This window comes from Bradyrhizobium sp. CSA207 (genome assembly GCF_029051685.1).
GTDB lineage: Bacteria > Pseudomonadota > Alphaproteobacteria > Rhizobiales > Xanthobacteraceae > Bradyrhizobium.
Genome location: NZ_JAACFT010000010.1, coordinates 112,541 through 170,211, shown reverse-complemented (window position 1 = coordinate 170,211; position 57,671 = coordinate 112,541). Strand labels below are relative to the sequence as shown.

At 59.6% G+C, this 57,671-nt stretch carries 50 protein-coding genes (2 of these 50 running past the window's edge); 37 read left to right on the top strand and 13 right to left on the bottom strand.

The features are described 5' to 3' along the window. The 10 genes from wecC to GWG65_RS13645 all read left to right on the top strand — a co-directional run. Positions 1–366: the 3' end of a UDP-N-acetyl-D-mannosamine dehydrogenase gene (gene wecC, locus GWG65_RS13690; protein ID WP_275196086.1), read on the top strand. It extends 897 nt beyond the left edge of the window; only the last 366 of its 1,263 coding nucleotides appear in the window; its start codon lies beyond the left edge, outside the window; the stop codon is at positions 364–366. Positions 367–402: 36 nt separating this feature from the next. Next, complete coding sequence (locus GWG65_RS13685; RefSeq protein WP_275196085.1) at positions 403–1,467, top strand: Gfo/Idh/MocA family oxidoreductase; 1,065 nt, start codon at positions 403–405, stop codon at positions 1,465–1,467. Between the two features lie 52 nt (positions 1,468–1,519). Further along, positions 1,520–2,995 carry an oligosaccharide flippase family protein gene (locus GWG65_RS13680; protein ID WP_275196084.1) on the top strand — a complete coding sequence of 492 codons (1,476 nt, stop codon included), beginning with the start codon at positions 1,520–1,522 and terminating at the stop codon, positions 2,993–2,995. A gap of 34 nt (positions 2,996–3,029) precedes the next feature. Continuing rightward, a complete protein-coding gene (locus GWG65_RS13675; protein WP_275196083.1) occupies positions 3,030–3,539 on the top strand; it encodes an acyltransferase in 510 nt (169 codons plus the stop codon). Between the two features lie 107 nt (positions 3,540–3,646). After that, entirely contained in the window at positions 3,647–4,825 is a 1,179-nt protein-coding gene (locus GWG65_RS13670) for a DegT/DnrJ/EryC1/StrS family aminotransferase (protein WP_275196082.1), read from the top strand. Continuing rightward, entirely contained in the window at positions 4,822–5,823 is a 1,002-nt protein-coding gene (locus tag GWG65_RS13665) for an NAD-dependent epimerase/dehydratase family protein (RefSeq protein ID WP_275196081.1), read from the top strand. The genes GWG65_RS13670 and GWG65_RS13665 overlap by 4 nt, the downstream gene beginning before the upstream one ends. After that, complete coding sequence (locus tag GWG65_RS13660) at positions 5,820–6,959, top strand: DegT/DnrJ/EryC1/StrS family aminotransferase (protein ID WP_275196080.1); 1,140 nt, start codon at positions 5,820–5,822, stop codon at positions 6,957–6,959. Before GWG65_RS13665 ends, GWG65_RS13660 begins: the two co-directional genes overlap by 4 nt. A gap of 16 nt (positions 6,960–6,975) precedes the next feature. Further along, positions 6,976–8,427 (top strand): methyltransferase domain-containing protein, encoded by a 1,452-nt coding sequence (locus tag GWG65_RS13655; protein ID WP_275196079.1) that lies wholly within the window; start codon positions 6,976–6,978, stop codon positions 8,425–8,427. Then, positions 8,424–9,155, top strand: a complete 732-nt coding sequence (locus GWG65_RS13650; RefSeq protein ID WP_275196078.1) for a methyltransferase domain-containing protein — start codon at positions 8,424–8,426, stop codon at positions 9,153–9,155. The genes GWG65_RS13655 and GWG65_RS13650 overlap by 4 nt, the downstream gene beginning before the upstream one ends. Next, positions 9,152–10,138 (top strand): glycosyltransferase family 2 protein, encoded by a 987-nt coding sequence (locus GWG65_RS13645; protein WP_275196077.1) that lies wholly within the window; start codon positions 9,152–9,154, stop codon positions 10,136–10,138. Before GWG65_RS13650 ends, GWG65_RS13645 begins: the two co-directional genes overlap by 4 nt. Before the next feature lie 258 nt (positions 10,139–10,396). On the opposite strand, the gene GWG65_RS13640 is transcribed toward GWG65_RS13645, so the two are convergent. The 3 genes from GWG65_RS13640 to GWG65_RS13630 all read right to left on the bottom strand — a co-directional run bounded on the left by GWG65_RS13640 (position 10,397) and on the right by GWG65_RS13630 (position 14,500). Further along, positions 10,397–11,716, bottom strand: coding sequence for a hypothetical protein (locus GWG65_RS13640; RefSeq protein ID WP_275196076.1), 1,320 nt, complete (start codon positions 11,714–11,716; stop codon positions 10,397–10,399). A gap of 34 nt (positions 11,717–11,750) precedes the next feature. Continuing rightward, positions 11,751–12,869, bottom strand: coding sequence for a glycosyltransferase family 4 protein (locus GWG65_RS13635; protein WP_275196075.1), 1,119 nt, complete (start codon positions 12,867–12,869; stop codon positions 11,751–11,753). Positions 12,870–13,450: 581 nt separating this feature from the next. Further along, a complete protein-coding gene (locus tag GWG65_RS13630; RefSeq protein WP_275196074.1) occupies positions 13,451–14,500 on the bottom strand; it encodes a glycosyltransferase family 2 protein in 1,050 nt (349 codons plus the stop codon). A 206-nt stretch (positions 14,501–14,706) separates the two neighbouring features. Here GWG65_RS13630 and GWG65_RS13625 point away from each other — a divergent pair, with 206 nt between their 5' ends. The 6 genes from GWG65_RS13625 to GWG65_RS13600 all read left to right on the top strand — a co-directional run bounded on the left by GWG65_RS13625 (position 14,707) and on the right by GWG65_RS13600 (position 25,056). After that, positions 14,707–15,378, top strand: a complete 672-nt coding sequence (locus GWG65_RS13625) for a methyltransferase domain-containing protein (RefSeq protein ID WP_275196145.1) — start codon at positions 14,707–14,709, stop codon at positions 15,376–15,378. Positions 15,379–15,670: 292 nt separating this feature from the next. Next, complete coding sequence (locus tag GWG65_RS13620; protein WP_275196073.1) at positions 15,671–16,789, top strand: hypothetical protein; 1,119 nt, start codon at positions 15,671–15,673, stop codon at positions 16,787–16,789. Positions 16,790–17,455: 666 nt separating this feature from the next. Beyond that, on the top strand, positions 17,456–20,236 hold the full coding sequence (locus GWG65_RS13615) for an Ig-like domain-containing protein (protein ID WP_275196072.1): 2,781 nt from the start codon (positions 17,456–17,458) through the stop codon (positions 20,234–20,236). A gap of 94 nt (positions 20,237–20,330) precedes the next feature. Continuing rightward, positions 20,331–22,265 (top strand): type I secretion system permease/ATPase, encoded by a 1,935-nt coding sequence (locus GWG65_RS13610; protein WP_275196071.1) that lies wholly within the window; start codon positions 20,331–20,333, stop codon positions 22,263–22,265. Beyond that, positions 22,262–23,575, top strand: a complete 1,314-nt coding sequence (locus GWG65_RS13605; RefSeq protein WP_275196070.1) for an HlyD family type I secretion periplasmic adaptor subunit — start codon at positions 22,262–22,264, stop codon at positions 23,573–23,575. The genes GWG65_RS13610 and GWG65_RS13605 overlap by 4 nt, the downstream gene beginning before the upstream one ends. A 953-nt stretch (positions 23,576–24,528) precedes the next feature. Beyond that, positions 24,529–25,056, top strand: coding sequence for a transglutaminase-like cysteine peptidase (locus GWG65_RS13600; RefSeq protein ID WP_342760642.1), 528 nt, complete (start codon positions 24,529–24,531; stop codon positions 25,054–25,056). 151 nt (positions 25,057–25,207) lie between these two features. On the opposite strand, the gene GWG65_RS13595 is transcribed toward GWG65_RS13600, so the two are convergent. From GWG65_RS13595 to GWG65_RS13585, 3 genes are all read right to left on the bottom strand, one after another. Then, complete coding sequence (locus GWG65_RS13595) at positions 25,208–28,807, bottom strand: DUF4082 domain-containing protein (RefSeq protein WP_275196068.1); 3,600 nt, start codon at positions 28,805–28,807, stop codon at positions 25,208–25,210. Positions 28,808–29,165: 358 nt separating this feature from the next. Further along, complete coding sequence (locus tag GWG65_RS13590; RefSeq protein ID WP_275196067.1) at positions 29,166–29,408, bottom strand: acyl carrier protein; 243 nt, start codon at positions 29,406–29,408, stop codon at positions 29,166–29,168. Next, the gene (locus GWG65_RS13585; protein ID WP_275196066.1) at positions 29,395–31,269 is read right to left on the bottom strand and encodes an HAD-IIIC family phosphatase; all 1,875 of its coding nucleotides are present in this window, start codon (positions 31,267–31,269) and stop codon (positions 29,395–29,397) included. Before GWG65_RS13585 ends, GWG65_RS13590 begins: the two co-directional genes overlap by 14 nt. 131 nt (positions 31,270–31,400) lie before the next feature. On the opposite strand from GWG65_RS13585, the gene GWG65_RS13580 reads away from it, so the two are divergent. After that, on the top strand, positions 31,401–32,021 hold the full coding sequence (locus GWG65_RS13580) for a GNAT family protein (protein ID WP_275196065.1): 621 nt from the start codon (positions 31,401–31,403) through the stop codon (positions 32,019–32,021). Between the two features lie 255 nt (positions 32,022–32,276). After that, positions 32,277–32,675 carry a VOC family protein gene (locus GWG65_RS13575; protein ID WP_275196064.1) on the top strand — a complete coding sequence of 133 codons (399 nt, stop codon included), beginning with the start codon at positions 32,277–32,279 and terminating at the stop codon, positions 32,673–32,675. Here the strand turns inward: GWG65_RS13575 and GWG65_RS13570 are convergent. Next, the gene (locus GWG65_RS13570) at positions 32,672–33,658 is read right to left on the bottom strand and encodes a hypothetical protein (protein WP_275196063.1); all 987 of its coding nucleotides are present in this window, start codon (positions 33,656–33,658) and stop codon (positions 32,672–32,674) included. The two genes, GWG65_RS13575 and GWG65_RS13570, sit on opposite strands and share 4 nt — an antisense overlap. A gap of 523 nt (positions 33,659–34,181) precedes the next feature. On the opposite strand from GWG65_RS13570, the gene GWG65_RS13565 reads away from it, so the two are divergent. Further along, entirely contained in the window at positions 34,182–34,403 is a 222-nt protein-coding gene (locus GWG65_RS13565) for a hypothetical protein (RefSeq protein WP_275196062.1), read from the top strand. Positions 34,404–34,465: 62 nt separating this feature from the next. On the opposite strand, the gene GWG65_RS13560 is transcribed toward GWG65_RS13565, so the two are convergent. Beyond that, entirely contained in the window at positions 34,466–34,789 is a 324-nt protein-coding gene (locus GWG65_RS13560; protein WP_275196061.1) for an H-NS histone family protein, read from the bottom strand. 1,057 nt (positions 34,790–35,846) lie between these two features. Here GWG65_RS13560 and GWG65_RS13555 point away from each other — a divergent pair. Next, positions 35,847–36,593, top strand: a complete 747-nt coding sequence (locus GWG65_RS13555; protein ID WP_275196060.1) for a response regulator transcription factor — start codon at positions 35,847–35,849, stop codon at positions 36,591–36,593. Between the two features lie 12 nt (positions 36,594–36,605). On the opposite strand, the gene GWG65_RS13550 is transcribed toward GWG65_RS13555, so the two are convergent. After that, on the bottom strand, positions 36,606–36,878 hold the full coding sequence (locus GWG65_RS13550; RefSeq protein ID WP_275196059.1) for a hypothetical protein: 273 nt from the start codon (positions 36,876–36,878) through the stop codon (positions 36,606–36,608). A 1,468-nt stretch (positions 36,879–38,346) separates the two neighbouring features. Here GWG65_RS13550 and GWG65_RS13545 point away from each other — a divergent pair. Both GWG65_RS13545 and GWG65_RS13540 read left to right on the top strand, forming a co-directional pair. Continuing rightward, positions 38,347–38,829, top strand: a complete 483-nt coding sequence (locus GWG65_RS13545; protein WP_275196058.1) for a phasin family protein — start codon at positions 38,347–38,349, stop codon at positions 38,827–38,829. Between the two features lie 118 nt (positions 38,830–38,947). Beyond that, positions 38,948–39,175, top strand: a complete 228-nt coding sequence (locus tag GWG65_RS13540) for a hypothetical protein (RefSeq protein ID WP_275196057.1) — start codon at positions 38,948–38,950, stop codon at positions 39,173–39,175. Here the strand turns inward: GWG65_RS13540 and GWG65_RS13535 are convergent. The 4 genes from GWG65_RS13535 to GWG65_RS13520 all read right to left on the bottom strand — a co-directional run bounded on the left by GWG65_RS13535 (position 39,109) and on the right by GWG65_RS13520 (position 44,053). After that, a complete protein-coding gene (locus GWG65_RS13535) occupies positions 39,109–39,897 on the bottom strand; it encodes a Crp/Fnr family transcriptional regulator (protein ID WP_275196056.1) in 789 nt (262 codons plus the stop codon). The two genes, GWG65_RS13540 and GWG65_RS13535, sit on opposite strands and share 67 nt — an antisense overlap. A 533-nt stretch (positions 39,898–40,430) precedes the next feature. Beyond that, entirely contained in the window at positions 40,431–42,116 is a 1,686-nt protein-coding gene (locus GWG65_RS13530; protein ID WP_275196055.1) for a CocE/NonD family hydrolase, read from the bottom strand. 29 nt (positions 42,117–42,145) lie between these two features. After that, positions 42,146–42,976: a creatininase family protein gene (locus tag GWG65_RS13525; RefSeq protein ID WP_275196144.1), complete on the bottom strand. Its 831-nt coding sequence runs from the start codon at positions 42,974–42,976 to the stop codon at positions 42,146–42,148. Positions 42,977–43,150: 174 nt separating this feature from the next. Further along, positions 43,151–44,053 (bottom strand): LysR family transcriptional regulator, encoded by a 903-nt coding sequence (locus GWG65_RS13520; RefSeq protein ID WP_275196054.1) that lies wholly within the window; start codon positions 44,051–44,053, stop codon positions 43,151–43,153. Between the two features lie 143 nt (positions 44,054–44,196). Between GWG65_RS13520 and GWG65_RS13515 the strand changes: the two genes are divergently transcribed. From GWG65_RS13515 to cutA, 15 genes are all read left to right on the top strand, one after another. Beyond that, entirely contained in the window at positions 44,197–44,616 is a 420-nt protein-coding gene (locus tag GWG65_RS13515; protein WP_275196053.1) for a cupin domain-containing protein, read from the top strand. 102 nt (positions 44,617–44,718) lie between these two features. Next, the gene (locus GWG65_RS13510) at positions 44,719–45,441 is read left to right on the top strand and encodes an isochorismatase family cysteine hydrolase (protein WP_275196052.1); all 723 of its coding nucleotides are present in this window, start codon (positions 44,719–44,721) and stop codon (positions 45,439–45,441) included. Further along, positions 45,438–46,793 (top strand): FAD-binding oxidoreductase, encoded by a 1,356-nt coding sequence (locus GWG65_RS13505; RefSeq protein ID WP_275196051.1) that lies wholly within the window; start codon positions 45,438–45,440, stop codon positions 46,791–46,793. The genes GWG65_RS13510 and GWG65_RS13505 overlap by 4 nt, the downstream gene beginning before the upstream one ends. Before the next feature lie 3 nt (positions 46,794–46,796). After that, the gene (locus GWG65_RS13500; protein WP_275196050.1) at positions 46,797–47,381 is read left to right on the top strand and encodes an NAD(P)H-dependent oxidoreductase; all 585 of its coding nucleotides are present in this window, start codon (positions 46,797–46,799) and stop codon (positions 47,379–47,381) included. Positions 47,382–47,729: 348 nt separating this feature from the next. Then, positions 47,730–48,725, top strand: coding sequence for an ABC transporter substrate-binding protein (locus GWG65_RS13495; RefSeq protein WP_275196049.1), 996 nt, complete (start codon positions 47,730–47,732; stop codon positions 48,723–48,725). Positions 48,726–48,783: 58 nt separating this feature from the next. Further along, positions 48,784–49,590: an ABC transporter ATP-binding protein gene (locus tag GWG65_RS13490; protein ID WP_275196143.1), complete on the top strand. Its 807-nt coding sequence runs from the start codon at positions 48,784–48,786 to the stop codon at positions 49,588–49,590. Between the two features lie 68 nt (positions 49,591–49,658). Continuing rightward, positions 49,659–50,387 (top strand): ABC transporter permease, encoded by a 729-nt coding sequence (locus GWG65_RS13485; protein ID WP_275196142.1) that lies wholly within the window; start codon positions 49,659–49,661, stop codon positions 50,385–50,387. Next, the gene (locus tag GWG65_RS13480; RefSeq protein ID WP_275196048.1) at positions 50,384–51,745 is read left to right on the top strand and encodes an amidohydrolase family protein; all 1,362 of its coding nucleotides are present in this window, start codon (positions 50,384–50,386) and stop codon (positions 51,743–51,745) included. The genes GWG65_RS13485 and GWG65_RS13480 overlap by 4 nt, the downstream gene beginning before the upstream one ends. Positions 51,746–51,762: 17 nt before the next feature. Further along, complete coding sequence (locus GWG65_RS13475) at positions 51,763–52,803, top strand: aromatic ring-hydroxylating dioxygenase subunit alpha (protein ID WP_275196047.1); 1,041 nt, start codon at positions 51,763–51,765, stop codon at positions 52,801–52,803. A 144-nt stretch (positions 52,804–52,947) separates the two neighbouring features. Continuing rightward, entirely contained in the window at positions 52,948–54,195 is a 1,248-nt protein-coding gene (locus GWG65_RS13470; RefSeq protein ID WP_275196046.1) for an amidohydrolase family protein, read from the top strand. 139 nt (positions 54,196–54,334) lie between these two features. Beyond that, complete coding sequence (locus GWG65_RS13465; protein WP_275196045.1) at positions 54,335–55,306, top strand: 2-oxoglutarate and iron-dependent oxygenase domain-containing protein; 972 nt, start codon at positions 54,335–54,337, stop codon at positions 55,304–55,306. Positions 55,307–55,311: 5 nt separating this feature from the next. Continuing rightward, positions 55,312–56,073: an alpha/beta fold hydrolase gene (locus GWG65_RS13460; protein WP_275196044.1), complete on the top strand. Its 762-nt coding sequence runs from the start codon at positions 55,312–55,314 to the stop codon at positions 56,071–56,073. A 9-nt stretch (positions 56,074–56,082) separates the two neighbouring features. Then, entirely contained in the window at positions 56,083–56,955 is an 873-nt protein-coding gene (locus GWG65_RS13455) for a xanthine dehydrogenase family protein subunit M (protein ID WP_275196043.1), read from the top strand. Positions 56,956–56,960: 5 nt separating this feature from the next. Then, entirely contained in the window at positions 56,961–57,485 is a 525-nt protein-coding gene (locus GWG65_RS13450) for a (2Fe-2S)-binding protein (RefSeq protein ID WP_275196141.1), read from the top strand. A gap of 60 nt (positions 57,486–57,545) precedes the next feature. After that, positions 57,546–57,671, top strand: partial view of an aerobic carbon-monoxide dehydrogenase large subunit gene (gene cutA, locus GWG65_RS13445; RefSeq protein WP_275196042.1) — the start only. Its footprint extends 2,268 nt past the window's final position; 126 of the gene's 2,394 nt are visible here — the first part of the coding sequence; it begins with the start codon at positions 57,546–57,548; its stop codon lies beyond the right edge, outside the window.

The following is a 57,671-nucleotide window of genomic DNA, read 5'->3' as shown; positions in this document are numbered from 1 at the left end:
ATCATCGAGCGCACAGAGGCGCTGATCGACGATCATCCCTATGCGAACGTTGCGTGTTGTGGATTGACCTTCAAGGCCAATGTCGACGACTTGCGTGAAAGCCCGGCCATGGAGATAGCCACGCATCTCGCGGCCAAATACGGCGAACGGATCAAGGTTGTCGAACCGAATTTGCGCCGTCTGCCTCCTCAGTTGGCCGACTATCGTGTTGCTTTCGTGAACATCGAGGAGGCCCTGCGCAGCTGCGAGATCGCGATTCTTCTCGTCGATCATGATGAGTTCAAAATGGTGCCGTTATCAGAGCGCCGGCATCTCGACGTCATTGATACGCGCGGCATATGGCAGGATATGCCGGCGCGGACATAAGGCATAGTGCCGTAACCCGAATGAATCGAGGTTAGCATGCGAGATAGCCAGTTGGGAATCGGGGTCGTGGGATACGGCTATTGGGGCCCCAATCTCGTTCGCAATTTCTCGATCAATCCCACCGCCCGCGTTGTCAGCGTGAGCGACCTCGATCCAGGCAGGCTCGGCGCCATGGGGCAGGTTTACCCCGGGGTAGCAACGACCACTCGCTATGATGATCTGCTGAAGGATACCTCCATTGATGCGATCGCTATCGCTACGCCGGTGCACACACATTACGAGCTGGCAATTGCGGCGTTGAGGGCTGGCAAGCACGTGTTGGTCGAGAAGCCTCTTGCGCCGAGCGCCGAACTAGTGATCCGCTTGATCGACGAGGCGGACCGGCGCGGATTGACGCTGATGGTCGACCACACCTTTCTCTATACGCCAGCGGTTCAGAAGATTCGTGAGCTCTTGCTGAAGCGAGAGCTCGGGGACATCTACTACTACGATAGCACGCGCTCGAGCCTCGGGTTGTTTCAAAAAGACGTAAATGTGATCTGGGATCTGGCGGTGCACGACATCTCGATCATCGATCATATCTTCGATGAGGAGCCGATCGCGGTCTCGGCAACGGGTTCGTGCCATGTTGTCGGTTCGCCGGAAAACATGGCCCACATCACATTGTTCTTTGCCAACGCATGTGTGGCTCACGTCAGCGTCAACTGGTTATCGCCTGTCAAGGTACGCCAGACGTTCATTGGCGGCAGCAAGAAGATGATCGTTTATGACGATCTCGAACCGACCGAAAAGGTCAAGATCTATGATAAGGGAATTACGCTCGATACGACTCCCGAGGATGCGCATCAATTTCGGATCGGATATCGCGCCGGCGACATGTGGGCTCCGCACATCTCGCCCAAGGAGGCGCTGCAAACGGAGATCGAGCATTTTGTCGACTGCGTGCGCACCGGCGGGCAGCCGATTTCCAGCGGCATGTCTGGGCTGCGAGTGATCGAGGTGCTTGAGGCAGCTTCGCGATCAATCGCCGAACAGGGCAAACCAGTCGCGATCAGGCAGTTGCCGCGCAGGATACCGCAGCGGGCCCGGGCCACGGCTTAATTGGCGGTTTGGTCGTGGCTGTTCGCCAGCCGAGCTCCGCGACGGAGTCGTGATGAATTCAGTGCAGCGTTCAGTCTTGTTTTCTGCAGTGGACCGCTATGCCGGTCTTGTGTTGTTCTTCGTCTCGACCGCAGTGCTTTCGCGCCTGCTGACGCCGAGCGAGTTTGGGGTTTTTGCGGTTGTCAATGCGCTTACCGCCGTGATCGCAGCCGCTTTTCAGGAATTTGGAGGGGCGAATTACCTGATTCAGAAACGTGAGCTCTCGCGCGGGACTATTCGCACAGCGTTCACCATCACCTTGGGGATCTCACTGGCAATTGCGCTGATTCTGTTTGCCACGGCCGATGTTGTATCGCGAATCTTTGCACAGGACAGTCTAAGGCGAGGTATCGAGGTTTCTGCGCTAAATCTCCTGCTTGTACCGGTCTCCGGAACGTTGATCGCCTTGTTTCGTCGTGACATGCAGTTCGGGACGCTCGCGATCTGCAATCTCGCAAGCAACATGGTGGTCGCGCTGGTTTCGATCGGACTGGCAGTATTGAACTTCAGCTACATGGCTCCGATCTGGGGTGGTGTGGCAGGGAGCATGGTTCTCACGGCCATGCTGCTGAGCTGGTATCGGGATTTCAGTGTATTACGTCCTTCGCTGTCCGAATACCGAGACGTCCTCGAATTCGGTCTCTATTCCAGCGGCGTCAGCCTCATCAATGTCTTCTACAACCTCGCGCCCCAGCTCTTTCTTGCGAAGATTCTCGATTTTACGGCTGTAGGTCTCTACAGCCGGGCGATCAACCTGACCCAGGTGTTCGACAGGCTCGTCACGCAGGTGGTGAACCCGATCATCATGCCGGCGATTGTGACGAAACGTGCAGCCGGGGCAGATTTAAAAGGCGTGTATCTGGATGCGGTCGAACTGCTTTCCGCGGTGCAGTGGCCATTCCTCACGTTCGTGGCGATTATGGCAAGGCCGATCGTTTTGATCTGGCTCGGTGAAGCCTGGCTGGAAGTAGCGCTGTTAGTGCGCATTCTTTGCCTCGCAAATCTGGCGCTGTTTGCCGCGTGTCTGACGTATCCTGTTTTCCTGGCAGTTGGACGCGTGCGCGACGCGCTTGTCTCGTCCTGCATCTCGATACCACCATCGCTCCTCGCCCTCCTGTGTGCGTCCGTTTTTGGCGTGGAGGCAGTCGCAGCGTGTGCGTTGCTGACGTTGCCATTCCAAGCAGCAGTGGCGATCTACTATCTCAGTCCACATCTGGCGCTGCGACCGGCCGAGTTTGGCCGTGCTGTGCTGAAAAGCGGTGTCGTCACGATGGCGACCGCCTCGGGAGCAGCCATCTGTGCGGTGTTGATCGAGGCGGGAACTCTTAATCTCATTGTAGGGCTTATATCAGCGTTGGTGGTCGCCGCCTTCTGCTGGTTGTGGGGACTGATCGTGACAGGGCATCCCCTGCTGCAGCACCTTCGTCAAGCGGCAGCAGGTCTTGCCGAGATGGCGCCCAGGCTGCTCGCGTCACGCCCGGTACTGTAAAGGCTTGCTTGGCTGTAGAGACAGGAAAACTGACATGCCAATAGAGAACACCCAGCTTGGCCGCGATGTCCGCATCCTGCATTCGGACCTAGTCAACTTGTATGGTTGCGCCGTTGGCGACGAGAGCAGGATCGGAACCTTTGTCGAGATCCAGGCTGGGGCACAGATAGGTGCGCGTTGTAAGATATCGTCGCACAGTTTCATCTGCGAGGGCGTCACGATCGAGGACGAAGTGTTTGTTGGTCATGGTGTGATGTTCACGAACGATAAATTTCCGAAGGCAACAACCGCGGATGGTCGTCCTCAGCAAGCTTCGGACTGGACACTGCAGCGCACTCATGTCGGTAGGGGAGCTTCCATCGGCTCGAACGCGACCATTCTGTGCGGTGTGACGATCGGTGCGGGTGCCTCCGTAGGCGCGGGTGCGGTGGTGACGAAGGACGTTCCGCCCGGCGCCATCGTCGCCGGAGTGCCCGCTCGGCTTCTGTCCGGAACTGAAAACACCGTTCTGGGCGATCGAGGCTCGTCAGTCGCGCTTTCATAAGCCATTTTAAATCGAGAGATATATGTTATCGAAGTTAAGGCTTGATTTAATATAATAATGCGAGTTAATTGTTACTATAATTTTGCTCCAATCCAAGGTCTTGAATCTTGATACCTTTCCTGGATTTGAAAGCCCAATATTCCCAGATCAAGCCGGAAATCGACGCCGCGATAGCGAGGGTCGTCAGCAGCGGGCACTTTGTGCTTGGGCCGGAGGTGACGGCCTTTGAGGGACGCTTTGCGGACTATTGCCGGACCGCCCATTGCCGCGCCGTGAACAGCGGCACTTCGGCGCTTCACCTTGCCCTGCTTGCGGCCGGCGTCGGACCCGGTGACGAAGTCATCACAGTATCCATGACGTTCGTCGCGACAACCGCGGCCATTCTCTACAGCGGCGCCAGGCCGGTGTTTGTCGACGTCGACCCGGTAACGTGGACGATGGATCCCGGCTTGATCGAAGCTGCGATAACGCCGCGAACCAAAGCGATCCTGCCGGTTCACCTCCACGGGCTGATGGCCGACATGGATCCGATAATGGCGATCGCGCGTCGTCACGGTCTTGTCGTCATTGAAGACGCCGCGCAGGCGCACGGCGCGGAATACCGGGGACGCCGCGCAGGCTCGATTGGCGATCTGGGATGCTTCAGCTTTTACCCCGGCAAGAATCTTGGAGCGTTTGGCGAGGGTGGGGCGCTCGTAACCGATCGGTCTGATTTCGCGCGACGCGTGTCATTGCTGCGCGATTGGGGGCAGGAGGCGAAATACCACCACGTGATCCCCGGATATAACTATCGCATGGACGAAATTCAGAGCGCGCTGCTGAACGTCAAGCTGGACTACATCGAGCGCTGGACGGAAGCGCGTCGGTCGCTCGCTGAGCGATACAATGCACTGCTATCTGATCTCCCATTCGCGCGTCCCCAGCCGCCCCGCTACGCCCGTCACGTGTATCACGTCTATTCGGTCAGATTGCAGCGGCGCGACGACGCGCTGACGCTATTGCGTGATGCCGGCATTGGTGCCGGGATCCACTATCCCGTTCCGGTGCATCTGCAAAGAGCCTATGCAGAACTCGGTTATCGTGCCGGTGATCTCCCCGTCACTGAGATGCTTGCGAACGAGTTCCTCTCTCTTCCCATTTATCCGGAGATGCTGCCGGAACAGGCGGCCGAAGTTGTCGCCACATTGAGGAACGCGGCGGCCCTGCGGCCCAGCGAAGCCGTTAGTGACAGGGCGGAGCATCCACAAAGCGTCATGACATGGTCCCACAACAGGAGAGCGTCTTGATTGATCTCAAGGGAAAGCGCGTTCTGGTCACCGGCGGGGCGGGATTCATTGGCTCCCACATCGTTGATCTGCTCTGCGACGAGGGCTGTATCGAGATTGTTGCCATAGACAACATGATAAGAGGCCGGCCGGAAAATCTCCGGCGCGCGCTCGGGCGTGGGCCGGTGAGATTGGTTCACGGCGACATACGCGATCGCAAGCTGATGGAAGCGCTGGTCAAGGCTGCCGATATCGTCTTTCACCAGGCCGCACTCCGCATCACTCATTGTGCGGCCGAACCACGCCTTGCCAAGGAGGTCATGGTGGATGCCACCTATGACCTGCTGGAGCTGTGCATCAAGCACGATATCGAGAAGATCATCGCAGCGTCGTCGGCGTCCGTATATGGCATGGCCGAGGAGTTTCCGACGACCGAGCGGCAGAATCCATACAACAACCGAACTCTCTATGGAGCCGCCAAGGCGTTCAACGAGGGCCTACTGCGGGCCTTCAACGATGTATGCGGCCTCGACTACGTGGCATTCCGATATTTCAACGTCTACGGTAGCCGGATGGATATCCACGGACGGTACACCGAGGTCCTGATCCGCTGGATGGAGCGGCTGGAGGCCGGATTACCTCCCATTATATTTGGCGACGGCCGTCAGACCATGGATTTCGTCCACGTCCGCGACATCGCGCGTGCCAACATCCTTGCGGCCAGGGCAAAGATCACTGACGAGGTCTTCAACGTCGGCAGCGGCACTGAAACCAGCCTGACCGAGCTGGCTACGGTGCTTGCGTCGGTGATGGGACGCCGCGGCCTGACACCCGAATTCGCGCCGGAGCGCTCGGTCAATCCGGTGCCACGACGGCTGGCATCGACCGGCAAGGCAGAGCGTTTGCTGGGATTCCGCACCACGGTTTCGCTTGAGCAGGGGCTCGCCGATCTCGTGAAATGGTGGCGATCCGAACGCGACCTCGCTTCGGACCGTCAGCGGCAGGCGGCGGCATCGTGATTCCGATCGCGGCGCCGCTGCTTGCGGACGAGGAGGCTGATGCTGCGCGCGCCGTCGTGCTGTCGGGCTGGGTGTCGCAGGGTCCGCAGGTGGCCGCGTTCGAGGGCGAGTTCGCTGCACTTGTTGGCGCGCCGCACGCCTGTGCCGTCGCCAATTGCACGACCGCCCTGCAGCTCGCCTTGGCAGCGTTGGATATCGGCACCGGCGACGAGGTGATCACGGTCAGCCATTCCTTCATTGCGACCGCGAACGTCATCCGATATCAGGGCGCCACTCCGGTTTTTGTCGATATCCACCCGGAGACCTACAATCTGGATTGCGCTCAGCTGGCCGAAGCCATCACCGAGCGCACCCGCGCGATCATCGCGGTCCATCAGATGGGCATGCCGTGTGATATGGCAGCGCTCATGGCCGTAGCGCGCCGCCACGGCATCGCGGTGATCGAGGACGCGGCCTGTGGTGCCGGATCGCAGATCCGGATGAACGGGGAATGGGAGCCGATCGGCAAGCCGCATGGAGACATTGCGTGCTTTTCCTTTCATCCGCGAAAGGTGATCACGACGGGCGAGGGTGGAATGCTCACCACTGCGGATGCCGAGCTTGATCGCAAGTTCAGGCTGCTGCGCCAGCACGGTATGAGCGTTCCGGATATCGTGCGTCACGGGTCGCAGCGTGTCATTTTCGAGGAGTACGTCCTTGTCGGCTACAATTATCGAATGACGGATATGCAGGCTGCGATAGGGCGCAAACAGCTCGAGCGGCTTCCAGAACTGGTAGCACGCCGGCGAGCCGTCGCCGCCAAATATGCCGAACAGCTCGGAAATCTGGAAGGGCTGCGGTTACCAACCGAACCGGCGTGGGCCAGATCGAACTGGCAGAGCTATTGCGTGCGTCTCCCGGACCGTCTCGACCAACGCATCTCTATGCAACATCTTCTCGATAAGGGAATCGCGACCCGCCGCGGGATCATGTGCTCGCACCGTGAGCGGCCTTACGCCGAGACGAGGCAACGGCACGACCTTCGTCAATCTGAACTTGCACAGGACAGGTCGATCCTGCTGCCCCTCTATGCGCAGATGACGGATGCAGACCTGCTGAGCGTTGTTGCGGCGCTGAAAGCCGAGATAGCCCTATGATGAGTGCAGCATATCTATGAGAATCCTGGTCGCAATCGCCAACTACGGCCATGCAAATGACCGATACTTGGATCGGGTGATCAAAGAATACCGATCCATGCAGTTCGGTGTCGACGTGGTAGTTCTCTCAGATATCGAAAAGGCCGTTCCGCCCGCTGTCGAGTGTCTTGTTGGGCTCCCAACTAAAGATCCCTGGTCACTTCCGTTTCTGCACAAGAAGCTATTCCTGGACCGGCTCAATTTGTACGATCTGTTCATCTACTCGGAAGATGACATTCTAATAACCGAAGAGAATATCCGCGCTTTTCTGGACGTTAAGTCTGTCCTGAAAGAAGACGAGATCGCCGGATTCTTGCGGGTTGAATATGGTCCGGATGGGGAGCGCAACTTTCCCGAGGCGCATGGTCATTTCCGCTGGGATTGTGAATCGGTCAGAGTTAGGGGAAGGTATACTCTCGCCCATTTCACGAACGAGCACTCAGCCTGCTACATATTAACCCAGCAACAGCTGGCGAAAGCGATTGCTTCAGGCGGCTTCCTGGTGGCGCCGCATGAGGGAGAGTACGATCTTCTTTGCAGCGCTGCCACTGACCCGTATACCCAATGCGGTTTCAGGAAATTCATTGCCATCTCGCACATAGAGCAATTCTGGGTGCATCATTTGCCGAACAAGTATATCGGCCATTTTGGTGTAGACCAACACGAATTGGGCTCTCAAATATCAGCGTTGTTGGAGATCGCCTCCCGGGAGCAAAGGCCTTGTCCGCTGCTGAATACCGAGACCAGCTTGTGGCACAAGATGTATTCGAAAGATTTCTATGAACCGATCAGAAACGAAGTCTTGAGCCTGATCCCCAAGAGCGCCGTACGCATCCTGTCGATCGGTTCAGCTTCCGGCGCTAATGAACTTCGGTTGCTTGAGACGGGCAAACGGGTGGTCGCGGTACCACTTGATGACGTCATAAGCAGCGAATCGGCTGCACGTGGGCTTCAGATGGTGTCAGGAGATTTCGATACTGCTCGTGCAAAGATCGCCTCAATGAGATTTGACTGCATCTTGTTTCTCAACGTTTTGCAGTTCGTTCATCGTCCTGAGCATTTGCTGAGACTGTTTGTCGATGCCCTCGCGCCAGGAGGGACAGTCCTCATTACGGCACCGAACAGGCCGTACGTCCGTTATTGGTGGCGGCGGAAGGGCAGTAGTGGGCCGCGCCATAGGCGGCTTAGCTTCGAAACGACGAGAATTCACAACATATCAACCTCGGTAATTCGAAGTTGGTGTGTCGAGTCGGGACTCTCGATGGAGAGAACATCGAAAGTCGTTTCACCCCGCACCAACGGACCCAAACAAAATCGTTTTTCCTCCCTTTTTGCCTCGGATGTCGTCGCCCTGGCAAGGAGAGTGGATAATCCGAATGAACGCAAAGGTTCGAAGAGAAACGATGGAAACGCGGGCGAGCCGCTATGACAAACCGAAAAGACGGTCGCGCTTGTAACTCGGAACGTACCGAATACTACAGGCATTCACGCGAGGAAATTAGGTCGCTCTTGCCAAATGAAGCATCAAGGATCTTAGAGGTCGGGCCGGGCGGCGGTTACACGCTGCGTTGGCTGAGATCGATCTATCCGAACGTCATGACCGTGGGGGTCGAGGTCAACCGCGAGCTCAAGGAAGAGTTGGAGGAAAACGCGGATATAGCCGTTATCGGCAATATCGATGATTGTGCATCCGACCTTGGCGAGTTCGACCTCGTCTTACTTCTTGATGTACTAGAGCACCTGCCGGACCCCGGGAGGACACTTCGATCGATCAGCGACCTTCTAACGGAGGGCGGCCGCATTATCGTTTCGGTGCCAAACGTTGCACATTTGAGTGTAGCGCTGCCGCTGCTCTTCCGGCGGAAATTTACTTATCGGGATTCCGGGATTCTTGATCGCACGCATTTGAGGTTCTTTGTCGAAGGAACGGCGGTTGAACTTCTGAACGATGCTGATCTAATCGTCACAGATGGTTTGGTTGCCGGCATCGAAGGACCAAAATCGAGGCTGATCGACTGTCTCTCGCTCGGAGTCCTTCGTCACCACCTGGTCAAGCAGTATATCATGGCCGGGCAACGACGCGGCGATGCTCCGGCACAACCAAAGATCGGTTGGAGGAGAGCGGCCACCGTGGGCGCAACGGAGGGACGCCGGTGAGCTCCATAGATGTAGTCATCCCCTGCTATCGGTATGGGCATTTTCTAAGAGATTGCGTCCAAACCGTTCTGACGCAATCCGGGGTGACGTTGCGCGTGCTGATTATCGACGACGCGTCACCGGATAACACGGCCGAAGTTGCACAGGAGCTGGCTCGCGAGGACCCACGGGTCAACGTTCTCAAACACGCATCCAATCGGGGGCACATCGCAACGTTCAACGAAGGGATCACCTGGGCGGCGGCCGACTACATGGTGCTGCTTTCTGCGGATGACTGTCTGTTGCCTGGCGCCCTTACGAGGTCAGCCCGCCTGATGGATGATTACCCTTCTGTCGGTCTAGTTTTTGGTCGAGCCATCGTGCAAGAAGGTGATCGAAGGGAAGTCGTGGCTACTCCCCCAGGTTTGGGACCGGGAACACGGATATTGTCTGGAATTGAGTTCATCCATCTCAGCCGGGCCAAGAACATCGTGCTCGCGCCCACCGTAGTGGTTCGAACGAGCCTACAGAAGCAACTGGGCGGATATTCAGCGCAACTGACGCACAGTGGGGATATGGAGATGTGGTTGCGATTTGCCGCGCACGCCGAGATCGGATTTATTGACCAGGCTCAGGCTGTTTATCGACGGCATACGGCCAATATGTCAACGACATACTCGCCGGAGCAGGATCTCGCGCAACGAAAGGAGGCATTTGAAGTATTCCTTGGCAGTTGCGCTCCGGTGCTTGCAAACATTGATGATCTTCGAGCCTGGTTCGTCCACGAACTGGCGCTTGACGCGGTAAGGAGTGCGAGCCGTGCGTTCAACGAGGGAGCAACGGGACTTTCGGAGCGGCTTTGTGACGCTGCATTGAAAATCGACCCAAGGGTCGAAGGAACGCCGCCTTGGTTAGCTCTGGCTTGCAAACGGCGTTTGGGCCGTCGTGCATGGCAGATTCTACAGCCGGCCGCCGATCGAGTACGGCAGATGCTGGTGCGGTAGTGGGCAAAGCCTGACCGGCCCTCGTGCTGCGCCGATGCGCTGGATCGGTGCAGTTCTCACCCATTTGACGGAATCTTGTGGGCATAGCCTGTCACGAGGGGCGTGCTGGGTTGGAATAGGGAGCGCGCGAAGAAGATTTCGTGTCTGGTCACCATTGCGTGCTTGGTGAAGAAGCCTGTGAGTGAGAGAGGCGTGTAGCTCGGCAGGCGGATCACAGCGTGGAGAAGGCGGGCCCATCGCACCCCAATTCACGCGCGCTTATGGTCGCGCGTGAACCAGGGAAATGTCAGCGGTCATCAACGGCATCCGCTCGTCCGCGAGCATTTGGTATTCGGTCATAGATGCCTCGCGAAGAGACGCGCGAATCCCCAGACAAAGACCCCAGAATATCCAAAGAAAGTGCCAGTAATGAACGGTCAGGCCGGTGAGCATCGTCAGTACGAGCGCTGTCGTAAATCCCCAATGTAGAGGATCGCTAGTGACCTTGCTGGCGCTTCGCCTTGCTGGCAGAATAGCTGCAATGTTGGTGAGGGCCACCAGCACAATCATGGGGATGCCGAAGCGTATCGCCAGCTGCAACCAGACGCAATCGATGGTGTAGTCCAATATTTCATTGTTCAATGGGTTGAAGGCGAATCCGGTCCATGGCTCTTGGCCGATTTTCACTAAAGCCAGATCCCAGATCATCAACCTGAAGTATCCTGACACTGGATCGAGTGTCAGATGGGAGATGATCCAGCCGATCGGATGATTGGCAATGAAGAAGATAGCCAGTATCACTCCCGCAACGGCAAGCCAGAACACGCTCCAACGCCATGAATAATTCTTCATAAGGCATTCGTATGCGAAGGCGACTATGGCAATGATGAACGACAGCAAAGGTGCGGAGGACATTGATAATATGCATCCAAGAAGGCACAAGCCCACCCACCATGTTCGTTTTGCAAGGGTCTGTTCGTAAGTCATCAACAATGCTCCGGACAGAGTGCAAAACGTGCCGAACAGAATGGGGTGGTCAAATGTCGATGAAGTCCTCAGCAGGTCCGCGCGAAAATCAGGCTGCAGCAGGGGAGCGCTGTGGAAAATGCCAGCCAGAGTTGTGTGCACCATAAGTCTTCCGGTGATGCTGTCTGCGAGTGCCAGGAACACGACGATGATCAAAAATTTCTTCAGCACTCGAATGAATGTGGAAACGGCGTATCCGAAAAACAGTCCTCGGGCCACAAAGTAACCTCCGACGTACTCCAGGCACACTGCCACCGCAGATGATAGGCTGCCGTCACCTCCGACATACGCCGCCGCCCCGACCATCCAGATGCCGGTTATGGCCGCGAGATAGTCACTTGCTATAAAGTGGCGATCAGCCTTTGTAAGTCGGACAAGGGCCGGCATGAGCAGTATCAAGACGGCAATCCTGCCGACCGTGAGTTTGGCGCCGGACGCATCGACGGCGACGAGACCTCCAGGAAGCAGGATTGCCAGGAGGGCAACGTAACACGCGATGGCGCCTGCATTTCGGGGCGCCGGCCGCGATTGTTCGCGATTCACAAGTGCCGAATGGGATAGCGTTGACTTCATTGCTCTCGCGTCCAATGTTCTGGATAAGCTGCAATCAGGATGCAACGGCTTGTTCGAAAACCTGCGCGTATTGCTGGATACACGCCTCTGTGTTGAAGCGGACCTTCGCCTCACTTGCGAGAGTCGCGCGAGAAGCCGCCCAATGCTCTCGATTTACGATGATCGAACCCATCGCTGAGACAAGGGCGGCTCTGTTGCTCTGAGGCCGAAATCTCTCACGCGCAACTCTATCCCATGTTACGGTTTCGGGATTTTCCAGGGGGTTGGGCACGAGGTGGCCATGTCTTCCGTCCAGACCAATTTGTTCGCGGGCCCCGCCGACATCGCTCATCACAACGGGTAGGCCTGTGCAAAGAGCCTCCATTGGGGCGAGGGGCCATCCCTCAAAGAAGGAGTTGAGAACGAAGCAATCGGCCGCCGAGAGCAATGGAGACGGGTTGGAAATATTGTCGCGAAGATGAATTCTATGGCGCTCGGGGATCTTCTTGTGAAGGAGCTGCAGCTGTTTCATATAGACGGGATCATCCGCGCGACCCGATAGGACGAGATGCGCATGCGGAAATAATTCTGCGACCTCTGCAAAGGCGACCAGCAGACCGTAGGCGTTCTTCTGCATGACGTGACGGGCCAGCGACACGAACAGAAACTCATCTTGAAGACCCAGCCACTTCCTTGCCGCGGTTCGGTCAGTCATCTGCCGGTGGGTAGAATTGAAACCGTTGGGTATCGTGCAAATCGCATCGGCGCTGAATGCCGGGTTGCCACGCAAGTATTGCCGTCGTACCAGATCGCTCACGGCAATCAGAAAACGAATATTGCGACTTCTGGGTCCCTCTGCTCGCCAATCGGTTCCGATTGGGGTTGGAGCGGCGTGCAGCGTCTCGACGACCGGTATTCCCAGCTCGTGGGCCGCCTGGACCAGCCAGTCTGGAGGCGCATGAGCGCTGATAACGTCCGGTCGTTGTTCCCTGAGCCACCCGCGGCTTTCAGATGGGGATTTATGGATGACCTCAATCCCTTCTTCTCGCAGCGCGCGCATGAGACGCCCGCCGGTCACAGCCGGATCTGTTACCATGACCGTGGATTTGATACCTCTGTCGGGCAGGCGCCGAGCAAGAAATGCCACGAACTCGTCGATACCGCCGGCGTCCAAGACGCTCGTCGAAATCAAGCAAGATAGGCGTCGGTCAGGTCGGTCTGGCCGATCAAGACGTGAGGGGACGCACGTGGCGGCCTGATTTAAGTCAATTGTGGGAGTGGCACCGTTCGAAATCATTCCCTCGCGGACGATCAGCGGCGAATTCCAACCTTCGACGGGTGCAGGACCACCCTGAAGACGCGAGAGCATGGCAAGTCCTGTTTGCCTTAGGACGCGAGGAATGAGCCAGGAGCGGCGCTGTGCCCAAAGAGCGGTGGTGACCACGGGGGAAAAGCGGGATACCGAAAATTGGCTCACAATTGGCTCCTGGACCGGGAAAATCCTGCATCGCTATTTAAATAGTGTCCATCGATTTATAGCAGATATTCAATATTTAATAAATCGGCCATGCGCCGCTGGGCTAATGAATAAACACGAACAACAGACCTATCGTGATAAAGAGTTCACCCGGCTGCTGCGGCTCGCTGGAAGTTCGACACGCGAACGCTCGTCGGCGGTGGCAGAGTTGGCGTGGCCAGGACCTGGCTCTGTCACAAACGATCGGGACGTGTTGAACGTTCTCAGTTCCAGCACCTCTAGCGGCAAGCGTCTCGTCTATCGAAGGAGATTTCAGGCCGGCCTGTTCTACCGTTTATCCCATGCCATAAGCCCGCGATCGTAAGCATGGCAGCCGCTGGAGCACCAAGCAGAAGATATCTCAGTGCGTACAACATCCAAATCGCGGAGTGAAAGATCCAGCGCCACCCGGCTCGACGCCGAGAATAGAGGATACCGTTCCGGGCGGACAGGTAGACCGACAAATGGGACTGATCTCTTGGGTCTGCAGCCGATCCGATGGTCGTGCCTCCCACGTGGCGTATCAGCGCCCCTTCAGCGACTCCGATCCGGTGGTTGGCCCGCCGCCGACCCCAGTCGAGGTCTTCCATATAGAGGAAGTAATCGTCCATCATTAACCCTACATCAGCGATGAAGTCTCTTGTCACAAGGACACAAGCACCGCTGATCGCATCGATCTTTTCAACCATTTCCGGTGTAAGGCGACGCCCCGCAGGTGAGTTTCGGCCAACAGCCGTCACTCGCCCCGTAAGAGTGGACCATCGAAGCCCATAATTGGCTACCTTGTTCGGGGAATCGTCGAATACCAGAACCCCGCCAACCATTCCGTATCCCTCGGCGGCTTTGGCCACCAACTGTGATAGACATGTCTCAACAACCTCGGTGTCCGGATTGAGAACGAGCACAGCCTGCCATCCGGGTTGACCGAGCAATCTCTCGAGCCATGCATTAACTCCGCCGCCGTAGCCGAGATTATCAATTGCGAGCGCTACCCTGACCAAATTGGAGCGGGATCGAAATCGACATTTCGCCACGCGGGCCAGTCGGCCTCCCGGTCGATCCAGTTGATCCGAGCAATCTTCCATTTGCTGCAATGTGCTGTGTTCGTGCGCAATGACCTCCATCAAAGACGCATAAGCTTCCTGGCCGCCATTCTCACAGATGAAAACATCAAAATTCTCGAAGTCGGACTGGGCAAGTGACTTCAAGCAACGATCCACGTCGTCAGGGTTTCCGTACGATACGATGAGGACCGCTATCTTTGTGACTTCCGGCCCGGTATTTGACATCGCTCCCTCGCTCCGGAGGATGACGGCCGTCGCAAACCTTGACTTGCCGCCATGGGGTCGAAATTGCGGCCCCGCCCGGCTGGCCACGTTTAATAACGTAGTAAATTAAATTGTTTTTTGCAATCAATATAATGTTGAAATGGTTAAAGGGGCGATTTATAGTCCGCTGGAAAATACTCGCCGTACGGAAGTAGCGATTGATTGAAGTGTCACAGGTCATTGAACATAGCGGGTATCAGAAGGCTGCCTCGAGCAGTTTCCGGCTGGCGCGATTTTCGATCTTTCTCGATCTGGTGAACTCGATCCCAAGGACCGATCGTCCGTTGCGTATTCTCGATATTGGCGGAGTCGAAGCCTATTGGTCGGACAAGAGGCACCTGATCGCCCGACCGACGGAAATAACGCTACTCAATCTGGAAGGGGGCGGGCCGCCAAAGGCTGGCTTCACATCTTGCCGGGGCAACGCCTGCCATATGCCTGAATTCGCGGACAATAGCTTTGATGTGATCCATTCGAATTCGGTCATTGAGCACGTCGGTCAATGGTCGAGCATGATGGCCATGGCAAACGAGATCCGGCGCATCGCTCCCAATTATTTTGTACAAACCCCCTACTATTGGTTTCCGGTCGAACCGCACGCGAGAACGCCCTTTCTGCATTGGCTTCCCGAATCGCTGAAGTTCCGGCTTGTAATGGCTCGGAAGTGTGGTCCCTACTGGTCCAAAGCTGCGACCGTCGACGAGGCGATGAAGACGATACAGAGCTCATCCCTGCTGGACAAGCGTATGTTCGCGGCATTGTTTCCCGACGCGGCGATCATCTCCGAGAAAATTCTCGGCGCAACTAAATCCCTTATGGCTGTGCGAAAGCGCTTTTGACTTGTGAAGAGTAGCGTGAATAGGCGGTCGTCCTTATCCTGGCGAGGTCGATTGATCGCCGAAGGCAGGAGGGCGCGGCTGCGGTGTTGACCGATAGAGGGCGCCTTTCTGACGGAGCGCAGATAACCGGCGCGAGAGACCTTGAACCGCGCTGCGGGTTAAATGTTGCGTATGCCAAGCCACCCCGGAACGAATGGATGAAATGGATGATCGGACTTCTCATCTTTTGTTCAAGAAGGGGGCGAGCAGGCCGCATCGAGCAATAGCAGGCGCGTGTGATGGTCGTTTTAGAATGAAATCCTGGCTCTATTTGGTAGCCGCGCTGGTGATAGTCGCATCTTCCGATGAAGATGATTTCCGCACCGCGCCCGAGAGGAGCGGCAAGGTCGAATGTACGGCTAACCGCTGCGATGCCAGTGAGCAAAGGGTTTCATCGGCAGCACCTCAGCATCCGGAATTGCTGAAACGGTATGCCATGACGCCGGGCTGGAATGTCGCCGGCGTCGATTATGCAGTCGGGGCGACATCGACATCGCTCAAGGATCCGGCGACGATCGCGATGGCGGGTGTTTCGATAGATACGTCGAGCCGCACGATAACGGTTAGCGGAAGCAATATCACGCTTGATGGGTATGATTTTTCCCTTCACGGCGGATATCAGGTGAACGTCGCAGGTGCGAATGCGACGATTTCAAATAGTAATTTTGCGATTGGCACCAACCAGGGATCATATCTGATCTACGGAAGCTCGGCGGCGTCCAATCTGACCATCACGCACAATACCTTTGATGGCAGCACCATCGGAAACGCAACGTCGTTCATCGGCTTCGCGGGTTCGGGCCAGGTCACGATGGAGTACAACTGGTTCAAGGAATTTCCGCAGCACGTCGTCGAATTCACGCAGGCAAACGGCAGCCCAAGCTTCTCCGTTGTCTATAAATATAATCTGGTCGAGCAAGGGGCGATTGAAGACGGCGCCCATCTGAACTTCCTGCAGTTCGGCGGCGGCACCGCGGGCTCGGTGGATGTCGAGTTTAACACCACCTATCAGACGCCGCAGGCGTCGGGGGGCGAGGGCTTCCAGTTCTACAGCAATACTCAGGGCGGGGTGATCCAGAATGCCGTCATGGCATACAACACGATGATTGCGGCCGGTGGATCCGCCGGTTCAGCGATGTCGTATATGGTTCATGCCAATTCCTATAACGACAACAGTTCTGCCCTCAGTGGCAGCGTGCATGACAACTTCTTTGATCTGCAGGCGGCGTGGGGGGCATTCTACTCCGCTCCGAACGGCTGGTCGTTCTCCAACAATATGGATATGCGAAGCGGTCAGGTGGTCAATTCGAATAATGCGAGATCAGCCACTAAATTCCATAAGGAATCGCGACCACGGCCAACTTCTCGCTGATGTCTCGTTTGCACGCTAACCATGGCGTCAGTCGATTTCGGCGTCCCAGGTACAGACGACCTGCAAGCTGGCTCGCCGATGGCTTAAACACGACTTTCGATCCGGTCGGCTCTTCCAGCTCTTTTGGCCGCCCTCGATCCTGATCAAGCCGTGCAACGGACTACCGCCCAATAGTGCACCTCTCTCTCCTAATGTAAGTTCTCTTTTATCGGCTGCGACATTTTGCTCGGACCGCGAGCTGGTGCGATCGCCACCGTGCCCGTCTGGCAGAACTTAATCCAAATCTTTTCGCGCGCAGCTTTCGCAAATTCCGGCCTCTTTGCGAATCCGGAGAACTAACTTCTTGTACTTGAACGCGAATGGTCGAAATATTTGATGTGCAATAGATAATCAAATTAATGCGCACCAGAATATGTTTATGTTTTTGGGGATAAACATGGAGAGCTAAGTTGTGCGCTCGGCGCCACTACTTTAGACCCTGAATTACCTTTGCTGAGTCGTGTTGTTGTCCCAAAAAAGCCTTCGGCGATGAACCATACGGATGCTGCCTTGCATCGCAGGCTTGACTTTACATGATCTGAAAATCGCTGCGTGACTTCAAATGAAGTTATTTGATCGCGTGGTGTGTGGCAGGCCAGATTAAACTCGAATAGGGGACCCTTCTTAATGGCAACTTCGCAACTTCCGAACCTCCTTGACGGCTATTCAGCGCGGCCGGGCTGGAATGTCGCCGGCGTCGATTATGCAGTCGGGGCGACATCGACATCGCTCAAGGATCCGGCGACGATCGCGATGGCGGGTGTTTCGATAGATACGTCGAGCCGCACGATAACGATTAGCGGAAGCAATATCACGCTTGATGGGTATGATTTTTCCCTTCACGGCGGATATCAGGTGAACGTCGCAGGTGCGAATGCGACGATTTCAAATAGTAATTTTGCGATTGGCACCAACCAGGGATCATATCTGATCTACGGAAGCTCGGCGGCGTCCAATCTGACCATCACGCACAATACCTTTGATGGCAGCACCATCGGAAACGCAACGTCGTTCATCGGCTTCGCGGGTTCGGGCCAGGTCACGATGGAGTACAACTGGTTCAAGGAATTTCCGCAGCACGTCGTCGAATTCACGCAGGCAAACGGCAGCCCAAGCTTCTCCGTTGTCTATAAATATAATCTGGTCGAGCAAGGGGCGATTGAAGACGGCGCCCATCTGAACTTCCTGCAGTTCGGCGGCGGCACCGCGGGCTCGGTGGATGTCGAGTTTAACACCACCTATCAGACGCCGCAGGCGTCGGGGGGCGAGGGCTTCCAGTTCTACAGCAATACTCAGGGCGGGGTGATCCAGAATGCCGTCATGGCATACAACACGATGATTGCGGCCGGTGGATCCGCCGGTTCAGCGATGTCGTATATGGTTCATGCCAATTCCTATAACGACAACAGTTCTGCCCTCAGTGGCAGCGTGCATGACAACTTCTTTGATCTGCAGGCGGCGTGGGGGGCATTCTACTCCGCTCCGAACGGCTGGTCGTTCTCCAACAATATGGATATGCGAAGCGGTCAGGTGGTCAATTCGAATAATACCGAATCGGCGCCAACATCTTCTCCAGTGGTGGTGCCGGCAGGGGCTGATGGCTCGTCGGGCAGCACGTCGTCTGGTTCCGGTTCGACCGGTTCTACTCTGCCTGTCGCTCCTGTCATCGCGTCCTTCTCGACCGACAGCGGTGTCGCCGGCGACCGCATCACGAGCGACAATACGCTTGAGCTCAAGGGTACCGCGGGCGCAAACAGCACCGTCAAGATCTACGATGGCTCGGTCCAGATCGGTACAATGACCGCCGATTCTGCAGGCGCCTGGGACTACATCACAAAGGTCCTGACCGACGCCAAGCATACACTCACCGCAACGGCGACCAACTCGTCGGGTCAGACCAGCGCGGCGTCGTCTGCTTTGGCCGTAACCGTTGACACCAAAGCGCCGACCGCGCCGACCATTGCCAGCCATACGGTGAACAGCGCCAATCAGGTGGTGTTGTCGGGCAGTGCCGAGGCGAGCAGCGTCGTTAAGGTGTTCGACGGCACGACCCAGATCGGGACTGCCACGACCAACAGCAGTGGCGTGTGGGGCTACACCAGCGCAACCCTTGCGGCGGGTTCGCACAGCCTCACCGCGACGGCAACGGACGCGGCAGGGAACACCGGCGCGGCGTCCACCGCGTTCGCGGCCAGCATCGCGACCTCGGCGATCCCGTCCGCACCGACGCCGCCGACTTCGCCGACTGCCGGTACGGTAGTCGAGTCAGCTGGCGCGACAACTCTCGTTGAGAGCGGCGGCAAATATTACCTCAACGGCAGCACCGGATCGGGCCCCACGCTGAAGGATAACGGTGTGGAGTTTGTGAACGGGTCGGATGGCACCTGGGCACCGATTGGTGCGGAGAAGACGGCGACGGGCTATGAGGTCGTCTGGAAGGAGGCGAGCACCGGTCAGTACACGGCGTGGAACACCGACAACAACGGCAACTACGTTTCCCATATCGACACCCTGACCGGCTCAACGTCGGGCGGCTCCGTGTCGGGTACGGACTCCGGCCTCAAATCGCTGGAGACGAGCTTCCATCAGGATCTGAACGGTGACGGGCAGATCGGTACTTCCACTGCAACCGCACCGACGTCGCCAACGCCGACTACAGGCAAGGTCATCGAGTCGGCCGGTGTGACAAGTCTCGTTGAGAGTGGCGGCAAATACTACCTCAACGACAGCGGCGGATCGGGCCCCTCGCTGAAGGATAACGGTGCCGATTTTGTGGGCGGGTCAGATGGCACCTGGACTCCCATTGGTGCGGAGAAGACGGCGACGGGCTATCAGGTTGCCTGGAAGGAGACGAGCACCGGTCAGTACACCGCGTGGAACACCGACAACAACGGCAACTACGTTTCCCATGTGAGCACGCTGACTGGCTCAACGTCGGGCGGCTCCGTGTCGGGTACGGACTCTGGCCTTAAATCGCTCGAGACGAGCTTCCATCAGGATCTGAACAGTGACGGGCAGATCGGTACTTCCACCGCAGCTGCGTCGTCCACCGTATCCGACAGCACCAGTCAGGTCGTGGCTACTTCAGGCAGTACGTTCGTCGCCTCGACGGGCAACACGACACTGAAGGGCACTTCTGGCGACGACACCTTTGTTGGCAGCAGCCAGGCCGACACCTTCGTGTTTGGCGCGAACTTCGGCCACGACGTCATCAAGGACTTCGTTGCCCGCGGTCCTGCGCACGACACGATCGAGTTCAGCAAGAGTGTGTTCGACAGTTTTGCGAGCGTTCTCTCCCACGCGGCCCAATCAGGCCAAGACGTCGTGATCGCGACGGGGAGCGACACGCTCACGCTGAAGAACACCAAGCTCGATGCGTTGACCAGCCACGACTTCCACTTCGCGTAGGGGACGGCGTAACCACACAGAGTAGTACTCAACAATTGCCTTGGGGATCTCTTGGGGGATCTACCGACAAAGGCATGGTTCAAGGGCGGCTGCCATGATTGACTTTGGACGGCGGGGGGTATTCCCCCCGCCCGCGAATCTTTATCGAATTCCACTTCTGCACATATCAGGACTGTGGGCGCTCGGACGGCAGTGGGCGGAAGACGCCGACCTGCGGACACCGCGACTGATCGGCTGGGCAAAGCGCCCGGTCGAAGCCCTGCGGCAACGGATATTCGCTGGTCGACCCCGGCCGGCGGAGGACTATGACGAGTCGCAGTCAGAGATGTCGGCTTTCCTGCGGTCTTGCCGCCGGATTTTCTGGGCCCTCGCGGCCTTCAGCGGGATGAGCAATCTCCTCATGCTCACCGGCTCGTTTTTCATGCTGCAGGTCTATGATCGGGTGTTGCCCGGGCGCAGCATACCGACGCTGATCGCCCTGATGGCTCTAGCCACGGTTCTTTACCTGTTTCAGGGTGGGCTGGACCTCGTCAGGAACAGGATCAGCGCCCGGGTCGGCCGGTATTTCGATGAAAGGCTCAGCGCTCGGATATTCGACGCGCTTGTTCGCCTGCCTCTCAAGACCAGGGCCGATGGCGATGGCTTGCAGCCGGTGCGGGACCTTGATCAGGTCCGCAGCTTCCTGTCGAGCGGAGGGCCGACGGCGCTCTTTGATCTGCCTTGGATGCCGATCTATCTCGGCGTCTGCTTCCTCTTTCACTTCTGGATTGGCGTCACTGCGCTGGTCGGCGCGCTGGTGCTGGTTGGCATTACGATGCTCACGGAAACACGCACCCGGGGGCCGGCAAAGGCGTCCTCGCGTCTCGCCGTCTCGCGAACCGCACTGGCGCTCGAGGGGCGGCGAAATGCCGAGGTTTTGCAGGCCATGGGCATGCGGCAACAGGCGGGCTTACGTTGGCGGGATGTCAACGCGAAGTACCTCGCGGCCCATGAGCGGGCCAGCGATGTCGTTAACGGACTGGGGGGCGCTTCCAAGATTTTTCGGGCGATCTTGCAATCGCTGGTTCTTGCCGTTGGCGCCGTCCTCGTCATCAATCAGGAATCCACGGCCGGCATCATCATCGCCGGATCGATCCTCACCGCGCGGGCACTGGCGCCCGTCGAAATGGCCATCGCGAACTGGAAAGGGTTCGTCGCCGCGCGGCAATCGGGGGAAAGGCTCGATCGCTTGCTGAAGCTTCTGCCTAGCGAGGAGGAGCGGTTGGCATTGCCTGCGCCTGTTGAAACCCTCACCGCCGAGCACCTCTATATTGGCGCCCCGAACTCGGAGAGGCCCACCGTCAGTGAAGTGTCGTTCCAGCTGCGGAGCGGGCAGGCGGTTGGAATCATTGGTCCGAGCGGATCCGGCAAATCGACGTTGGCACGTGCGCTGGTGGGAGTGTGGCCGTGCATGCGAGGCAGGATCCGGCTCGACAACGCTTCGCTCGATCACTGGTCTTCGGACGCCCTCGGCAAGCACATCGGTTATCTGCCTCAGGACGTCGAATTGTTCGACGGCAGCATTGCCATGAACATTGCACGGTTCGATCCGCAGGCAACGGCCGCCGCAGTTCTGGAAGCTTCGCATGCCGCGGGCGCGCACGGTCTCATCCTCTCCCTTCCAGACGGCTACGGCACGAAGATTGGCGAAGGAGGGTTAGCGCTATCGGCGGGCCAGCGGCAGCGCATCGGGCTCGCGCGCGCCTTTTACGGCAAGCCGTTTCTGGTCGTACTTGATGAGCCGTCTTCCAATCTCGACGCCGAGGGCGAGGACGCCTTGACCGAGGCGATCCTGAACGTGCGCCGTCGGGGCGGAATTGTCGCCGTTGTTGCGCATCGTCCGAAGGCGTTGGAAGGTGTGGATCATGTTTTGTGCCTCGGGGAAGGGAGGGTGCAGTCCTTCGGCAAGAGAGAGGAGGTCCTCAAGAGAGTGTTGCGAAATCCCACACCGCTCAAGGTCGTCGCGGAAGCTCAAGGAGGTGGCCGATGAATGGCCAGGTGACACCGGCGATGCAATCCATCCAGCGTTACATGATCGTCGGTATGATCATGTTCGGTTTGGTGACCTTTGGGATCGGCGGTTGGGCGACAACGACCCAATTGTCGGGCGCAGTGATCGCCCAAGGCGTGGTCGTGGTGGATTCGAGCGTCAAGAAGGTTCAGCACTCCACTGGTGGGATCGTGGGAGAGTTGCGCGTGCGAGAGGGCGCCCGGGTTAATGCAGGGGATGTTTTGATCCGCCTCGACGAGACTCAGACGCTCGCGAATGCGACCATCGTCACAAACAGCCTCGATGAGCTGTTCGCGCGGCAGGCTCGTCTGGAGGCCGAGCGCGATGGCGCTGAGCAGGCTATCTTTCCCAAGGTGCTGCTCGACCGGGCCAAGGAGAGCAACTCCGAGGCGAGCCGTGCAATCACTGCGGAGCGAAAGCTGTTCGAGCTGCGTCGTCAGGCGCGGAGCGGCCAAAAAGCGCAGTTGCAGGAGAAAAGCGCGCAGCTGGAAAACGAGATCAAAGGCCTCACGGGGCAGACCGAGGCCAAGCAGAAGGAAGTCGAATTTATCCGGCAGGAGCTGGAGGGCGTGCGCAGTCTCTGGCAAAAAAATCTGGTGCCGATCACGCGGCTCAATTCCCTCGAGCGCGATTCCGCCCGCCTCGAAGGCGAGCGCAGCCAGCTGGCAGGAATGATTGCTCAGTCGAAGGGCAAGATCGCCGAAATCGGGCTCCAGATCATTCAGATCGACCAGGACCTGCGGACGGAGGTGGGCAAGGATCTGATCGAAACGCGATCGAAGCTCTCCGAGCTGAGCGAGCGCAAGACTGCGGCGGTCGATCAATTGAATCGGATCGATATCAGGGCACCGCAAACCGGCCGCGTCCACGAGCTAAGCGTCCACACGGTTGGGGGTGTAATCTCTCCCGGCGAGCAGATCATGCTGATCGTGCCCGATGCGGACTCGCTTGCGGTTGAGGTCAAGATCGCACCGCGTGATATCGACCAGGTCTATATGGGGCAGACAGCGACAATGCGCTTCGCGGCGTTCAACCAGAAGACCACCCCCGAAATCGACGGAGAGGTCAGCATGGTCTCGGCAGACATCACCCAGGATCAGCGTGCCGGCACGAGTTACTACACGGGTCGCGTCCTGCTGAAGCCGGAAGAGCTGGCGAAACTCGGGTCGGCCAAGCTGTTGCCCGGCATGCCGGTCGAGGTCTTCATCAAGACGGCAGGTCGGACCGCGCTATCCTACCTGCTCAAGCCGCTGCACGATCAGGCGGAGCGCGCATTCAAGGAGCGCTGACTCTTCGCGGGAAGATAGTAGCGCTCGACTGCGCGAATTCGGGGCTGGCGCCCTATCCGTGGGCGCCAGCGTTACGATTAGTCTCTAAAGACGCGGCTGGGCGGCCGGAAGCATCCGCAGCGGGCGTGGCTGGCCGACGAGTGCGCGTCACAAGCCGGGACGGAGCCTGCGGTCTGGTTTGAAGGCTCGGCCGCGGCGTTCTGGTGATGTCGGGTCGTCGTAAGAGATTTGGTGGGGCGAGCGCGGTGAGATCGACCCACCTCCTGATCAGACGCAATAGATCGCGTGGCTTTCGACGGATCGACCGTAGCGGATGCCTGTTGTCCGTGGGCGGGACTACGGATCGCTCGAACGACCGTCCGCTCAGCACGTCCATTCGCTTAACGTATAGGGTCATCGCGGCCAGGAAGATAAGTATTGAAGCTTCAGCCCCTAGGATGACGAGTAGCTCATCTGGCATTATGAAACTGTCCTGATCGAAGAAGTACGGCTCGACGATTTGGCCCCGGTGAATAATTAAATCAACAATTAAAATCGTATGGGCGTTAAATTGTTGCCCCGGCTCCGGATGCGCGAAGCACGTTTCGTGCGCGCTTGACTGGCCTTTCTATCGGGATATCCGAGCGATCAAGACTTCTCGCTCCTTCATTTCTCGCCATTCTTTCTTCGGCAGGGCTGCGGGGCGCCATGGCGGTCCCCTTGCAGGCTGTCGTCACGTGTATTTAATTGTTGAATTTAAGTTTGCGCATTATATTGAATTTAATTAGGATTTAATATTATAATGCGGGAGTAGTGTTCTCGCGACAGGGCGAACCGCGCCGGCGGTGGATCCGACCTCAGTTTGGCGTTCGTAGGGGGATCGGCAGATGCAACGAACCTCGGGCCCAGTCATCGCGGCAGCCATAGCTGTCATGATCGGAGGCGTTCAGTGGGCGCGTGCAGCACTGTCGACCATGCCGACGGCCCCGCAAGCGGCTCTTGCGCACATCGAGTTGGGACGCCCGACGCTTCCGCCCCTCACTTACACGATGTTTTGCCTGCGCTATGAGGCCGAATGTCGCGCGCGGCGTTTCTTCCGCGGCGGGCCGCTCCGGTTGACGAAGGAACGGTGGGCAGAGCTGAAAGCAGTCAATCGCGCCGTGAACCGCGCCATTGCTCCGCAGCCCAATGAACTCGGCCTTGCAGGTGAGGAGTGGATCGTCAACCCCGATCGCGGTGATTGCAACGACTACGCAGTGAGCAAGCGGCATGAACTGCTGCAACGCGGCTGGCCCGCGCGGGTTCTGCTATTGAGCGAAGTGGTGATCAGTTCTGGAGACCATCACCTTGTGCTAGTGGTGCGCGCCAGGACTGGCGACCTGGTCCTCGACAATCTGACACCCGAGATCAAGCCGTGGTCGCGGGTGCCGTATGGCTGGGTCCGCATGCAGATGCCGAGCGACAGCCGCCTGTGGGCAACGGCTGGCCGCCCAGGAGCATGATTTCTGCCACGCGGCCGGAATCCCCATCGATGTAAAATATAGATAAGTCTCAAGAGCGGTAGCTTCTCGACATCTCACCTGAGCCTGGGCCGCACTGACGTTCGCCCCGCAGATCGCGGGCGATAGTCGTCGGGAGCCGGCGCTCCCGCCGTCATGACGCCGCGAGGCCCAGCGTGCTCCCGGCGGCGGCCGAGGGGTCCACCCAACGTCGGATCGTGCCATCATATATATCGGCACCGTAGAGCCAACCATCGGGTCCCTTCTGCAGGTCCACAATGCCTTGTACGTTGTCCACCAACTGGACGCTTGCGACCTGCCGGCTCGCGTTCAATGTCGCTGCGAAGATCGTTCCATTGTAGACGTCGTCGAAGAACATAGTGTTCTGATTGTAGAAATCCCCTGCAGTGATCACGTGGGCGTTGTCCGGAGCCCCGTGGCTCAGAGGTAAGATCGGGAACACGGCAGCCGGGTCCGACGTATTGTTGCGGTTGCCATTATTGTAGAACGTGATCGCCTGGGCGAGGTTCTGGTAGCTGGCGGTTCTGTCCGGACCTTCAAAATAGGGCCATCCGAAATTCGAGCCGGCAGGCCCCGTATCGATCTCTTCCCAGTTGTTCCAGCCCACATCTCCAACTACGGGCAGATTCGTGACGGGATCGAAGCTGAAGCGGTACGCGTTGCGGACGCCGTAGTAGAACACTTTCGACTGATTGCTGTTTGGATCGCCGGCCTGATAATACGGATTGCCGGGCGCTCCCTCGCCTGTAATGGGATCGATCCGCAAGAGCTTGCCCGAGAGATTGTGGATGTCTTGGACCCGCACTGCGCGGGGATCGACGAAGTTGTACGATGTGCCATCCCCGACGGTGAGGTAGAGATAGCCGTCGGGGCCGAAATGAACGGCACCTATGGAGTGCGAATCGCTGTCGGTTGCAAGATAGTCACGGATATTCTGGTTCTGGATGCCGGCCCTGTCCGGATCGTTGTCCTGCGATCCAACCTCGATCTGACTCGCGGGAGCTGTGATTGTGGTGCCGTTGACGATCCCGGAAGGAACGATGCTGGGATCGCCGCCGCTGTTCACGTCGGGACGGCTGATATAGGCCCAGACGCTGTTCTTGCCGACGAGCACCACTTCACTGGACGGATCGGCGATCATTGTGGTGGGGTCGACAGTGACCCTCACCAGACGACAAGGTCGGTTGCCGCCCTGATCGGCGGCCGCGAGACCGCTCTGGCCCGCCGTCTCGGGCGGATCGTAAGTGTAGAGCAGGTAGACGTAATGGTTGCTTGTGAAATTCGGATTCACCGCGATCCCCAGCAGTCCGCGATCACCGAAATCATTTACCTTGCTCGAAAGGTCGATGAGCGGAGTCGATCGCAATGTGCCGTTGTCCACCAAGCGCACCACGCCGTCCTTCTGCGCGACCAGCATGTAGCGGCCGTCGGGAGTCCAGTCCATCGCCACTGGTTGGTTCAGCCCCGTCGCGGCTGTCTCGCCCACCAGATTGCCGAGAGCGGGGTTGTCATTGTCCAGGATCTTCACTGTCGTTGTTGCCTGAGCGCCGAGAGTGGCACCCGTCGGGTTGCTCAAGGTAACGGTGAAGGTTTCGTCGTTCTCCGGCGTCGCATCGTTGATGATCGGCACCGAGATGGTTTGGCTCACCTGGCCAGCAGCAAAGGTCACCGTGCCGGACGACGTGGTGTAATCGGATCCTGCGAGTGCGCTGCCGTTGCTCGTCGTGAAGCCGACCGTGGCTGCTTGATTGACGCTCCCGCTGCGCAGCAGCGTGATCGTCGCCGTCGGGCTGCTCTCCGCAGCACTCACCACGAGGTCCGCCATTGCGATCGTGGCGGGTGAGTCGTCGTCGACGATGGTTACGAGCACGGTGCGTGGGGCTCCGAGGGATCCGGAGCCGGGATTTTGAAGCCCGACGGCGAACGTTTCGTTGCCCTCGGTAAGCTGATCGTTGACGATGCTGATGGTGAAGCTCTTGGTGCTCTCCCCCGGTGCGAAGACGATCTGGCCGGTGTTCGTCCGACCATTGAAGATGGGCTGAATGAAGTCCGATCCAGCCGTTGCAGTGTCGGCGGTGCCGATTTCATTCGTCGTGTACTCAACGGTGTTCTGAGACTGGAGGTCGCCGGTGCGTGTGACGGTGACGGTGGCCGTGCCGGCCGCTTCGCTGACGTAAATCGTAGAAGTGTTAAAAAGTGCGATGACGTTGGAAGGGGCGAACACGACGTCGCGGAAATAGTTTGTATTCTGATAGACGGCGGTCGGGAAGACGCCCGCGCTGTAGTCGAAGACGCCGGCGCCGGCCGCAGCGTTCAGGCCGCCGTTGCTGATGCCGGAGGCGAAGCCCTGGGGGGTGGAGACGTAGTAGCTGTTGATATTGACTGAGACCACGTAGGTCGTACCGGCCGCGATGGTGAGCGGCGTGGCGAGCGCCTGCTGCTGCCAGCCCGATGCGCCTTCGTTGGTGAAGGTGACCGTCGCCAGCTCCTGGCCGGTGGCCGACCAGATGTGGCCGACATGGGTGCCGGTCTCGTTCGCAGCCTTGTAGTACCGGATCGCCTGGATCACGCCGGACGTGTCGCTGGTGAAGCGCATCCCCAGCTCGTAATCCGCCCCTGTCCCGTCGGTGGCATTGGTGACGGACGGCGTCTGGGTGGTGAACAGGGTGGTGGTGGCACTCGCAGCTGTAACCGTCGCCGTGGCCGTGCTGGTTGCGTTCTCGCTGGTGCCGAGCAGGTCGGTGTAGGTGGCATTCACCCGGATCCGCTTGCCGACCAGGCTGCTGTCGAGGGTGAGACTCGAGGTCGTGGTGGTGAGATTTGTCCAGGTGGTGCCGTCGGCGCTGCTCTGCCAGTGATAGGTGATGCTCGCCGGGACGCCGTCAGGATCCGTGACGCTGGCCGTCAGCGTCTGGTTCTGGGTCGCCGTGCCGCTGATCGTGACGGCACCGACGTCGTTGACGTTGGCCACCGCCGTGGCGGTCGCGGAGCTCACCGGGGTCTCGCTGCTGCCCAGGAGATCCGTGTAGGCGGCGGTAACACGTATGAAGCTGCCGACCTGGGCCTGTCCGAGGGTCAGCGTGCTCGCCGTCGCGCCAGTGATGTTGCTCCATGTGGTGCCGTTCGTGCTTCGCTGCCACTGATAGGTGACGGCGCCCGGCACTCCATCCGCATCGCTCACCGTCGCGGTCAAAATCTGGTTCTGCGTCGGGGTCCCGCTGACGCTCACCGTACCGGAGCGATTATTGGGCGTCGACGAGCCCGCAGCGAACACGACGTCGCGGAAATAGTTTGTATTCTGATAGACGGCGGTTGGGAAGACGCCCACGCTGTAGTCGAAGACGCCGGCGCCGGCCGCAGCGTTCAGGCCGCCGTTGCTGATGCCGGAGGCGAAGCCCTGGGGGGTGGAGACGTAGTAGCTGTTGATATTGACTGAGACCACGTAGGTCGTACCGGCCGCGATGGTGAGCGGCGTGGCGAGCGCCTGCTGCTGCCAGCCCGATGCGCCTTCGTTGGTGAAGGTGACCGTCGCCAGCTCCTGGCCGGTGGCCGACCAGATGTGGCCGACATGGGTGCCGGTCTCGTTCGCAGCCTTGTAGTACCGGATCGCCTGGATCACGCCGGACGTGTCGCTGGTGAAGCGCATCCCCAGCTCGTAATCCGCCCCTGTCCCGTCGGTGGCATTGGTGACGGACGGCGTCTGGGTGGTGAACAGGGTGGTGGTACTCGCCACGTTGGTTGTACTCCCGGGCTAGTCAGCGTAGTAGGCTACGACCTAAACTTACCTGTGCGGGTTGCAGCGCAGTGTGACTGCCGTGGTATTCGCATTAATAATATTTAAATAACAAAAAACCAATTAAATAGAAACTATTTTTTACGTTGGAGACGCGACGCTCGTCAATTTTTGTTGAAGTTGAAAGAAGCGGCGTGCGTCACGGATAGTGAACAGTCTCTTGGCCGCGCTGAATCGCCTGGTCCTCGGCGAAGGGACGTTTACTCGCTTGGTCGAGACGGATCTCGCGCGCGACAGTGTGGGGAATGATCGCGCCTGCCCGAAGCCATCGTGGTCAGCGGTCCGCGATGTCCAGCTCTCATGGCTCCATCCGTTTCGCGATCAGATCGGCGAACTCACCCAGGTTCCGGGCTGTCTCGACTTCGCCAACGCGGAATCGCACGCGAAACTTCTGCTCGATGGCGATGACGAGCGAGATCTGCATGAGCGAGTCCCACTCCTCGACATCGGCCGCCGATAGCTCGGGCTTGGCCGCGACCTTCTCAAGGAAGATGCCGTCGAGTACCTCCTGCAACTTCGCCAGCACTTCAGCTTGCTTCATAAGCCCTCCGGGTTAAGCGGATCTTTGTCGAACGCATCTGATACGTTTCCACCTTGAGCTCGAACTCTTTTCGGGTGGCGGAGTCTTCCGTACGCATGAAGCCAAACTGCTCGTAGATTCCGGCGACGATCCCGTTTTTTGCCGTTGGAACATAAATGCCGCGAACTTTTGCGCAGCCGGCGACCTTTGCAACCCGGAAAATCTCATTCATGATCTCGTCCTCGACCTGGCGCTTAAGTACGCGGCAGCTCATGAGCCAGGTATCGAGAACGAGGACGCCGCCCTCAATCTTTGCAATGACCACAGAGATGAGCCCGGAATCACCGAACCGATCCTCGAGCCGCATCGTGAAGCACCGGTAGTCCGGCCTTTTTAGGAGTCCCTGGATCTCAGTTTCGGATCGACGGACCGTCGTCAGGTTGAACTGGTTGCTGCGCGCGATCAGCTGGGCAATGCGGGGTAGGTCGAGCCGGTCGAACTCTTTGATCGTGCCTCGCATCTCGAGCGAGGCGAGGTAGGCTGGCATGTCGGTTACGCTCGCCGCGAGCTCCGTACGTCGCCGTTCCTGCCTATACTGCGCCGTCCGCTCGAGATCCTCCTCGGTGACGTTCCGTGGCTCGAAATGGCGCCCCGCCTGGAGGCGGCCGATGAATTCGGCGGGATCCGGCCCGAGGAGCACGCCTTCGACCTGGGGCTGAAACTGGCGCACGATCTCGATCTCCGCCGGGTTGTCGTCGGCGAAGACGAAGCTGTCCATGCCAACCCGGAGTTCATTCGCGATTCGCTGCAAGTTGTCGGACTTCGGGTCCCAATTGGCTTTGAAGGCCGCGAAGTGCTCCAGCCGGAGAACCATCTCGGGATGCTTCTCGAATACCTCGATCGCGCGCGCATGGTCGTTCTTGCTGCATACCGCAAGCAGGACGCCGCGTTCGGAAAGCGCAAGCAGGTACTTCTGGAAAGCCTTGAAAGCTTCGCCGCGGGGAGAGGAGTCGCCAAGTTCGATTCCCTCGACACCGTCCTCCGCGATCACGCCGCCCCATAAAGTGTGATCGAGATCGACTGCCAACACCTTCTTGGGGCCTTGCTTTCGGGAGGCGATCAGATGGCTTAGCTCTTGCGCGATGTCCACGAGAAAATCAGGTGAGCCGAGCTGCTTCGATTCATACCACGCTCGCGCATCCTCAGCGGCTGTGATTCCTCGGCGCGCCGAGAGGAACTCGACGTCGCAGATTTGAACCTCAGCTGGGGCCCGCAGCCCGAGCTCAAGGTTTACTGCTTTGCGGAAACTCCAATCGGCGCCAAGCGTGCGTGAACGAAACGAGCCGAGATCGAGGTCGGCGGGAAGCGCAAGATTGGATAGAATCACCGCCGCGCCCGAGCGTGCGGTGAAGGTCTGCGCGAGGTTGAGGAGCTGCTCCGCGGCGCCGACTGCAGCTTCGCGCTGACGTTTCACGGCATCGAGGAGCGAGCCGGAGAACCGGCAGTGGTTCGCGTTCGGCAGAATGAAGGCGAGATCTGGCTTGAAGGCGTAGAGTGGACTTGAGCCGTCGAGGATTTCCGAGACGAAATTATCGTACTCGCCGAGGAAGCGTTCGCACTCGACTCCACGAATTGCCAGAAGGTGTTCAACCAGTTCGTGTAGAGGATACAGGTTGTAGCCGCCGATCAAGGCGAGGCGGAGTTTTGGCTGGACACTTTCGATCGTAGGTAGCTTCGCCTTTTTTCGAAGCGTCGAGAGAAAGAACAGTTCGGAAAAACTCGCCGCTTGCCGCGACCGGGCGGCGAGATGCCCCCAGAACGCGGCATCCCCGGACAGCGCTAGGGACTTGAGTTCGGCATCATTGACGGGCCGGTCCGGCAAGACGGGTAGAGCAGCGAGAATAGCGAGCCTCCATCAGGGAAAGCAGCATCATCTGATTGCCACTTACATTAAATAATGATAATGTTTCAGTCAATATAATTAAATGCCTTTATTTAAGGTGAAATAAATAGATGGTGGCGTATATGGGAGAGTCGCCGAGCCCGGGCATGCTTTCCACCAAAGCTGAGAATCTTAAACGGCTTCCTGAAGGAAATAACCTGCTCCTCCGGGAGGTCCGGCTGGCGGACTCCGCGCAGATTGTCGCTTGGCGGAACGATCCCATTCTCGGCAAGTTCCTGACCCGAGAAACGCTGACCTTGACCCAGCAGGAAGAGTTTTTCCGAAGCTATCAGGCCAGGGTGGACGACTACTATTTCATTGCCGAATTCAAACGCTCAGGACAACCGGCTGCCAGCGTCGCCCTTGCGAACCTGGATTTCGCGGCGAAACGCGGCGAGGTGGCGCGGTTGATCGTTGATCCGGGCGCGCGCCTCTTTCTGGCAGAGATATTCGATCTGCTTTTCGACTTCGCGTTCGTGCAGCTAGGGCTTTCGGTCGTGGTAGCCAACGTGCAAAGCATGAACGGGCCCGCGAAGAACTTCCATATTCGCCTTGGTTTCCAGATCGAAAAGATTTCGCCGAAGGCTTGGTGGAACGGCGACGACGTGATTACGTTTCGGATGTCGCGCGAAGATTATCCGCGGTTGAAGCAGGCTTGGTCTGCGCTGCTCCTCGACGAGCGGGAAAGTTAATCGTCCGAGCAGCTAGTCGGAGCAGCGCATCGCGCTTCTGGAGGCGACGGATTTCGCTCTGGAGTTGGATGTCCTTCTGAGGCTCTCACGGACGGCGTCTGGATCACCGACCTTTGGTCCTTCCTGTTTCCGGAGCGCCCGAGGGAAAGTTCGTATCGTTTACTTGCTCGCGGAGACCTCTACAGTCCTGGTATTTTTACTCCGGCCGGACGCATCCATCTCTCCTTGGGCCGACAAGGGAAATAGGAACAGCATATGGATTTGCATTTTCATCATGTGGGAATGGCGTGCCGAAAGATCGCGGCGGAGCTGCCGGAGCTCGCAATAGCTGGCTACAGTCCCGAAGGCCCATTGTTCGAGGACCCGATCCAGCAGGTTCGGATTCAGTTCGTGTCCGGCGGCGGTCCGCGCCTCGAACTCATTGAGCCGGCCGGCACAGAATCGCCAGTAGCGGGTATACTGAAGCGCGGCAACAAATTTTATCATCTTGCTTACGAAGTGGACCGCTTCGACGACGCAATCGCTTCGTTCAGGGCGCAGCAGTATTTTCCCTTATCGTCACCGGCTCCCGCGGTCGCGTTTGATATGCGTCATGTAGTGTTTCTCGCCTCCGCGACTCTCACGCTCATCGAACTCATCGAGGCGAGAGCCTAGTGTGAATTGGCGAAAGCTGGATCGGGGGGTTGAGTGACGATTTGCGCGAATCCGTCAGACGAGACAGTTCTGCGGCGCCGTACCCACTCAGCAGCGCGGAGGCCGCCTGCCTGCAATCTTACGATCGGTTCAGGGCCAATGTCTGACAGCAGAATGCCCATGTGCCCCAATGCCGGAGGCGCTGTTGGCCAAACGCCCAATCCATTTGCTGACAATATGGTCCGATCCATATCGCCCCAAAACTGCACGATAGTGGCACCCGGGGGCGCGCAAGCAGCGAGGTGCGTTGCTTCCGGCGAACCGATACGAGGCTCCGCCGCCGGTCGCAGCGCGACGATGATTGCGTCCCACTCGTCGCGATACACAGCTTGGACGTTGTCAAAAGTGTCCACGCTCGCTCCGGAGCTCGCGAGACCGGCGCGGAGCGAGCCAACAAAGTCATTGTCACACAGCACAGCAATGCGATTCTTGTAAACGGATAAGCCGCAATCGTGAAGTTGCTTCACGCACAGTGGACCGAGAAACGAGAAGACATCGACTGCCGGGTGGCGTTCGTTCACGCCGACAATCGGAATTCCGCGCCGTAAGCATGCTTCCATGTCGAGGTCCTCGGGGCGAAACTCCCAAGCCTCAAACATCAAGGCGATGACGGCCTCCCTTGGTAACTTATCAATGAGCGCAGCGGTAAGAGGCCGAAGATGGCCACTGTTAGTTACAATATCCGTTTGATTGAGAATATCCGGAGTGATCTGCTCCAAGACGTCGATGCGATCGGCCACACCGACCGAATCTGCAAGCTCTAGGGTCTGTTGCCTGGCATCGCCCGGTGTGCCGTGCCGCGTAGGTTTCGTGAAGGCATAGACGCGCCTGGCTCCGGCCATCGCTGCGAGCACGGCCGTCACGGCATACGCGCCGGTCGCAGCCTCAGTGAGAACTGTTAGTTCCGAAAGATCTAGGAGCGTTTCCGTAAGCGCTCGGCTCATCAAGGCTCCCAGGCGCGGCAGTGAGAATCCTGGCCGCAAGGCCGTACCGAAGCCAGACCGCAATTGCCTGAATGCTGCTCCGACCTCGGGTCCGGTCATGAACTGCCTTTCGCTTTTACCACTTGGGAATAGAGATGCCTTGTGCGCCGCAATGTGGTTGGGCTGCCCGAACTCGTTGTGCGCCGAAAAGGATTTTTATGAGCGAAGTTGCTTCCCGGCCAATTAATGCATTTAAAATTATAATAGATCTAATTTAATGTCAAATGGCCGACCATAACAGCGCTCTGCCCCGAGACGGATAGGTCGCGGCCGATGGTTGCGCCTCAAATGTGGAATGCGCGCACGGCAGTGCAACTCAATGCTCGTGCTGGCTCTGCGACCGGAGTGTTGTTCATTGGTTGCCGTTGAGGGGCTACGCTATGATGCCAGGTCGGGAATTTTAAATTGATGAATTAACAAATTTAACTTGCAGCACGTCCATTCTGCCCTATTTTCACTGAACGACGATTGGAGGAGGACGCCGATGACCCACCTCGACGCCGACGGCGAAGACCGTCGTGAGTTCTTGAAGAGCTGTGGGAGATTTGCCGCCGTTACCCCTCCAGCTATGACGCTGTTGCTGTCCACCTCTCTGACTTCAGCCGCCATAGCCAGTTCAGGCGGCCATATTGTGCATGGCAACAATGGTTTCGGCAACGGCGGCGGTGACGGCAGTCCTAACAATAAAGAGGATAGCGATCGCTAGATGTTGCGGTCCAATGGACAGCCGCGCATTGCGGTGCACGGCGTCGCGGCCGTCGCAGGGGCTCAACCGGTGCGGCGGCGCTTGATCAATAGATCGCCCAGTTTCTTGCCGGCGCGAAGCTGCGCTTTCAGCCATCGGGGTTGCTTACCGCGACCGGACCAGGTCTCGGATGGGTTTTTCGGGTTCTGATACTTCGGCAGCACTGGCGGATAGGGGCGGCGCGCACGTTCCTCGTTCGGGGCCCCGGAAGTTCCCTCTATCCGGCGAAGCCGCTCTTCGAGCTTGGCTTTTTCCGCGATCATTCTACGGCTAAGTACAGTCGTCACCTCATCGTAAAGCCGCCACAGCTCGGCTGTGGTTGCGGATGCCCAGTCGTCCTTGTCCATGGAAGCCGTCCCCACTACTTCCGATTTGAAATAGGAGGGGGCATTATCAGGTCGAACCCCGGTCGGGCAAGCCTGATCGGCTAGCGCGTAGGACGCCAGTGTGCAGCCCGGTGCTTCTTGATGCTATCGGCCGGGCCCGGGCCTTCGACCGACCGGTCGCCTCCCAGCCGCTCTCCGCCGGCGGACCCTTCGCATTGGACCAAGCAAGCGCTGCTCGGCCATCAACACGCGACTACGTAAATTCTGCAATTCGGTGAATTGAACGATCAGAGCTTCATGCGTTTGCCGCAAAACAGCCGAAGAATACATGTGACCACCTACTCATTACCAGCGATGACCCGTGACTGCAGATTGAAGTTGCTGGGTTAACAAAAATGTCGCCCCAACTTTGCTGACCAGGTTTTCATCGGTGCTATTACTGAAGCAGAGCAGTTATCGTTCGAGACGTCTGATCAATGGTTGGAAAAAATTCGTGCCCCTCATTTTCGAGCCTCCCGCCTGGCACACGACTGAGATCAGAAAGATTCCAGCCGCTGTCGCGCTTGATGACCAGTCCTCTATAGATTTTGATGAATAGTATTACTTTTTGTGCCTCCTCTTCCTGTTCTGGGTCGAGGCTTTTCAGATTGCCTCGCTTCGGTGAAACTTTGTCGAATGTTAGATTTGAATCGTGAATGTCCCTATATATCGTTCGTAATAACCGGCCGGTAACGAGTTAGATGGATGTTAACCAATGCTGATCAAGCATCCAATTACTACACCAATAAATCTGCGGGAGAGTTTGCAGATCATGGCAATCTAGCATTGCGGTTAAGGGCGCTGTTTCGTCGATGAATTGGCTAATTCGGATTTTCCATGGGGGACCGCATTCCTACGGTGCTGCACGCATTCTCCAAGCGAGTTACAGCGATGTGGCCATCATGCGTTGTCGATACGTGTCGTGACGAAATTGGCAGTGCGTCGTTTTGGCAGATCGGATTGGTCATGCCTCCTGCGCGTCTCTAGAGAGAATGCTGGAACTGCTGCATGGGCGGTTGTTAGCGATAGGCAAGGAAGCATGCGCCGCATCAGAGTCGTCATCGCGGATCGCCACCCGATCGTCTTGCAGGGGATCAGCAGCGTCCTTGCGACGCAGCACGATTTTGCGATCGTGGCCTCCTGTGGCGATACTGCACGCTGCATTGAGGCGATCCGACTTCTTGTGCCGGACATTGCACTGGTCGATATTGCAATGCCCAATATCAGTCGACCGGACTTCCTTGCTCTCGCAAACACCGCTGGCCAGCGTACCCGGGTCATTTTCTTCGCCGATAAGGCCGACGATCGAAAGTTGCAAAGGCTGGCCGCGGACGGCGCCTGCGTCGTCCTCACGAAGGATGCGAAGCCGGAGATGTTGGTCGCGACCCTGCGGAAGGTTGCGGAGGGCCAGGGACTGGCATCGCGGTCGCCGAGCACGGGTGGGGAGGTCAGCGGGGAGTCTCGCGCAGGTGAGGAGAGGCCTCTGACACAGCTGACCGACCGGGAGCGGCAGATCATGAGGCTCGTATCGGAGGGGCTGTCCAACAAGGAAATTGGGCGTCGCCTGAACATTGCCGACGGTACGATCAAAGTCCACCTTCATCACATCTTCCAGAAGCTCGATATCAGCAATCGGACAGTTCTCGCGGCATTGGCAATTTCGCAAAACGGGCAGCATGTGGCCCCACGTGAACTCGACCCCTCCGGCCTACTACAGCGGGATCCGGCAGTTCGAAATGACGAGGACGTCAAGCGCGACAATGCCCTTCCGGAACGTACGCGTTAGCTGGAAAGCGCATCATATTGCGCGGTGAGGATCGGTTGCAGCGCCCAGATGCTCGGCCATGTGGCGGCAGGCTCCTTCGGCCTCGGCGAACGTTCGGAAGGGCGAACCGCTGATCTTGATCGCGCCATTGTTCTGGTAGAGCGGTCGCCAACTCGCCAGGTAGCCGGAACGTCCGTGAAAGCCCGGACCGGTGGGGCTCCCGAGGCTGATTACAAACGAAAAGCCATCGCCGCTCGCGCTCCAGATCTCCATGTTCGCGACGGGCCGGTGAAATTGTAGTGGCATGGCAATCATCCACTCCAGTTGTGCGCTGCCCAAGATAAATTAGAAAGATATATATTAAATAATGGTTTGGGAGTCCAGATTGGAGCTCCGGCGCCGGCAGGGGCTAGACACTCGAGTGTCAGGGAAATGGCGGCGATCTATCCGGCGCACGCTCGACAACCTCCATCATTTAAACAAAAGTTTTGGTTGAAAACGTATTTAATATATAATACGACTGAAACTAAATTTAAATCTGGGGAGAGCGCATCGTGACCCGGGATGGCAATGAAGATGACGACCGGCGGGCATTCCTGAAAACCTGCGGACGATTCGCGGCCGTGACACCCCCCGTCATGACGCTGCTGCTGTCGACCTCGCTGACCTCGACAGCCATCGCGCGTTCAGGCGGACAGAACGGAGCAACGCACGGCGACGACAGGGGCCAGTCATTCTTCGACAACGATCGTCCGTCCTCTGCAGCGTCGGGGTCCTCTGGCGGCGGATCCTCTGGTGGCGGGTCCTCTGGTGGCGGGTCACCTGGAGGCGGTGGCGCATCTGGGGGGCGCCGTGGTGGGTCATCTGGTGCTGGAGGATCATCCGGCGGTGGCGGCGGATCGGGCGGAGCGGCCGGTGGCAAAGGACCTTTCGCGACGGGGGGGAACTCTGGAAGCCCGAGCGCATATGGAGGCGTCGATTGTGCAGATGAAGAAGACGAGGAGCGGAAGCGCAACCCCGAGTGCGAGCGAGACACCACTCGAGTTTCGAGCGCAACCGGCTCCGAGCATTAACTCCGAGCATTAACAATGGCTCGTCCCGCTGTTTGCGCATGCCGAACAGCCTGGCCCGAAAGGGCGCGTGCCGCGCGTCTGAACGCATGAGTACTTTCTTAGCGCGCCGCCGCATCGCTACTGGCGACGCAGCATCTAAAAGTTAGTCGCGTTTCTCCAAATGATCGCGTTTTTCCCGATGATTGCATATTCTTGATTGCATATTATTCCCGGCCGTTAAAGTTCGGAATTCTCCCAGACATTTCGCTAGGAGACCTCACATGAAAATCTGCGCTCGAGTGGACGACCCCGCTGCTGTTCTTCGCCAGCGTCTCGAAGCTCTTGCCTTCCAACTCGCAGAACTTGAGAGTCTCAGAGACCGAGTAGGTCGAGAAGAGAACCGGCAGCGCGAGTTGCGCCAGTCGGGCTATCTCGGACGGCGAGCGAGCTCAGAGTGCAACCGAGCGGTCGTTGCAAGGTCGCAGATTTAAAGCTCATGCCTCCGCCGTCCGGTCGCAACCGATCAAATTATTTCAACGAGCGTTCGAAAGCGAACGGATGCCTGGACTTAAATCGATCATAGTTCGCTTCGGCCGGGGGCGATCGGTTGATCTGCAGCAGCATCCCCCATGCCGAGAGTAGTCTCCTGGCGCAGCGCCTGCTGGGCGACGACGGGGAGTCTTCAATCCATTATCTGGTTTCGCTTGAAAGGATGAAAGCTCGTGAATGATGCCAATATGAAAGTCGAAACGCATGTCGATCCGGTAAATGAGAACACGAATGGTGCAAAGCCAAGGTTCGATTTGCCGCTATTAAATTTCCAGGAGCTCTTCCGCGGCTTTGCCGAGCAGGGCGCCGCACAGGCCAAGAAAAATATTGAGAACATGAAGGCGATTTCCGAGGAGATCAGCGACGTTCTCCGCGAAGCCTGTTCCATGAACGTCAAGGGTACCGTCGATTACGGCGCCAGGGCCATCGAGATTTCCAAAGACAATACCAGCGCCACCCTGGAATTTTTATCCGGGCTCGCTGAGACCAGATCGCTGGTGGATATCGTGCATCTTTCGACCGCCCGAAGCCGCGAAGCTTTCGAAGTCGCCTCCGCGCAGAATCGTGAGCTTTGGGAACTCGCGCAGAAGGTCGCGATCGAGACGACCGATCCCATTAAGACCAGCTTCAACCGGCTATTGCGCAGGACCGTCTGAATCGAGCTACCGGCCGCGCGGATCGGCTGGATCAGGGTCTCCGCGACAAGGGGAGGCTCGGTCCAGTCGATGGCGGGCCGGCGTGCCCAGAGTCCGCAACAGGTTACAGGAAATCAAGATGGGTATGGTGATGATCAAGTGCCCGGAAACGGGCGACGCCATTTCGACGGGTATCGAGACCGATCGCGAAAGGTTCCGCTGCAGCGCGGTATTCTTCTCGCGCACCTATTGCCGGATCTGCGCGGCTACACACGAGTGGTTTGCGAGAGAGGCTTGGGTCTACGAGCCTGCCCTCGATAGTCGGTTGCCGGGCGGCTGGCCGGCGTCTCGTGTCGGCGCGGCGTGAACACGCCCTGCTGAGCCCTGCGAAACGATCCGATCGATCCTGCGGCTCATCAATTTGTAGCACTCGCATGCTACGGCTTCGAGTCGCGGCCGATCAATCTCGAGCTGACCGCGCCGGTTGGATTTCAACGCTCTCGACGCGCGCAACGCGCTCACGACATGCGTGACGGTGGTGCGGCGGACGCCCAGTAACTCCGACATGGTCTCTTGCGTCAAAGGGAGGAAATTGCCGTCATTCGTCCGGTCGTGGATGTGAAGCAGCCAGCGAGCCATCCGGGCTTCGACGGAATGCAGCGCATTGCAGGCCGCGACGTGCTGAAATTGCGTCAACAGCGATCTCGTGAAGATCTGCACCATGGATGCGATCGCGGGGCTGCGACCCAGCGCCGGCAGAAATTGCGCCGCCGGGATCTGCAGCACGGATCCTGGTACGCGGACGACCGCCGTCAGGGGTGAGCGGGATGCGCCAAGCGCCGACATTAGACCGACCGCACCTTCATGGCCGACCACCGCTATGGCAACAGTCTGACCGTTCGGCAAGTCCACGATAAAGGCGATCGCGCCACTACAGGGGAACAGAAGGTGTTCGATCCGATCGCCCGATCGGACCAGCACTGCGTCGCGCTCGAGCACGACTTTCCGCAGATGAGGTGCAAGCAAACTAAAATCCGCCGGCGGCAACGCTGCTAACAAACGATTACCAACTCTGGTCGCGTGGTCCATCACGGGATTCGCCCCCGACGGATGGCCGGTGCTGGGACCGTGCCGACTTGCGCCCTGCACAACTCAACAGTGGTCCAACCGGTCCCCGCGGATATGGTTCCTATTGTGGATGCGTGCGTGTGCGACGGCACAGCAACGCACAATCCCGTTAAGTCCTGCGGCCGGCTCCAACTGGAGACCGGCAGGCTCGCGAGCATCGCAGCTGATCTTGGCCAAGCCTATCGTTCGGCCGGCTTCGCGGGAACCGGTCGGAGGAGCCGCTATATGCCCATGCGGCGGATGCCCATTTTCGGCCGAATAAGCTTGGGGGCGACCGCCTAATCATTGATCGTTCTTAGCGCCCTGATGCGCCCACCATCACGAGATCGATATTTGCAGAAGATCGTTGGACCTCATTCTGACACCATGAGTCTGGGGACTGTTGCAGTGATCGACGCCGCTCATGGTTCGCCGCGATATCCGCGCCGCTTCCCGCATCTGATCGACAGGGCAGATCGGGGTGCGGCAGCAGGGAAAGGCGGGGCTATCCGAGGTCACGTCGAGACGGTCTCGGAGCCGGGCCCGACAGTCAACCGGAGCAACGATGGCCGCGACGGACCATGCCAGACTGCAATTGTGGTCACGACGGCATGTGTCTTCGGTGAACTGACCGGATCCTCACCGGTTCCGGGATTTACGGGATAGGCCGGATAGTCTGCTCCCGCAATGGAGAGGCGCAGCCGTTCACCCTTCTTGAGCGTTGCACAGGTGGCGGACAGTTTGAGCCGATATCGTCCCGGCGTCGCACTGCGATGGTGTGCATAGCCGCTCGAAATCTGAAGTATCCTCTCATCAAGGGTCACGCGCGAAAGGATGCAGGAGAGGTCGAAGCTGGGGCGATCGCAGCTCAGGTCGAGTTCGACCTCGGGTTCACCAGCCACTTCGATCTCGCGCTCAAGCGCTTCCGTCGTGAAGGTCACGACGTCGCCGCGTTCGTCGGTGATGCGACGATCGACCGGGCCAGCCGGGACGCCGTAGTAGCCGCCGACGGTCGGCGTGGGCCGCCAAGGGTCGTGCACGATGTGCTCGACATTGTCCTCCGCATCCTGTCGAGGACTGAGAGTGCCATCTTGAGTGTCCATCGACGTCCGACCCGTGCCGCCCAGAAACAGGTCGTGCGTGCTGTCTGGCAGATCTTGGTACCGCCGCCATGTTCTCAGCCCGATGTCGAACAGCTCGATCCCTCCGCGTTGCGCCTCACTCGGAAGACCCTTGAGAGTACGATCAAAGAACCGGATGTGATCCATGTCGACGTTGCGTTGCGCCTCTGGCCCGAAGTCCACCGCGCCGACCGTGCGTGCCCAGGGAAAATGGGTCCAGGGTCCGACGACGAGCTTGGTGTCCTCACTGCTGGTTGCGAGTGCTCGGAAAGCCTCGATCGTCGCCGTCAGGAACGGGTCGAACCAGCCTCCGACAAACAGCATCGGCAAGCGGCGCGCGCGAATGGTGTCCACGCTCGTCTCGGGCGAGATGCGGTCCCAATACGGTGCATCGGCCGGCGTCTCGAGCCAGTCCATGACATGCGAATAGTGCCGGTACTTCTGCAGCAGCTGTGGCATTGCCGCGACCGGGCCGTTGAACGGCAAGTTACCTGAGGCGGCTTGAAGAGCGCTGAAGGCATCGTCATCGCCTGCGCGTCGTGCGGCCTCTGCCGTGATCTGAATGCCCCAGCCGATCATGTGCTTCATCTGCAGGGCGCCGTTCTCGTAAGCCCAGTGCGCCGGATTCCACGGGCCCATCGCCGGCGCGAGGGCCTTCAGCGAGGGGCAGTCTCCTGCTGCCGCAAGGAACTGGTTGTAGGCTTGATAGGAAAAGCCGTACATCGCGACATCGCCATTTGCGCCATCGAGACGTGCCGCCCATTCGACCGTCTCGGCGCCGTCCTCGACTTCGGTTTCACCGGGCCTAAATGTCCCCTCTGACGTGCCGCGTCCCCTGACGTCCTGGACCACGACGATATACCCATGCGAGGCGTACCACGATGGATGCGCGTAGCAGATGCTGCATGCGATGCGCCTGCTGTAGGCCTGGCGCTGCAGCAGAACCGGGTACGATCCCGGCGCCGCCGGACGATACACGTCTGCATCGAGCCGTGTGCCGTCCTTCAGCGTCATTGTTTCAATTTGGGGCGGCAGGACGGACAATCGATGGGGCCTTGCTGACATCTTCTCAACCTTCATCGAAGTGAATTCATGCGCTACCGGCGTCCTTAACCGGTGATCGACGGCGTGAAATCCGCCGTTGGCCTAATTCGAGAGAGCGGATATTCGTCGACCTCCGAGATCAGCTTGATCAAGCGGCTGGCGGCGCGCTCGATAGCCGTGTGGCCCCGCTCACCATCGGCGAGGGCCGCATTGCCGCAGGCTCCCTTGGGATTGATGTCCTGCATTTGCCAGCCGAAGCCGACTGAGCTGCTCTCCGGCATGAGCATTTCGCATTCCGTCTCCAAAGTCTGAGACAGAGACCTGAAATCCTCCGCGAGCGCCATGTCGACGAGGTCCGGATGCAGATAGAGCATCGCGCTCGTTTCGATTTCGCCCCCGTGGATGCCGTGCTTGCGTTCGGCGGCTGTGAACAGGTCTGACATATCCGTGAAGCGCGACCATTGCGAGGAGACGGCCAGCATGCCCAGCCTGACACGCAACTCGCGGCAGACGATCTCCATGACCTGCGGCTGCCCTCCATGCGAGTTGACGAAGACGACCTTGCGGACCCCCGCTCTATGAATGCTTTCGCAGACCTCGTACCAGACACGGCCCAGAGTTTCCGCGGAAAGCGTCAGCGTGCCGGGGAACGCAGAGTGCTCGTTCGATTTGCCGATGGACATCGTTGGCAGGATCAGGGCCGGAAAGTCGTCGGCCATGCGTGCAACCGCGTGCTGCAGGATGCCATCGACGATGGCGGTATCAACACGAACGGGCAAATGGGGTCCGTGTTGTTCGACGGCGCCGACTGGCAGGACAGCGACAATCCTGCTCATATCCAGCCGGCGGAAATCCTCGGCGGAGAGGTCCCACCACCAATGCGATCTTAGCTTCATCTCAGTCGCCTTCTGTTTCGGCGCCCGAGCGGTCTCATCCCTCAGGCGGTCGCCAATCATTGTTGGCTATCAGTACCAACATGAAAAGCGCCTAATTTCGTCTGTTGCGTTGCTCTTTGGGCAACGCAGTCCGGAACGCTCCGGCCACGGCGATGACGTCGCTGCCCGCGCATGTCAGCCGGCAACCTCCCGGATCATTGCCTTGAGCATCTCCGCCAGCACGCTCGCGATCGCGCTGGTGCCGCGAGTATGGCCTACCAGCATCAGCGCCTGCGCATCATGAGAGAGCTCGCGAACCGTAACATAGGCAAGCCGTCCGGCACGTCGCTCGAACTCGACGTCGAACGGGGTCAGGAAGCTAATGCCGTCATTCAGCATCACGGCATGCCGCATGATCTCGATCGAGTTTGTCTCGATGGCCGGCTGCAGGTCGATCGCGACACGAGCGAAGGCCGCGTCCAGATAGGGGCGAATCGCGCTGGTGGTGTCGGCGATGACGAGAGGGTAATCGATACAATCGCCAAGGCGAATGCCGGTTCGCTTTGCCAATGGATGGTTCGGTGCCATCACCGCGCCAAGCCGACCGACCCCACGCGCGAGCACTTTCAAGTTGCTGTCCTTGCCGAAGTCGAATCCGATGCCGAGGTCCGCTTCGCCACTGGCAACAGCGAGCTGAATCTCCGTTCCTGTATTGAAAAGCGTCAGGTTCAGCTTGACCCGCGGATTGGCGGCTCGAAACTCCTTCACTGTGCTCGGGACGAGGTTCGAGGCAAGACCGCTCATCATCGCCACCGTGATTTCGCCCCGTCGCAGGCCTTTCAATTCCTCGATCTTCACCTGCGTCCGGCTCAGCTCCTTGAGCGTCTGGCGGACATGTCCGATCAGGACTTCTCCGGCGGCCGTGAGGATCAGCTTCTTGGGAAGACGCTGGAAGATCGGCGTTCCCAACTGTGTTTCAAGTGCCAGAATCTGGCGGCTGATGGCCGATGCCGCGACATTGAGGCGGTCCGCCGCCTTGCGGATCGAGCCGGTGCGGGCGACCTCGTCGATATAGTTCAATAGCCGGCTGTGAAGCATATCCGAGGCCCCTGGCGAATTTCGCAGGATGGTGGCTCGTTGCCAAAAAGGCAACGGGTCTGTCGAATCAAAGCGCTTTGAAGGGATGTCGGGGCATGCCACATCGATCATGATGACGGGCGCACCGTTCGAGGATTCATCAAATGCCGTTTAGCGTCGCCGAGCTCAAGCACGCGAAAGCCTTCCGCATTTCGCCAAAGGACACCAATTATTTCGCAGTCCTGTTCGATCAGGTGACGGACCGGATCGGAAGCATCTTCGTCATCGAGATATTCCAGGCTGGTGGGGCTACGCCTCCCAATGAACACGCCTCGGCATATGAGTTCTTTCATGTGCTGCACGGCGCGGGTGTTGCGCGCTGCGACGGCAAGACCCTGCCGATCAAGAAGGGTGATTCGCTCCTGCTGCATCCCGGCTCCGAACACGTCATCGAGAACACGGGACCAGGCAAGCTCTATACGCTCACCGTGATGACGCCAAACGAGGGCTTTTCCGAACTGATCCGCAGCGGCGAGCCCGTCGAGCTCGACGCTGAAGACATCCGCGTTCTGCAGGGGCTCTAATCGATGGACGCGATATCGACCGATCCTGCCGACGAACGCTTGTTGCCGCTCGGATCAAGTGGATCGAATAGCTGGATGGTTTCCGCGGAGCACGCAAATCTTGTGCGCCAGGTCGTCCTACCGCGACCGGTGACGGTCCAGGCCCAAGGCAAGTTGATCACGTTAGATCTCGCGCGCACCGCCGTCGTCATTGTCGATATGCAGAACGACTTCTGCCACCCGGAGGGTTGGCTGGCGCACATCGGCGTCGATATTGCGCCGGCACGCCGTCCGATCGCGCCCTTGCGGCGGCTGTTGCCGATGCTGCGCAGCTCCGACGTACCTATCATTTGGGTCAATTGGGGAAACAGGCCCGACCGGCTCAATCTCAGTCCGTCACTGCTGCACGTGTACAAGCCGAGCGGCGTCGGCATTGGTCTAGGCGACCCGCTGCCAGGCTCGGGCGCGAAGGTGCTGGAACGGGGCAGCTGGTCGGCCGCCATTGTCGAGGAGCTGCCGGTCGAGGCGACCGACATCCACGTCGCGAAGTACCGGATGTCGGGCTTTCAGGATACGGAGCTCGACAGTATTCTTCGCAATCTCGGCGTGAACACGCTGATGTTCGCGGGGGTCAATGCCGATCAGTGCGTACTCTGCACGCTGCAAGACGCGAATTTTCGGGGCTATGACTGCCTGCTCCTGGAGGACTGTGCGGCCACGACGTCGCCCGACTACTGCATGGCCGCAACCATCTACAATGTTAATCAGTGCTTCGGTTTCGTCGTCAGGTCCGATGCAATCGCGATGGAGCTCGTTGACCACGCAACCCGGGGTGACCGATCGTGAACGAGCTCGCAGTCGGCACGCTGGATCGGCTCATGGCCGATCTGGGCGACATTCCCGTCATCACCGAGCAAAAGGTCGTGCGCCGGAGATCGCGCGATTTCTTCTGGTATAGCCCTATCCTGAATGCGCAACTCGACGGCAAGTCCGCCGACCTGATCGTGTTGCCTCGCGACGAGGACGACGTAATTCGGGTCGCATCAGTTTGCGCGCGCCATCTGGTTCCGATCACCGTGCGCGGAGGCGGCACTGGCAACTACGGGCAGGCTGTGCCGCTCGAAGGCGGTGTGCTCCTTGATATCTCCGGGCTCGAGAGCATCGAGTGGATCAAGCCTGGAATCGTCCGGGTCGGTGCGGGCGCCAAGATGAGCGCGATCGATGCCGCTGCGCAGGCCGAGGGGTGGGAGCTGCGGCTGCATCCATCGACCAAGCGCATCGCGACGATCGGGGGCTTTGTCGCGGGCGGGTCGGGCGGGATCGGTTCGGTCACCTATGGCGGCTTGCGCGAGCCGGGCAATATTCTGGCGGCGCGAGTCGTCACCCTCGAAGAGGACCCGCGCGTGATAGAGCTGCGTGGCGACGCGGCGCAGAAGGTCAATCGCGCGTACGGCACCACCGGCATCATCACTGCGCTGGAAATGCCGCTCGCGCCAGCGTGGAAATGGATCGACGTCGTGGTGGCGTTCGAGGATTTCATCGAGGCCGCGGCGTTCGGCTACGAGGCCGCACTGGCCGACGGGATCGTGAAAAAGGTTCTTGCGCCGGTCGCCTGGCCGTTGCCCTCCTATTTCGGAGCGCTGAAGCCGCATTGCCCGGATGGGAAAAGCGTGTTGATGGCGATGATCGCGGAGCCGTCTGTCGAAAGCTTCAAGTCGCTTCTCGGCCAACGCGGCACGATCACACTGGAGACGCCGACCGACGACAGTCCGGGCCGCGTCCCGCTGTACGAATATTGCTGGAATCACACCACATTGCAGGTCTTGAAGAGCGACCGGTCCGTGACCTACCTGCAATGCCTCTATCCGCATGACCGCGTTCTGGAAAAGGTCGCCGAGATGCGCGAGCTGTTTCCGGATGAGGTCCTGCAGCACCTCGAGTTCATTCGCTTCGGCGGCCGCGTCACCTGCAGCAGCCTGCCGGTGATACGCTACACCGATGCGGATCGCCTCAACGAGATCATGCGTCTACATGAGGAGCGCGGGGTCTTCATCGCCAATCCGCACGTCTTCACCATCGAGGACGGCAGCCGCTACAAGCGCGCCGAGGCGGATCAGCTCGGCTTCAAGCATGAGGTCGATCCGCATGGCCTGCTCAATCCCGGCAAGATGCGAAGCTTCGTCAGCGCCAGGCGGTGAGCGGTGCGCGTGCTCTACGTGTATTGCCATCCGCTTGCCGACAGCTTCCACTCGGCCATTCGTGGGGAGGCGCTCGCCGGACTTGCGGAGGCGGGGCATACGGTCGATCTGCTCGATCTCTATGCCGAGGGGTTCGATCCCGTCCTCAGCGTGCAAGGGCGCCGCGACTACCATGATCCCGTGCGGAACCGACGCAACAACGAGGCCTATATGGCACGTCTGATGGCGGCCAACGCCCTGATCGTGCAGTTTCCGACCTGGTCATTCGGGCCGCCGGCGATGCTCAAAGGCTGGTTCGATCGCATGTTCGGCCCGGGCATCGCGCTCGACCTGTCCGATCCCGGCCATGCCAGGCCGATGCTGCAGCACATCGAACGCATCACGGGCATCGCGACCTATGGCCGTCCGCGCTGGCAGGCGATCGGCATGGCCGATCCGCCGCGCAAGATCATCAAGCGCTATCTGCCGTGGTTCACGGGCGGCAAGGCGCGCGTGCGCTACTACGCGCTCTATCACATGAACGTCGCGACCGCGGAGAAGCGCAGCCGCTTTCTTGCAAGGCTGCGGCGGGAAATGAGCCGGTTCTAGCCTTCATCTTTATCTTTGCAGCCTCGCTCTGTGCCTGTTTTCGGCAGCCAGTTGCCCACGAAACCGGCACCGTCAGGAAGGCAACGAAATCCCCGATCCCTTCCCGCTACGCTAATGTCCGGCTCCTGCTTACTTGACCAGGATTTGCCCAGCGGATGATCCGATAAAGCTGACGATCTCGATAAGCCGAAGCCCCCTGCACATGAAAGTGGCGTTGCTCGAAAGGCAACGGATTGCTCGAATAAAAATGCTTTGAGGTGACAGTTTGTCTATGCATCCTCAAGTTCTGAAAGTCTCCCAGCAGAGTGCACGCCGGCCATCGCCTGCGTGATACAGAAGGGCACCCCCATGGCCATAGAAAGTTTGTCCCGAACTATCGCAGCCGGTCTGGTGGCCAGCGCGGCGTTGGTCGCGTCACTCGCCCCGGCGCGGGCTACCGAGAAGCTGACGTTCCTGACAAGCTGGTTCGCGCAGGCCGAACATGGCGGGTTCTACCAGGCCAAAGCGACCGGACTTTACGAGAAGGCGGGCCTCGACGTCACGATCAAGATGGGCGGCCCGCAGGTGAACGGTTCGCAGCTCCTGCTGGCCGGCGATGCCGATTTCATGATGGGTTACGACATCCAGGTCCTCAAGGGCCGTGAGCAGAACCTGCCGCTGGTGACGGTGGCTTCGTCGTTTCAGTTCGACCTGCAGGGGATCATGACCCACGACGACGTGGCTGATCTCGCCGCGCTCAAGGGTAGACCGATCTTGATCGCCGGATCGTCGCGCACGACGTTCTGGCCATGGCTGCGTGCCAAATACGGCTATACTGACGACCAGATCCGTCCATACACTTTCAACCTGCAGCCCTTCTTCGCCGACAAGTCCGTAGCGCAGCAGGCCTATCCGTCGTCCGAGCCGTATCAAGCCGAGCAGCAGAACGAGAAGGCCAAATTCTTCCTGCTCGCCGACGACGGCTACCCGCCCTACGGTTCGACCATCGTCACGACCGAGAAGATGATCGCTGACAAGCCCGACGTCGTGGCGCGCTTCGTCAAGGCGTCGCTCGAAGGCTGGCGCGACTACATGAAGAATCCGGCGCCGGCAAATGCTTTGATCAAGGCCGATAATGGCAAGATGACAGATGGGCAGCTCGCGTTTGCGATCGAGAAAATGAAGAAAATGAGGGCCATCGACCGTGGGGACGCGGCAACGCTCGGCGTGGGGATCATCACTGCCGACCGATACGAGAAGATCTACGACTTCCTGGTCACGGGCGGCCTGCTTGACCCGAAGGTCGACTGGCACAAGACCTTTGACGATCGTTTCGTCAAGGACCTGAAGATCGGCGTGAATTAGAGGAGCCGACATGACGGCGCTGCTGCCCGTTGAGCCGCTCGACCAGACAGCAAGGCCAATGACGCCGGCTTGGGACCGGCCACCGGCCGTTGAAGTCTTGTCCGCCGAGAAGGTCTTCGCTAACGGCGCGCGCGGACTGGCGCCGATCGATCTTTCCATCGCCGACGGTGAGTTCCTGACCCTGATCGGCCCGTCCGGTTGCGGCAAGAGCACCCTGCTCAAGCTGATCGCCAATCTCATCGAGCCGTCCGATGGCCGGCTGTTGTGGTGGCGCAGTGATTTCGCGCAAGTGGGGCAGGAGGGCAGGCGCCTCGCTTTCGTATTCCAGGAACCGACCTTGATGCCCTGGGCCCGGGTCGAGGCCAATGTCCGATTGCCGCTCGAATTCGCCAACATGCCGCGGGCCATGGCAGATCCGAAAGTCGCGGATGCCATCGCGCACGTCGGTCTCTCGGCGTTCAATCGGCATTTTCCGCGGCAACTGTCCGGCGGAATGAAGATGCGCGTCTCCATCGCGCGGGCCCTGGTCACGAGCCCCAACCTTCTCTTGATGGACGAGCCGTTCGGCGCCCTTGACGAATTCACTCGCAACAAGCTGGACGACGATCTCGTCAATCTGTCGTGGGAGAGAAAGCTGTCCACGGTCTTCGTCACGCATTCGATCTACGAAGCCGTGTTTCTCTCGACGCGGATCATTGTCATGGCCGCGAACCCTGGCCGCATCTTCCGCACAATGACGATCGATCATCCGCAGCCGCGCGACCAGGGATTCCGTGACAGCCCGAAATTCGCCGCCTATTGCCGCGAATTGTCGGCCTGGCTCGCCGAGGCGTCGCTTCAGTCAGCGGCGGGAGGTGGATCGTGAAGCCTCTTTTCGAATCCGAAGTCTTCGTGCGGATCGCGGCGCCGATTGCGGTCGGCATCGTGTTGTTCATGCTGTGGGAGATCGGCCTTCGGCTGGCGTCCGTTCCCGTCTATCTGTTTCCGAAGCCGACTGACATCTTCGCAAGCCTCCTGCACAATGGTCCCTCGCTCCTGCGCGCGCTCCTGGTGACCTTGCGCGTGACCTTGCAGGCCTTCGTGGCAGCCGTGATTCTGGGCACGCTGATCGCCTTCATGTTCGTGCAGAGCCGGGCGATTGAGGTCAGCCTGTTTCCGTACGCGGTCCTCCTGCAGGTGACCCCCGTCGTTGCGATTGCACCTCTCATCATCATCCTGGTGAAGAACACCCAGCTGTCGCTGACCATCTGCGCAACCATGGTGGCGCTGTTTCCGATCATCTCCAACACGACGCTTGGCCTGCGTAGCGTAGACCCGGGGCTTGCGAATTTCTTCCGGATGAATCGCGCCAGCCGTTTCAAGACGCTGGTGAAGCTGCGCATTCCCGGTGCGCTGCCTTATTTCTTCGGCGGGTTGCGGATATCGAGCGGTCTGGCGCTGATCGGCGCGGTCGTTGCTGAGTTTGTGGCGGGCACAGGCGGCCGTTCATCGGGGCTTGCCTATGAGATTCTCGATGCGGGATTTACTCTTGATATTCCCCGCATGTTTGCAGCGCTGTTGCTGATCACGCTGACCGGGGTCGCATTGTTCGCGGCCATGGTTGCGCTGTCGCAAATGGCCCTGTCCAATTGGCACGACAGCGAGACCAGAGCCGAGGCATGAGCGCCATTCTGATCGACAATGCCGTTGGCGTCTTTACCGGCCTGCCGGGCGCGGCCATGCGCAGCGCTGGCCAAATCCGCATCCGTGACGGCATGATCGTCGAAATCGGAGCACTCGCGCCAGAGCCGGACGAGCAACGGCTGGATGCCAAGGGCGGCGTGGTCTATCCCGGCCTGATTTCGACCCACCATCATCTGTTCCAGAGCGTATTGAAGGGCGTACGGTCCGGCATCGACCTGCCGCTGGCGGGTTGGCTGCGCGCGGTGCCTTACCGCTTCTGGTCGAAATTCGACGAGGAGGCGCTTGCCGTCGCGGCCCGGATCGGGCTCGCGGAGTTGCTATTGTCGGGCACGACGACGGTTGCAGATCATCACTATCTCTTTAGCGACACCTTCGGGTTCGACCCGGCGCAGGTCATCTTTGAGGTCGCGCGCAGTCTCGGCCTCCGCCTGGTGTTTTGCCGCGGCGGCGGCACCACGGCACGCCATGTCGATACCGACAAATTCGCAGCGATGCCGGTCGAAACGCTCGATCGCATGCTGCAGTCGGTGGAGGCCTGCGCGCAGGGCTTCCACGATGCTTCGCCGAGTGGCCTGTCGCGGGTTGCGCTGGCGCCGACCACACCGACCTGGTCGCTCGATCCCGGTGAGCTGCGCGAAGTCATCGCCGCGGCGCGGCGGATGGGGATACGGCTGCACAGCCATTTGTCTGAGACCTCCGACTACGTGGATTTCTGCCTCTCGGTCCACGGCAAGCGTCCGGTGCATTGGCTTGCTGAGCACGACTGGCTCGGCGAGGACGTGTGGTTCGCGCATCTGGTCCACCTCGACGAGGAGGAGGTGCGGATTCTCGCGAGCACCGGCACGGGCATGGCTCATTGCCCACAATCCAACTGCCGTCTCGGCTCCGGCGTCGCGCCTGCCGATGCGATGGCGCGCCTCGGCGGTGCGGTCTCGCTCGGGGTCGACGGTGCGGCTTCCAATGAAGCGGCCGACATGCTCTGCGAAATGCACAGCGCCTGGCACACGCATCGCGCCGTCAAAGGGGCGGGTGCCGTCACCGCCGAGGATGTCGTGCACTGGGCGACCGCGGGCGGCGCCCGAGTGCTCGGCATGCCCCATGTCGGAACGCTGGCGCCGGGACAACAGGCGGACATCGCGATCTTCAATCTCGACGACGTCAGGCATTTCGGCATGCACGATCCCTTGATCGCGCCGGTGACCTGCGGCGGTTCGGCGAAACTTCGCTATCTCCTGATCGGCGGCCGAATCGTCGTCGAAAACGGAGCCATTCCCGGCCTCGATCTGCAAAAGCTCAAATCGGATGCCGCGCGCGTCGTCACGCGCCTGGCGGTCTAGACCCGCGGAGGATCATCATGCTGAGCACCAAGCAACCCGTGCTGCGCCGGTTCTGGTATGCGCTGATGCCGCTCGATCACCTCAAGGACGGGCCCAAGCCGTTCACGTTGCTCGGCGAGCCGATCGTGCTGTTCCTCGATGCCAAGGGCGAGCCCGCCGCGCTGGAAGATCGTTGCTGTCACCGTACGGCAAAGCTGTCAAAGGGCTGGTGCAACAACGGCAACATCGTCTGCGGCTATCATGGCTGGGAATATGATCGCGACGGCAAGCTCGTGATGATTCCGCAATTTCCGTTCGAGCAGCCGGTCCCCGAGGCCAAGGCACGCTCATTCCGTGCCAAGGCCCGCTACGGCTATGTCTGGGTCGCGCTCGATGAGCCTTTGAGCGACATCCCCGCAATTCCCGAGGACGGCGCGGCCGGCTATCGGCGCATCAACCAGTTCTACGACAAATGGAACACGGCCGCGCTTCGGCTGATGGAGAATTCCTTCGACAATGCCCACTTTGCCTTCGTTCACAAAGGCACCTTTGGCGACATAAATCAGCCGAAGCCGGAGAAGTACGAAATTCTCGAGACCGATTGCGGTTTCGACGCCGAGACGATCATCACCATCCGCAATCCGCCAGGCGCTTACAGGATCACCGGCACGACCGAGCCGACGACCCGGCGGCATCAGCGCAACAAATGGTTCATGCCGTTCTGCCGGCGCCTCGACATGGAATATCCGTCCGGCATCCGCCATATCATCTTCAACTGCGCGACGCCGATCTCGGATGGACAGATTCAAGTCGTTCAGCTGCTGTTCCGCAACGATACCGAGGCTGACTGCTCGACGCAGGAACTGATCGACTGGGATGCCGCGATCATCGCCGAAGATCGCGACATGCTCGAATCCACGGACCCCGATGCCATCGTCGATATGGGCCGCAAGATCGAGATGCATATGCCGTCCGATCGTCCAGGAATGATCATGCGCAAGCGTCTGCTGGACTTGCTGCGGCAGCACGGCGAAGAGGAGCTGCCGCGACAGCCGCTGGCTCAGGCGCGCCTTGGGTAAGCTCCCGAACCCGGTCCACTTTCCGAATATCCTTGTTCGCTCCCAGCTGCCGTAGCGGATTCGGAATCACAAGCGCCGCGGCATGCGCTTTGCACGCATCGGTACCGTGACGGAGCCCGATACCGAACGAGGAGAACATCATCTGTGACGTCTGAAGTGCTCGACCTGCTGGTCAAGAACGCCCGCTTGCCGGGCGGCGGCGACGCGCTCTCGGATATCGCGATTTCGGGCGGAATCATCACCGAGATCGGGCCGTTGATCGAGATCGACGCCCGCGCCATTGTGGATGCACGCAGAAATCTCGTCACGCCGTCCTACGTCAATGCGCATTTGCACCTCTGCAAGGTCTGGACCTTGCCGATGATGTCGGAAGCGGCCATCGAGGCCTATCATGCCAAAGGCATGAGCGAGGCGGCCAAGGCGATCGATCTGGCCGCAGCGGTGAAGGCCAATTACGATGCGTCCTGGATCATTCCGAACGCGCGGCGTGCGATGGCGCTGGCGGCCCTGCACGGCAACCTCCACATCCGCGGCTTCGCCGATGTCGACTCCAAGGCGCGGCTCGAGGGCGTCAAGGCACTGATCGCCGTCCGCGAGGAATTCCGCGGCATCGTCGATCTCCAGGTGGTGGCGTTCGCGCAAGACGGCCTCATTCGCGAGCCCGGCACCGAAGCACTGATGCGGGAAGCTATGGCGATGGGCGCCGATGTCGTCGGCGGCATTCCCTGGATCGAGGCCAATGCGGCGGACGCAGAAGCCCACATCAAATTCTGCTTTGATCTTGCCGCCGAATTCGACACCGACATCTCGATGCTGCTGGATGATGTCGGCGATGCCAGCATGAAGACGCTGGAAGCCATGGCCCGCGAAGCCCTCGCGCGCGGATATCAGGGACAGGCGCTGGCGCATCATTGCCGGGCGATGGCGCTGTATCCCGATGACTATCTCGGCGAATTGATGCCGCTGCTGCGGCAGGCGCGCATCAGCGTCGTGAGCGATCCCCACACCGGCCCGCTGCATGCGCGCGTGCGGGAACTCTTGGCCGGCGGCGTCAATGTCTGTCTCGGCCAGGACGATATCTCGGATGCGTACTATCCGTTCGGTCGCAACAACATGCCGGAGGTCGCGTTCCTCGCCTCGCATTTGCTGTGGATGACCAGGGAGAAGGAGATCGCCACACTCTACGAGATGATTACCACCCGCGCGGCCGAGGCGATGAATCTCAGGAATTACGGTCTGAAAGCAGGCTGCGCGGCCAATCTTGTCGTGCTCGACCAGCCCATCGTCAGCGAGGCGCTGCGCTTTCACACCCCGCCCGCCGCCGTCATCAGCCACGGACGGCTGGTCGATGCCGAAAAGATGCGCGAACTCGCCCAGCCCGGGCATGACTGATTTTTGGCCAGAAGACCCAGCGTTTTGCCGAATATTCGAGCGCCCATGCCGGCGCCGTCCGCGTAACCTCGCTCTGGTGGCCTGCTCCCTCGGCCAGCTCTGGCGGGGGAGAGGCAAGCCGGGGCTACGGAGAACGACCATGCTCGAAGCGGCACGGATATCAGAGGCCAGCCTGCCGGTCATCGATATCGGCGGGCTGTCTTCGCCGAATCTGTCCGATCGCAAGCAGGTTGCAAGCAAGCTGCGCGCGGCCTGCCTGCACAACGGCTTCTTCTACATTTCCAATCACGGCGTCGATGAGACCCTCGTCGCCGACGTCTTTGCGGAAGCCGCCGCCTTCTTCGATCTGCCGCCGGCCCGGAAGGCCGAGGTGGACAAATCACGCTGCCAGGCCAACCGCGGGTATGAGCCGCTGCAGGGCCAGACGCTGGAGCCCGGCGCGCCCCCCGACCTGAAGGAGGGATATTATATTGGTCCCGAGCACAGCGCCGATGATCCGAGGGTGATCGCCGGCATGTTCAATCACGGAGCCAATCAATGGCCGGCGGCGCGGCCGAACTTCAAGCCGGTGATGCAGGCCTATCTTGAGGTCATGCTCGATTTGTCGGCGCGGATGATGGGCGGCATCGCGTTGTCGCTCGATCTGCCCGAAAACTATTTTGCCAGCTATTGCACCGATGCGATGGCGACCGTGCGCCTGTTGCACTACCCGCCGCAACCGGCCGGCGGCAATCCCGACCAGAAGGGCGCCGGCGCCCATACCGATTTCGGCGGGCTCACCTTGCTGCGCCAGGGCGACGTCGGCGGCCTGCAGGTCTGGGATCAGGCCTCCGGCGGCTGGATCCATGCCGATCCCGTCCCCGGCACCTTTGTCGTCAACCTCGGCGACATGATCGCGCGCTGGAGCAACGACAGATACCGCTCGACCCTGCATCGCGTCGTCAATGCCTCCGGCCGCGAGCGCTACTCGGTGCCGTTCTTCTACACCGGCAACTATGCCCATAAGGTCGAATGCATTCCGACCTGCGTTGCGCCAGGCGAGGCGCCCAAATATCCGCCCATCACGGTCGAGGAGCACATGCGGGCGATGTACAAGCGGACCTACAAATAGCCGCCATGGCCGATGCCGCCTCGCCACGCTTCACCTTCATCCTGATCCACGGCGCCTGGCAGGGCGCCTGGGCCTGGGAGACCATCGTGCCGCGGCTCAACGCGCTGGGCCACGATGCGATCGCCGTCGACCTGCCGGGCAACGGTCATCATGCGATGGCGGCTGCCGAGGTCAATCTCGAACGCTACGCCGACCACGTCGCCGACATCATCGACGCCACCCAAGGCCCCATCGTGATGGTCGGCCACAGCATGGGCGGCACCGCGGCGGCCCAGGCCTGCGAATTGCGCCCCGAGCGGATCGCGCTTGCGATCTTCCTTGCGGCGTTTCTGCTGCCGGACGGGATGTCGGTGCTGCAGTTCTACGAATTGCACCTGGAGCCGTGGATGGTCGGCGCGCACAAGCGCGTCAGCTACGATGCCACGGGCTTGTTGTCGAGCATCGATCCGGCCGCCGCCGTCGAGGTGTTTTACCACAAGGCCGACCGCGTGCAGGCGGAGGCGGCCGCGCGCCGATTGACGCCGCAGCCCGAGGGAGGCCGCCGCTCGCAGCTGAAACTTTCGCCCGACGGCTTCGGCACCGTGCCGCGCGTCTATATCGAGGCGCGCGAGGACCGCTCGGTGCATCTGCCGCTGCAGCGGAAGATGCAGGCCATGTCGCCCTGCCGCGCCGTCTACGGGCTCGACAGCGATCATGCGCCGCAGCTTTCGGACCCTGACGCGCTGGTTGCACTGTTCATGACGGCGGTCGCCGAACATGCGAGGTGAAGTGACGCGATGAAGCCCTCCATCTTCGGCTATGAGGCGCCAACGACCCTGGAAGCTGCGATCAGCCTGCTCGCCGGCGATCCTGACGCAATGGTGCTCGCCGGCGGGCAGACACTGCTGCCGGCGATGAATTTTCGCGCTGCCAATCCGTCGTTGCTGGTGGACATCCAGCATATCCAGGGCCTGCGCGGCATCGCAGTCGGCAGTGACGCCATCATCGTCAAGGCTATGGTCCGTCACCGCGAGTTCGAACTCGACGAAGAGGTGAAGCGTGCCAATCCCCTGATCGCGGAAGTCATGCAGCACGTCGCCCACATCCCGATCCGCAACCGCGGCACCGTGGTCGGCAGCCTCTGCCACGCCGATCCCTCGGCCGAAATGCCGCTGCTGCTGGCGCTGCTCGGTGGCTCCGTGGTCGCGCAGGGACCATCCGGCTCGCGCGAGATCGCAGCCGAGAAATTCTTCCAGTCGTTCCTGACCACGGCGCGCAATCACGATGAGATCGTGGTCGAGGCGCGCTTTCCGCTCCTGCCGGCTGGGGCAGGCTGGGCGTTCGACGAGGTGACGCGGCGGCACGGCGATTACGCGGTCGTCGGCGTCGGCTGCGTGCTCGCGCTGCATCGGAGCGGCCGTGCCACCGGCGTGCGGATCGCGGCCTGTGGCATTGCCGATCGGCCGATCCGGCTGAAAGACGCCGAAACGATCCTGAATGGAACGACGCTCGGCCCCCTCGACCTCGACGCGGCGGTGGCGGCCTCGCTCGTCGCCGTGACCCAGCCCGATGACACCAATGTCTCACAAAGTTACCGGCGCAGGGCGCTCGGAACGCTGATCCGCCGAATGGTCGCCAGGGCCGCGCAGCGTGCGGAGACTGTGGCATGACGCGCATGATCAAGCCCGCGATCGCCGACCGCTCCGCCGATGCGCAGGTCGAGGTGGCCCTGACCGTCAACGGCGAAGCTGTTCGCCGCAGCGTTAGCGTGCGGCTGCTGCTGTCCGACTTTCTGCGCCATGAACTCGGCCTGACCGGCACCCATGTCGGCTGCGAGCATGGCGTGTGCGGCTGCTGCACCGTGCTGATCGACGGCAAGCCCGGTCGATCCTGCCTGACACTGGCGGCGCAGGCCAACGGCTACAGCATCCGCACCATCGAATCCGTCGCTGCCGCCGATGGTACGCTGCATCCGGTGCAGCAGGCCTTCAAGGAATGCCACGGCCTGCAATGCGGCTACTGCACGCCCGGCATGGTGATGAACATTCTCGGCCGCTTCGAGGAAAAAGAGCCGCTCGATCTCTCCGACGACGGCATCCGTGAATTGCTGTCCGGCAATCTCTGCCGCTGCACCGGCTACCTCAACATCATAGCGGCCGTACGCCGCGCGGCCGAATTACTCGGGAAAACACCGGCATGATCCGGACAAGCGCGCACCGGCTTTCTGAGACGATCATTTCGAAATAGAGAGGCTCCACGCATGTCGACACGGATGTTCGGCGCGCGTATCGAGCGCAACGTCGATCCAAAATTGTTGCGCGGCGAGGGCGCCTTCGTCGACGACATTCCGTTGCCGGACGCGCTGCATGTTGCCTTTCTGCGCAGC

Excerpts from the sequence above, each read along its gene's own strand:
- GWG65_RS13480 (WP_275196048.1), top strand. The coding sequence starts at position 50,384 with ATGAGCGCCATTCTGATCGACAATGCCGTTGGCGTCTTTACCGGCCTG.
- GWG65_RS13475 (WP_275196047.1), top strand. The coding sequence starts at position 51,763 with ATGCTGAGCACCAAGCAACCCGTGCTGCGCCGGTTCTGGTATGCGCTG.
- GWG65_RS13615 (WP_275196072.1), top strand. The coding sequence starts at position 17,456 with ATGGCAACTTCGCAACTTCCGAACCTCCTTGACGGCTATTCAGCGCGG.
- GWG65_RS13560 (WP_275196061.1), bottom strand. The coding sequence starts at position 34,789 with ATGGACAAGGACGACTGGGCATCCGCAACCACAGCCGAGCTGTGGCGG.
- GWG65_RS13520 (WP_275196054.1), bottom strand. The coding sequence starts at position 44,053 with ATGCTTCACAGCCGGCTATTGAACTATATCGACGAGGTCGCCCGCACC.
- GWG65_RS13605 (WP_275196070.1), top strand. The coding sequence starts at position 22,262 with ATGAATGGCCAGGTGACACCGGCGATGCAATCCATCCAGCGTTACATG.
- GWG65_RS13485 (WP_275196142.1), top strand. The coding sequence starts at position 49,659 with ATGCTGTGGGAGATCGGCCTTCGGCTGGCGTCCGTTCCCGTCTATCTG.
- GWG65_RS13650 (WP_275196078.1), top strand. The coding sequence starts at position 8,424 with ATGACAAACCGAAAAGACGGTCGCGCTTGTAACTCGGAACGTACCGAA.
- GWG65_RS13555 (WP_275196060.1), top strand. The coding sequence starts at position 35,847 with ATGCGCCGCATCAGAGTCGTCATCGCGGATCGCCACCCGATCGTCTTG.
- GWG65_RS13525 (WP_275196144.1), bottom strand. The coding sequence starts at position 42,976 with ATGAAGCTAAGATCGCATTGGTGGTGGGACCTCTCCGCCGAGGATTTC.
- GWG65_RS13450 (WP_275196141.1), top strand. The coding sequence starts at position 56,961 with ATGATCAAGCCCGCGATCGCCGACCGCTCCGCCGATGCGCAGGTCGAG.
- GWG65_RS13600 (WP_342760642.1), top strand. The coding sequence starts at position 24,529 with ATGCCGACGGCCCCGCAAGCGGCTCTTGCGCACATCGAGTTGGGACGC.
- GWG65_RS13495 (WP_275196049.1), top strand. The coding sequence starts at position 47,730 with ATGGCCATAGAAAGTTTGTCCCGAACTATCGCAGCCGGTCTGGTGGCC.
- GWG65_RS13640 (WP_275196076.1), bottom strand. The coding sequence starts at position 11,716 with ATGAAGTCAACGCTATCCCATTCGGCACTTGTGAATCGCGAACAATCG.
- GWG65_RS13630 (WP_275196074.1), bottom strand. The coding sequence starts at position 14,500 with ATGTCAAATACCGGGCCGGAAGTCACAAAGATAGCGGTCCTCATCGTA.
- GWG65_RS13680 (WP_275196084.1), top strand. The coding sequence starts at position 1,520 with ATGAATTCAGTGCAGCGTTCAGTCTTGTTTTCTGCAGTGGACCGCTAT.
- GWG65_RS13610 (WP_275196071.1), top strand. The coding sequence starts at position 20,331 with ATGATTGACTTTGGACGGCGGGGGGTATTCCCCCCGCCCGCGAATCTT.
- GWG65_RS13565 (WP_275196062.1), top strand. The coding sequence starts at position 34,182 with ATGACCCACCTCGACGCCGACGGCGAAGACCGTCGTGAGTTCTTGAAG.
- GWG65_RS13465 (WP_275196045.1), top strand. The coding sequence starts at position 54,335 with ATGCTCGAAGCGGCACGGATATCAGAGGCCAGCCTGCCGGTCATCGAT.
- GWG65_RS13590 (WP_275196067.1), bottom strand. The coding sequence starts at position 29,408 with ATGAAGCAAGCTGAAGTGCTGGCGAAGTTGCAGGAGGTACTCGACGGC.
- GWG65_RS13490 (WP_275196143.1), top strand. The coding sequence starts at position 48,784 with ATGACGCCGGCTTGGGACCGGCCACCGGCCGTTGAAGTCTTGTCCGCC.
- GWG65_RS13580 (WP_275196065.1), top strand. The coding sequence starts at position 31,401 with ATGGTGGCGTATATGGGAGAGTCGCCGAGCCCGGGCATGCTTTCCACC.
- GWG65_RS13455 (WP_275196043.1), top strand. The coding sequence starts at position 56,083 with ATGAAGCCCTCCATCTTCGGCTATGAGGCGCCAACGACCCTGGAAGCT.
- GWG65_RS13460 (WP_275196044.1), top strand. The coding sequence starts at position 55,312 with ATGGCCGATGCCGCCTCGCCACGCTTCACCTTCATCCTGATCCACGGC.
- GWG65_RS13675 (WP_275196083.1), top strand. The coding sequence starts at position 3,030 with ATGCCAATAGAGAACACCCAGCTTGGCCGCGATGTCCGCATCCTGCAT.
- GWG65_RS13515 (WP_275196053.1), top strand. The coding sequence starts at position 44,197 with ATGCCGTTTAGCGTCGCCGAGCTCAAGCACGCGAAAGCCTTCCGCATT.
- GWG65_RS13530 (WP_275196055.1), bottom strand. The coding sequence starts at position 42,116 with ATGAAGGTTGAGAAGATGTCAGCAAGGCCCCATCGATTGTCCGTCCTG.
- GWG65_RS13575 (WP_275196064.1), top strand. The coding sequence starts at position 32,277 with ATGGATTTGCATTTTCATCATGTGGGAATGGCGTGCCGAAAGATCGCG.
- GWG65_RS13655 (WP_275196079.1), top strand. The coding sequence starts at position 6,976 with ATGAGAATCCTGGTCGCAATCGCCAACTACGGCCATGCAAATGACCGA.
- GWG65_RS13540 (WP_275196057.1), top strand. The coding sequence starts at position 38,948 with ATGGGTATGGTGATGATCAAGTGCCCGGAAACGGGCGACGCCATTTCG.
- GWG65_RS13550 (WP_275196059.1), bottom strand. The coding sequence starts at position 36,878 with ATGCCACTACAATTTCACCGGCCCGTCGCGAACATGGAGATCTGGAGC.
- GWG65_RS13570 (WP_275196063.1), bottom strand. The coding sequence starts at position 33,658 with ATGAGCCGAGCGCTTACGGAAACGCTCCTAGATCTTTCGGAACTAACA.
- GWG65_RS13685 (WP_275196085.1), top strand. The coding sequence starts at position 403 with ATGCGAGATAGCCAGTTGGGAATCGGGGTCGTGGGATACGGCTATTGG.
- GWG65_RS13535 (WP_275196056.1), bottom strand. The coding sequence starts at position 39,897 with ATGGACCACGCGACCAGAGTTGGTAATCGTTTGTTAGCAGCGTTGCCG.
- GWG65_RS13620 (WP_275196073.1), top strand. The coding sequence starts at position 15,671 with ATGAAATCCTGGCTCTATTTGGTAGCCGCGCTGGTGATAGTCGCATCT.